The organism is Pantoea sp. alder81, from assembly GCF_020179835.1.
Lineage (GTDB): Bacteria > Pseudomonadota > Gammaproteobacteria > Enterobacterales > Enterobacteriaceae > Pantoea.
The window spans coordinates 230,686-288,356 of the sequence record NZ_JAIUDA010000003.1 but is presented as its reverse complement, the minus strand read 5'-3'; the positions used below and the strand labels follow the sequence as shown (position 1 = coordinate 288,356).

General features: G+C 53.8%; 55 protein-coding genes and 1 tRNA gene (2 of these 56 only partly in view). 26 read left to right on the top strand and 30 right to left on the bottom strand.

Annotation, left to right across the window (positions count from 1 at the left end):
* A protein-coding gene (locus LBW88_RS10860) for a beta-N-acetylhexosaminidase (RefSeq protein WP_224932348.1) crosses the window boundary here: on the top strand, positions 1–2,115 show its 3' portion. The gene continues 270 nt to the left of window position 1, outside the view; only the last 2,115 of its 2,385 coding nucleotides appear in the window; the start codon falls outside the window, past its left edge; the stop codon is at positions 2,113–2,115.
* A 130-nt stretch (positions 2,116–2,245) separates the two neighbouring features.
* Here LBW88_RS10860 and ridA read toward each other — a convergent pair whose 3' ends face one another.
* The 4 genes from ridA to argF form a co-directional block, all read right to left on the bottom strand.
* Positions 2,246–2,632 (bottom strand): 2-iminobutanoate/2-iminopropanoate deaminase, encoded by a 387-nt coding sequence (ridA, locus tag LBW88_RS10855; RefSeq protein WP_034826478.1) that lies wholly within the window; start codon positions 2,630–2,632, stop codon positions 2,246–2,248.
* Positions 2,633–2,710: 78 nt separating this feature from the next.
* Positions 2,711–3,175, bottom strand: coding sequence for an aspartate carbamoyltransferase regulatory subunit (pyrI, locus tag LBW88_RS10850; protein ID WP_100704454.1), 465 nt, complete (start codon positions 3,173–3,175; stop codon positions 2,711–2,713).
* Positions 3,176–3,185: 10 nt separating this feature from the next.
* A complete protein-coding gene (gene pyrB, locus LBW88_RS10845; RefSeq protein WP_224932349.1) occupies positions 3,186–4,121 on the bottom strand; it encodes an aspartate carbamoyltransferase in 936 nt (311 codons plus the stop codon).
* Positions 4,122–4,353: 232 nt separating this feature from the next.
* On the bottom strand, positions 4,354–5,361 hold the full coding sequence (argF, locus tag LBW88_RS10840) for an ornithine carbamoyltransferase (protein ID WP_224932350.1): 1,008 nt from the start codon (positions 5,359–5,361) through the stop codon (positions 4,354–4,356).
* A 163-nt stretch (positions 5,362–5,524) separates the two neighbouring features.
* On the opposite strand from argF, the gene rraB reads away from it, so the two are divergent.
* The gene (gene rraB, locus LBW88_RS10835; RefSeq protein WP_084934252.1) at positions 5,525–5,947 is read left to right on the top strand and encodes a ribonuclease E inhibitor RraB; all 423 of its coding nucleotides are present in this window, start codon (positions 5,525–5,527) and stop codon (positions 5,945–5,947) included.
* A 59-nt stretch (positions 5,948–6,006) separates the two neighbouring features.
* Positions 6,007–6,768, top strand: coding sequence for a tRNA isopentenyl-2-thiomethyl-A-37 hydroxylase MiaE (gene miaE / locus LBW88_RS10830; protein ID WP_224932351.1), 762 nt, complete (start codon positions 6,007–6,009; stop codon positions 6,766–6,768).
* Between the two features lie 32 nt (positions 6,769–6,800).
* On the opposite strand, the gene LBW88_RS10825 is transcribed toward miaE, so the two are convergent.
* From LBW88_RS10825 to pepA, 4 genes are all read right to left on the bottom strand, one after another.
* A complete protein-coding gene (locus LBW88_RS10825; protein WP_414004079.1) occupies positions 6,801–7,307 on the bottom strand; it encodes a GNAT family N-acetyltransferase in 507 nt (168 codons plus the stop codon).
* 63 nt (positions 7,308–7,370) lie between these two features.
* Entirely contained in the window at positions 7,371–10,226 is a 2,856-nt protein-coding gene (locus LBW88_RS10820) for a valine--tRNA ligase (protein WP_224932352.1), read from the bottom strand.
* Between the two features lie 2 nt (positions 10,227–10,228).
* The gene (locus tag LBW88_RS10815) at positions 10,229–10,690 is read right to left on the bottom strand and encodes a DNA polymerase III subunit chi (RefSeq protein ID WP_058971041.1); all 462 of its coding nucleotides are present in this window, start codon (positions 10,688–10,690) and stop codon (positions 10,229–10,231) included.
* 201 nt (positions 10,691–10,891) lie between these two features.
* Positions 10,892–12,403, bottom strand: a complete 1,512-nt coding sequence (gene pepA / locus LBW88_RS10810) for a leucyl aminopeptidase (RefSeq protein WP_034826455.1) — start codon at positions 12,401–12,403, stop codon at positions 10,892–10,894.
* A gap of 267 nt (positions 12,404–12,670) precedes the next feature.
* On the opposite strand from pepA, the gene lptF reads away from it, so the two are divergent.
* Entirely contained in the window at positions 12,671–13,771 is a 1,101-nt protein-coding gene (gene lptF / locus LBW88_RS10805) for an LPS export ABC transporter permease LptF (RefSeq protein WP_224932353.1), read from the top strand.
* A complete protein-coding gene (lptG, locus tag LBW88_RS10800; protein ID WP_224932354.1) occupies positions 13,771–14,847 on the top strand; it encodes an LPS export ABC transporter permease LptG in 1,077 nt (358 codons plus the stop codon). Before lptF ends, lptG begins: the two co-directional genes overlap by 1 nt.
* Before the next feature lie 104 nt (positions 14,848–14,951).
* Here the strand turns inward: lptG and LBW88_RS10795 are convergent, their stop codons facing one another.
* From LBW88_RS10795 to LBW88_RS10760, 8 genes are all read right to left on the bottom strand, one after another.
* Positions 14,952–15,713, bottom strand: coding sequence for a DeoR/GlpR family DNA-binding transcription regulator (locus tag LBW88_RS10795; RefSeq protein WP_160868503.1), 762 nt, complete (start codon positions 15,711–15,713; stop codon positions 14,952–14,954).
* Positions 15,714–15,790: 77 nt separating this feature from the next.
* Complete coding sequence (locus LBW88_RS10790) at positions 15,791–16,180, bottom strand: VOC family protein (protein ID WP_224932355.1); 390 nt, start codon at positions 16,178–16,180, stop codon at positions 15,791–15,793.
* A gap of 2 nt (positions 16,181–16,182) precedes the next feature.
* The gene (gene fucP, locus LBW88_RS10785) at positions 16,183–17,514 is read right to left on the bottom strand and encodes an L-fucose:H+ symporter permease (protein ID WP_224932356.1); all 1,332 of its coding nucleotides are present in this window, start codon (positions 17,512–17,514) and stop codon (positions 16,183–16,185) included.
* Positions 17,511–19,028 (bottom strand): xylulokinase, encoded by a 1,518-nt coding sequence (locus LBW88_RS10780; RefSeq protein ID WP_224932357.1) that lies wholly within the window; start codon positions 19,026–19,028, stop codon positions 17,511–17,513. The genes fucP and LBW88_RS10780 overlap by 4 nt, the downstream gene beginning before the upstream one ends.
* A gap of 40 nt (positions 19,029–19,068) precedes the next feature.
* Positions 19,069–19,782: a deoxyribose-phosphate aldolase gene (gene deoC / locus LBW88_RS10775; protein ID WP_224932358.1), complete on the bottom strand. Its 714-nt coding sequence runs from the start codon at positions 19,780–19,782 to the stop codon at positions 19,069–19,071.
* Positions 19,783–20,009: 227 nt separating this feature from the next.
* Complete coding sequence (locus tag LBW88_RS10770) at positions 20,010–21,284, bottom strand: DUF445 domain-containing protein (RefSeq protein ID WP_224932359.1); 1,275 nt, start codon at positions 21,282–21,284, stop codon at positions 20,010–20,012.
* An 80-nt stretch (positions 21,285–21,364) separates the two neighbouring features.
* Positions 21,365–22,867: a helicase HerA-like C-terminal domain-containing protein gene (locus LBW88_RS10765; protein ID WP_224932360.1), complete on the bottom strand. Its 1,503-nt coding sequence runs from the start codon at positions 22,865–22,867 to the stop codon at positions 21,365–21,367.
* Between the two features lie 116 nt (positions 22,868–22,983).
* Positions 22,984–24,555 carry an ABC transporter substrate-binding protein gene (locus LBW88_RS10760; protein ID WP_224932361.1) on the bottom strand — a complete coding sequence of 524 codons (1,572 nt, stop codon included), beginning with the start codon at positions 24,553–24,555 and terminating at the stop codon, positions 22,984–22,986.
* Between the two features lie 533 nt (positions 24,556–25,088).
* On the opposite strand from LBW88_RS10760, the gene LBW88_RS10755 reads away from it, so the two are divergent.
* The 3 genes from LBW88_RS10755 to LBW88_RS10745 are packed head-to-tail and all read left to right on the top strand — an operon-like array spanning position 25,089 to position 28,889.
* The gene (locus LBW88_RS10755) at positions 25,089–25,820 is read left to right on the top strand and encodes a gluconate 2-dehydrogenase subunit 3 family protein (protein ID WP_224932362.1); all 732 of its coding nucleotides are present in this window, start codon (positions 25,089–25,091) and stop codon (positions 25,818–25,820) included.
* A 38-nt stretch (positions 25,821–25,858) separates the two neighbouring features.
* Positions 25,859–27,628: a GMC family oxidoreductase gene (locus tag LBW88_RS10750; protein WP_100704468.1), complete on the top strand. Its 1,770-nt coding sequence runs from the start codon at positions 25,859–25,861 to the stop codon at positions 27,626–27,628.
* Positions 27,629–27,632: 4 nt separating this feature from the next.
* A complete protein-coding gene (locus LBW88_RS10745) occupies positions 27,633–28,889 on the top strand; it encodes a c-type cytochrome (protein ID WP_224932363.1) in 1,257 nt (418 codons plus the stop codon).
* Positions 28,890–28,919: 30 nt separating this feature from the next.
* Here LBW88_RS10745 and LBW88_RS10740 read toward each other — a convergent pair whose 3' ends face one another.
* The 5 genes from LBW88_RS10740 to LBW88_RS10720 form a co-directional block, all read right to left on the bottom strand.
* Entirely contained in the window at positions 28,920–29,597 is a 678-nt protein-coding gene (locus tag LBW88_RS10740; protein WP_224932364.1) for a MarC family NAAT transporter, read from the bottom strand.
* Positions 29,598–29,677: 80 nt separating this feature from the next.
* Positions 29,678–30,313, bottom strand: a complete 636-nt coding sequence (locus LBW88_RS10735) for a hypothetical protein (protein ID WP_224932365.1) — start codon at positions 30,311–30,313, stop codon at positions 29,678–29,680.
* A gap of 95 nt (positions 30,314–30,408) precedes the next feature.
* Entirely contained in the window at positions 30,409–30,888 is a 480-nt protein-coding gene (locus LBW88_RS10730; RefSeq protein ID WP_034826422.1) for a carboxymuconolactone decarboxylase family protein, read from the bottom strand.
* A gap of 14 nt (positions 30,889–30,902) precedes the next feature.
* Positions 30,903–31,508, bottom strand: coding sequence for an FMN-dependent NADH-azoreductase (locus LBW88_RS10725; protein WP_224932366.1), 606 nt, complete (start codon positions 31,506–31,508; stop codon positions 30,903–30,905).
* A complete protein-coding gene (locus LBW88_RS10720; RefSeq protein WP_224932367.1) occupies positions 31,505–31,945 on the bottom strand; it encodes a GNAT family N-acetyltransferase in 441 nt (146 codons plus the stop codon). Before LBW88_RS10720 ends, LBW88_RS10725 begins: the two co-directional genes overlap by 4 nt.
* A gap of 169 nt (positions 31,946–32,114) precedes the next feature.
* Between LBW88_RS10720 and LBW88_RS10715 the strand changes: the two genes are divergently transcribed.
* Positions 32,115–33,491 (top strand): PLP-dependent aminotransferase family protein, encoded by a 1,377-nt coding sequence (locus LBW88_RS10715; RefSeq protein ID WP_224932368.1) that lies wholly within the window; start codon positions 32,115–32,117, stop codon positions 33,489–33,491.
* Positions 33,492–33,705: 214 nt separating this feature from the next.
* On the opposite strand, the gene LBW88_RS10710 is transcribed toward LBW88_RS10715, so the two are convergent.
* Positions 33,706–34,221 carry a DUF2501 domain-containing protein gene (locus tag LBW88_RS10710; RefSeq protein ID WP_224932369.1) on the bottom strand — a complete coding sequence of 172 codons (516 nt, stop codon included), beginning with the start codon at positions 34,219–34,221 and terminating at the stop codon, positions 33,706–33,708.
* A 266-nt stretch (positions 34,222–34,487) separates the two neighbouring features.
* Between LBW88_RS10710 and LBW88_RS10705 the strand changes: the two genes are divergently transcribed.
* The 8 genes from LBW88_RS10705 (at position 34,488) to LBW88_RS10670 (ending at position 40,373) form a co-directional block, all read left to right on the top strand.
* Positions 34,488–34,572 (top strand) — tRNA-Leu (locus LBW88_RS10705).
* Between the two features lie 454 nt (positions 34,573–35,026).
* Complete coding sequence (locus LBW88_RS10700; protein ID WP_224932370.1) at positions 35,027–35,791, top strand: winged helix-turn-helix domain-containing protein; 765 nt, start codon at positions 35,027–35,029, stop codon at positions 35,789–35,791.
* Positions 35,757–36,281, top strand: a complete 525-nt coding sequence (locus LBW88_RS10695) for a hypothetical protein (protein WP_224932371.1) — start codon at positions 35,757–35,759, stop codon at positions 36,279–36,281. Before LBW88_RS10700 ends, LBW88_RS10695 begins: the two co-directional genes overlap by 35 nt.
* Positions 36,282–36,484: 203 nt before the next feature.
* Positions 36,485–37,213: an RNA polymerase sigma factor FliA gene (gene fliA / locus LBW88_RS10690; protein ID WP_224932372.1), complete on the top strand. Its 729-nt coding sequence runs from the start codon at positions 36,485–36,487 to the stop codon at positions 37,211–37,213.
* Between the two features lie 311 nt (positions 37,214–37,524).
* Entirely contained in the window at positions 37,525–37,866 is a 342-nt protein-coding gene (flhD, locus tag LBW88_RS10685) for a flagellar transcriptional regulator FlhD (protein WP_224932373.1), read from the top strand.
* 9 nt (positions 37,867–37,875) lie between these two features.
* The gene (gene flhC, locus LBW88_RS10680) at positions 37,876–38,454 is read left to right on the top strand and encodes a flagellar transcriptional regulator FlhC (protein ID WP_224932374.1); all 579 of its coding nucleotides are present in this window, start codon (positions 37,876–37,878) and stop codon (positions 38,452–38,454) included.
* A 294-nt stretch (positions 38,455–38,748) separates the two neighbouring features.
* The gene (locus LBW88_RS10675) at positions 38,749–39,078 is read left to right on the top strand and encodes a DUF1493 family protein (protein WP_224932375.1); all 330 of its coding nucleotides are present in this window, start codon (positions 38,749–38,751) and stop codon (positions 39,076–39,078) included.
* A gap of 245 nt (positions 39,079–39,323) precedes the next feature.
* Positions 39,324–40,373, top strand: a complete 1,050-nt coding sequence (locus LBW88_RS10670) for a DUF1176 domain-containing protein (RefSeq protein WP_224932376.1) — start codon at positions 39,324–39,326, stop codon at positions 40,371–40,373.
* Positions 40,374–40,416: 43 nt separating this feature from the next.
* On the opposite strand, the gene LBW88_RS10665 is transcribed toward LBW88_RS10670, so the two are convergent.
* Entirely contained in the window at positions 40,417–41,094 is a 678-nt protein-coding gene (locus LBW88_RS10665) for a YecA family protein (RefSeq protein ID WP_224932377.1), read from the bottom strand.
* A gap of 208 nt (positions 41,095–41,302) precedes the next feature.
* On the opposite strand from LBW88_RS10665, the gene LBW88_RS10660 reads away from it, so the two are divergent.
* From LBW88_RS10660 to LBW88_RS10645, 4 genes are all read left to right on the top strand, one after another.
* The gene (locus LBW88_RS10660; RefSeq protein ID WP_224932378.1) at positions 41,303–42,319 is read left to right on the top strand and encodes an isopenicillin N synthase family dioxygenase; all 1,017 of its coding nucleotides are present in this window, start codon (positions 41,303–41,305) and stop codon (positions 42,317–42,319) included.
* 18 nt (positions 42,320–42,337) lie between these two features.
* Positions 42,338–43,120 carry a MetQ/NlpA family ABC transporter substrate-binding protein gene (locus LBW88_RS10655; RefSeq protein ID WP_224932379.1) on the top strand — a complete coding sequence of 261 codons (783 nt, stop codon included), beginning with the start codon at positions 42,338–42,340 and terminating at the stop codon, positions 43,118–43,120.
* Between the two features lie 147 nt (positions 43,121–43,267).
* Positions 43,268–44,446, top strand: coding sequence for a serine hydrolase domain-containing protein (locus tag LBW88_RS10650; RefSeq protein WP_224932552.1), 1,179 nt, complete (start codon positions 43,268–43,270; stop codon positions 44,444–44,446).
* Positions 44,447–44,604: 158 nt separating this feature from the next.
* Positions 44,605–45,099: an RcnB family protein gene (locus tag LBW88_RS10645; protein ID WP_224932380.1), complete on the top strand. Its 495-nt coding sequence runs from the start codon at positions 44,605–44,607 to the stop codon at positions 45,097–45,099.
* Between the two features lie 30 nt (positions 45,100–45,129).
* Here the strand turns inward: LBW88_RS10645 and LBW88_RS10640 are convergent, their stop codons facing one another.
* Complete coding sequence (locus LBW88_RS10640) at positions 45,130–46,581, bottom strand: PLP-dependent aminotransferase family protein (protein WP_224932381.1); 1,452 nt, start codon at positions 46,579–46,581, stop codon at positions 45,130–45,132.
* Between the two features lie 106 nt (positions 46,582–46,687).
* Here LBW88_RS10640 and LBW88_RS10635 point away from each other — a divergent pair, with 106 nt between their 5' ends.
* Positions 46,688–47,392, top strand: a complete 705-nt coding sequence (locus tag LBW88_RS10635) for a GNAT family N-acetyltransferase (RefSeq protein WP_224932382.1) — start codon at positions 46,688–46,690, stop codon at positions 47,390–47,392.
* A gap of 31 nt (positions 47,393–47,423) precedes the next feature.
* Here the strand turns inward: LBW88_RS10635 and LBW88_RS10630 are convergent, their stop codons facing one another.
* From LBW88_RS10630 to LBW88_RS10620, 3 genes are all read right to left on the bottom strand, one after another.
* Positions 47,424–47,999, bottom strand: coding sequence for a hypothetical protein (locus LBW88_RS10630; RefSeq protein ID WP_224932383.1), 576 nt, complete (start codon positions 47,997–47,999; stop codon positions 47,424–47,426).
* Positions 48,000–48,199: 200 nt separating this feature from the next.
* Positions 48,200–50,491, bottom strand: a complete 2,292-nt coding sequence (gene opgB / locus LBW88_RS10625) for a phosphatidylglycerol--membrane-oligosaccharide glycerophosphotransferase (protein WP_224932384.1) — start codon at positions 50,489–50,491, stop codon at positions 48,200–48,202.
* A 212-nt stretch (positions 50,492–50,703) separates the two neighbouring features.
* On the bottom strand, positions 50,704–51,093 hold the full coding sequence (locus LBW88_RS10620; protein ID WP_224932385.1) for a tautomerase family protein: 390 nt from the start codon (positions 51,091–51,093) through the stop codon (positions 50,704–50,706).
* 120 nt (positions 51,094–51,213) lie between these two features.
* On the opposite strand from LBW88_RS10620, the gene LBW88_RS10615 reads away from it, so the two are divergent.
* Positions 51,214–52,137, top strand: coding sequence for a LysR family transcriptional regulator (locus LBW88_RS10615; RefSeq protein ID WP_200576601.1), 924 nt, complete (start codon positions 51,214–51,216; stop codon positions 52,135–52,137).
* Here the strand turns inward: LBW88_RS10615 and LBW88_RS10610 are convergent.
* Positions 52,111–53,124, bottom strand: a complete 1,014-nt coding sequence (locus LBW88_RS10610; protein ID WP_224932386.1) for a glycosyltransferase family 32 protein — start codon at positions 53,122–53,124, stop codon at positions 52,111–52,113. The two genes, LBW88_RS10615 and LBW88_RS10610, sit on opposite strands and share 27 nt — an antisense overlap.
* Before the next feature lie 416 nt (positions 53,125–53,540).
* Between LBW88_RS10610 and LBW88_RS10605 the strand changes: the two genes are divergently transcribed.
* The gene (locus LBW88_RS10605; RefSeq protein ID WP_224932387.1) at positions 53,541–54,491 is read left to right on the top strand and encodes a YncE family protein; all 951 of its coding nucleotides are present in this window, start codon (positions 53,541–53,543) and stop codon (positions 54,489–54,491) included.
* Between the two features lie 13 nt (positions 54,492–54,504).
* On the opposite strand, the gene LBW88_RS10600 is transcribed toward LBW88_RS10605, so the two are convergent.
* A complete protein-coding gene (locus LBW88_RS10600; protein WP_224932388.1) occupies positions 54,505–54,669 on the bottom strand; it encodes a hypothetical protein in 165 nt (54 codons plus the stop codon).
* The gene (locus LBW88_RS10595; RefSeq protein ID WP_224932389.1) at positions 54,617–55,171 is read right to left on the bottom strand and encodes a histidine phosphatase family protein; all 555 of its coding nucleotides are present in this window, start codon (positions 55,169–55,171) and stop codon (positions 54,617–54,619) included. Before LBW88_RS10595 ends, LBW88_RS10600 begins: the two co-directional genes overlap by 53 nt.
* A gap of 580 nt (positions 55,172–55,751) precedes the next feature.
* Here LBW88_RS10595 and LBW88_RS10590 point away from each other — a divergent pair.
* Complete coding sequence (locus LBW88_RS10590) at positions 55,752–57,146, top strand: MFS transporter (RefSeq protein WP_224932390.1); 1,395 nt, start codon at positions 55,752–55,754, stop codon at positions 57,144–57,146.
* Between the two features lie 77 nt (positions 57,147–57,223).
* A protein-coding gene (locus LBW88_RS10585) for a LacI family DNA-binding transcriptional regulator (protein WP_224932553.1) crosses the window boundary here: on the top strand, positions 57,224–57,671 show its start. Its footprint extends 575 nt past the window's final position; only the first 448 of its 1,023 coding nucleotides appear in the window; the start codon lies at positions 57,224–57,226; its stop codon lies off the right edge, out of view.

The window sequence follows — 57,671 nt, the reverse complement described above, 5'->3', positions numbered from 1 at the left end:
CAGGTGCAAATCGCTCAGGCAGTAGATCCCTTGCCACAACCGGACAGCGATGAGAGCTATCATCTTGAGGTCAGCAGCAGTGGTGTGGTGCTGAAAGCCAACACGCGTTTCGGTGCCATGCGCGGCATGGAAACCCTGCTACAGCTGATTGAAAATAATGAGACGGCAACGCAAATCCCTTATGTCACCATTGACGATAAACCGCGTTTCCCGTGGCGCGGGGTGCTGATCGATTCGGCGCGCCATTTCCTGCCGATTGAAACCGTGAAGCGGCAGATCGACGGTATCGCGGCTGCGCGTATGAACGTATTCCACTGGCATCTGACCGACGATCAAGGCTGGCGATTTGCTTCCAGCCACTATCCTCAGTTGCAGGAGAAGGCCAGTGACGGCCTTTACTACACGCAGCAGCAGATGCGCGATGTCGTGCGTTATGCCACGCAGCGCGGCGTACGTGTGGTGCCGGAAATTGATGTGCCAGGGCATGCCTCGGCGATTGCGGTGGCGATGCCAGAGCTGCTCAGTGCGCCGGGCCCTTACAAGATGGAGCGCGGCTGGGGCGTGTTTAAACCGCTGCTGGATCCCAGCAACGAAGCGGTCTTCACCTTTATTGATACGCTGATGGGCGAAGTCACGGCGATCTTCCCCGATCCTTACATCCACATCGGCGGCGATGAAGTGGATCCGACCCAATGGAATGACTCGCCAAAGATTCAGCAATTTATGCGCGACCATGGTCTGAAGGACACGCACGCATTACAGGCGTGGTTCAATCAGCGTGTGGAGAAGATCCTGGAAGCCCATCAGCGTCGGATGATTGGCTGGGATGAGGTTTACCATCCTGATCTGCCGAACAGTATTTTGATCCAATCCTGGCAGGGGCAGGATGCACTCGGTGAGGTGGCGAAGCACGATTTCCGTGGCATTCTTTCAACCGGTTTCTATCTCGACCAACCGCAAACCGCGGCTTACCACTATCGCAATGAGCCCTGGCCGCAGGGACTCAATGGTCTGGACCAGATTCAAACCAACGAGCAGGCGCAGAGCTGGCAATTCACTATGCCGCGCCTGAAAGGCAGCCCCGTCAAAGGCAGTTTCACTTTGGTGGAAGGCAAAAATGGCTGGCGTGGCTTTATTGATTTCAGCGGCAAAGCGCGGCGTATGGTGAGTGGCATTCGCTGGCTATCACCCACACAACTCACTTTTAGCGTAGATACCTGGATGGGACCATTCCAGCCAATGGTCACTCTGACGCAGGACAAACTGACCGGCTACATGCTGGTGGGCAATGTGCGCTATCCCGCTGAGGGCAGCAAGCTGGCGCAGGTGCCCACTGGCATTAAGCCTTCCGTGCCTACGCCAGACCAAATGCAAAACAACCTGATTGGTGGTGAAGCGGCGCTGTGGGCGGAAAACGTCAACAGCAGGGTGATCGATACTCGCTTGTGGCCGCGCGCCTTTGTGGTGGCTGAGCGCCTGTGGTCGGCGAAGGATGTCACCGACAGCGACAACATGTACCAGCGTTTGAATGCGGTGGATCGCTGGGGCACGGTGTCGGTGGGATTACAACAGCATCAGCAGGCGGAGGTGCAGATGATGCGGCTGGCCAACACCAGCGATATCACGCCGCTGCGCGTGCTGGCGGAGGTGCTGGAACCGGCACAGTACTACACGCGTCAGCACCTGAAGTTCCAGGCCGGGCACTACGATTATTTTGAGCCGCTGAATCGTCTGGCGGATGTGCTGCCGGCCGAGAGTGAACCGGTGCGCTTATTGGATAAACAGGTGGATGCACTGATGGCCAATCGCGAGGATCGCAGCGCGGCCAATGCCATTCGCCAACAACTACAGCGCTGGCAAAACAACAGTGATGCGGTGATGCCACTGATCCTGAGCAACTATCAACTCAAGGCATTGCAACAACAAGTGCAGCAGGTGGCCACGCTCAGCCGTATGGGGATCGATTTGGTCAATGCGATGCAGCGTAATCAGGCTTACGGTGCGAGTGAAGTGGCCGAGATGCATGCCAAACTGGACGCTGCGGCACAGGTGCAGGATGAAACCGTGCTGGCACTGGTCAGGCCGCTGGAGAAGTTATTGAGGTCTTCGAAATAGATGAGAGCGAGCGCTCTGCCGCAAACGGGCGGTGGGGCGGTTTAACGTAGTGTGCAGCTTTAGCTCACCCCGTCCTCTTCTGCTTTGGCTGGAGAGGACAGGGTGAGGACAACACATTGCCTGGCGCCGATTAACGACGTACGGCAATCGCCTCAATCTCGATTTTCACATCTTTCGGCAGACGCGCCACTTCCACGCAAGAACGTGCAGGGAAGCTGGCGTTGTGCTCGGTGAAGAAGGCTTCGTAAGTCGCGTTAACGGTGGCGAAGTCGTTCAGATCTTTCACGAACACGGTGGTTTTCACAATGTCGCCCACTTTCAGGCCAGCGGCTTCAACAATCGCCTTCACGTTCTCCAGTGACTGACGCGCCTGCGCAGACACATCATCTGCGACGGCACCGGTCGCCGGATCCACAGGGATCTGGCCTGAAGTGATGATCATGCTGCCGAGATCCACGCCCTGCACATAAGGGCCAATTGCTGCGGGTGCTTTTTCTGTGCTGATTTCGCGAGACATTGTTTCTCCTTAAAAGTGCGCAGCCGACCTATGTCAGCCGCGTATTGGTTCGCCCCATTATAGGGACGATAGGCACGATTACCAGTGACCGAGCACCACGTGGCGCGCGAACTCTTTCTCGCAATATTTGCACTTCAGGTGCACATCATCGTCACGCTGTTTCACCGCGAAGCTGCTGAATACCGGCTCGCTGCGGCTGATGCAGTTGCTGTTCGGGCAGGTGAGCACACGCTCGACACGATCCGGTAAGGTCGGGGCGATTTTCGCTACCACTTCGTATTCATCAATACGGTTAACGGTAGCGAGCGGCGCATACACCGCCAGTTGGTTAATCTGATCGTCGGTCAGGAAAGTATTCTCGATCTTGATCAAATCCTTACGGCCCATTTCGCCCGAAGGCAGATTCAGGCCAATGGTGATGCGCTGGTCGGTTTCGGTCAGACGAAACAGCGACAGCAATTTAAAACCGACCTGCGCAGGAATATGGTCGATTACCGTGCCACGCTTGATGGCTTCAACCTGCAATTTATTATCGTGAGTCATCGGTTTCTCCTTACAGTGCCAGGTCGCTATTCAGTACCAGTGCCAGCAGGGCCTGGCGGGCGAAGATGCCGTTGCCTGCCTGCTGGAAATACCAGGCGTGCGGCGTGCTATCGACGTCGGTGGTGATTTCATCAATACGCGGCAGCGGATGCAGTACTTTCATATTGTCGCGTGCGCCCGCTAAATCAGCGGCGCGCAGGATGAACTGCGCTTTGACGTTGGCGTACTCGGAAGGATCGAGACGCTCTTTCTGCACGCGCGTCATGTACAGAATATCGAGTTCCGGCATCACTTCTTCGATGGTGTCATGGCGTGTCCAGACAATGTTCTGCTCATCCAGCATATCGGTGATGTAGGCCGGCATGGCCAGCGCATCTGGTGCGATAAAGTAGAAACGGTTGCCGGTAAACTTGGCCAGCGCCTGGGTCAGCGAGTGCACGGTGCGGCCATACTTCAGGTCACCGACCATCGCCACATTCAGGTTGTCGAGGCGGCTCTGGGTTTCACGGATGGTGAACAGATCCAGCAGCGTTTGCGTGGGATGTTGGTTGGCACCGTCACCAGCATTGAGAATCGGAATGCCGCTGGAGAATTCGGTCGCCAGACGCGCGGCACCTTCCTGCGGATGACGCATCACAATCGCATCGACGTAAGTGCTGATCACCGAGATAGTGTCGGCCAGCGTTTCACCTTTTTTACCCAGCGAGGTATTGCTGCCGTCGGCGAAGCCCACCACTGAAGCACCCAAACGATGCATAGCGGTTTCAAACGACAGGCGGGTGCGCGTTGAGGCTTCAAAGAAGCAACTGGCAATCACGTTGTGCTTCAGCAGTTCTGGCTGAGGATGAGCCTTGAGTTGAGCAGCGGTGTGTAACACCAGCTCCAGCTCTTCGCGGTTGAGATCGTTGATGGAAATAATGTGCTTGCGATATAGCGGGTTGGCCATAGCGTTCTCCTCTGCGCTGCCGGATTGCGGACAAAAAAAAGCCCCTGCTTAAGGGGCTTTTTTTACGATCAATGTATGACGGAAAGAAACAGCTGCATCGCCTGCGGTCAGGCGGGGTAGAGCGGCAAATTGTACGCTGCGCTGTTGCATGTTTCCTCCGGCAAATTGTGGCGCATTATACGCATTCACTGATTAGCATCAAGCAGAAATCGCCGTAAGGTAAACGTTTGCTTTACTGGTTACCCAGCGTGGCGACCATCACCGCTTTAATGGTGTGCATGCGGTTTTCAGCCTGATCGAACACAATGCTGTGCGCCGATTCAAACACCTCATTGCTCACTTCCATACCGTCATGCAGACCGTACTGTTCAGCCATCTGACGGCCTAAAGTGGTTTGATCGTCATGGAAGGCCGGGAGGCAGTGCAGGAATTTCACCTGAGGATTGCCGGTCAGCGCCAGCATCGCGCTGTTGACCTGATACGGACGCAGCAGGGCGATACGCTCTTCCCACACTGATTTCGCTTCGCCCATCGACACCCACACATCAGTGTAGATGAAATCCGCACCCTGCACGCCTTCGGTAATCTCTTCGGTCAGAGTGATTTTGCCACCGGTTTTTTGTGCTGCGACGCGACACTGCTCCACCAGTTGCTCTTCCGGCCAGCAGCCCTTCGGTGCCACCAGGCGCAGATCCAGGCCAACCAACGCAGCGGCTTCCAGCATGCTATTACCCATGTTGTTGCGCGCGTCACCGACGTACACCAGTGTCATCTCGCTCAGCGGTTTGCCTGGCAGATGTTCCTGCATGGTGAGCAGATCGGCCAACAGTTGCGTAGGATGGAATTCGGTCGTCAGTCCGTTCCACACCGGCACACCGGCAAATTCCGCCAGCGTTTCCACCAGCTCCTGACCAAAGCCACGATACTGAATGCCGTCATACATACGCCCTAATACGCGCGCGGTATCTTTCATCGACTCTTTATGGCCGATCTGGCTGCCGCTTGGGCCGAGGTAAGTGACGTTAGCGCCCTGATCGTATGCGGCAACTTCGAAAGAGCATCGGGTGCGGGTCGAGTCTTTTTCGAAGATGAGCGCGATATTCTTGCCTTTCAGGTGCTGGGTTTCAGCGGCATTTTTCTTAGCGTGTTTTAATTCACCTGCCAGACTTAGCAGGTAGCTGATTTCAGCTGGAGTGAAATCCAGCAATCTCAGGAAGTGTCTCGAATACAGCTGACTCATACAGCGCTCCAGATACGGGTTAATAATGAATTAAAATTCAATCTAACCGTATGAATATGCATTTTCAACCCCGGCGATAATAAACTTTCTGTTTTGTGTAGTGGCGGGCGAAGCAGTGTGGGAAAATAATTGCATTCACGTCGAACATTTTGAGGACACGCACATGGCATATGAAGCATTGCTGGAAGAACAGCGCGAAGAAACCCGCCTGATCATTGAAGAGTTGCTGGAAGACGGCAGCGATCCGGATGCGCTTTACACTATCGAGCATCACCTCTCTTGCAACAACTTCGACTCACTGGAGAAAGTGGCGGTTGAGGCTTTCAAACTGGGCTTTGAAGTGAGCGAGCCAGAAGAGCTGGAGCTGGAAGAGGGTGGCACGGTGATGTGTGTGGATATCCTGAGCGAAGGCGCGTTAAAGCCAGAGCTGATTGATGCACAGGTTGAGCAGTTGGTGAATCTGGCCGGTAGCTTCAACGTCGATTACGACGGTTGGGGCACTTACTTCGAAGATCCGGACGCAGAAGATGAAGACGACGATGGCGACTTCATCGACGACGAAGAAGACGACGGTGTGCGTCACTAAGTCTTAAACGGGCGGCGCTCGCCGCCCAGAACCACTTCCCCGCCAGATAAAGAACGCCGATGAATTACGCTCCCCTGTTAGAACCCATTTATGAATTTCTGCACTGCCGCACGCCACAAGCGTGGATTGATGAAGCGCGCAAGCCGGAAAACCTGACGCTGCTGCTGACCGATCACATGGTGTGCGAGTTAAAAGCGGCGCAGACCGCGGTATTTATCATTCGTCGTTATGTCGCCGATAAGCCAAGTGGCGATGCCATACTGGCGTGGCTCAAGCCGTATGAAGATTTCATCTACCGTGAAGAGCCGGACAGTAACTTTATCAATGCGCACAAGAATCTGACCAAAAGCATCATTGTGCGTAACGAACTGCCGTGGGCGGATGATTTGATCGAGATGATGATTCTGCTGATCAAAGAAGAGCTGCATCATTTTTATCAGGTGTGGGAAATTATGCAGTCGCGGGGTTTACCGTATCGCAAAATCACCGCCAGCCGTTACGCCAGAGGATTGATCCGCGAGATTGCCAATCATGAACCCGATGGGCTGGTGGATAAATTGATTTGTGGCGCCTATATCGAAGCGCGATCTTGCGAGCGGTTTGCCAGCCTGGCGCCGTATCTGGATGAGCAGTTACAGAAGTTTTATATTTCGCTGCTGCGTTCTGAAGCACGTCACTATCAGGATTATTTGAAGCTGGCGGAACAGATTTCCGCGAAGGATATTACGCCACGCGTACAGGCGTTTGGTGCAGCGGAAGCGAAACTAATCAGCGAGCCGGATGGTGAGTTGCGTTTCCATAGCGGCGTGCCGGCCTATTAAGTGGGTGCGCAGACCTGCGCACCGCTTTTACATTACAGCACTTTCAGCATCCGCACTTCACAATCCCCATGCCCGGTACAGCCCATCGCGCTATCAATCAACTCGAAGCCCAACGACTCATACAGCTTAATCGCGCGGGTCAGACTGCCGGTGGTTTCCAGATAGCAGCGACGGAAGCCCTGCTGACGCGCATACTCCATGGCCTGCAACGCGAGCGCACGCGCCAGCCCTAAACCCCGCACCTGCGGTAGGAAATACATTTTCTGCAGTTCGCAGATATCCGGCGCGCTACACGCCAGCGGTGCCACGCCACCGCCGCCCACGACGAGGCCTTCATGCTCGACAATCCAGTAAGCGCTGTTGGCTTCGCTGTATAACTCGAACAGGCGATCCAGATTCGGATCGGACACGGTGTAGCCTTTATCGGCAGTCAGGCCAAACTCTGCGGAGACATCACGGATCACTTGCGCAATCAGCGGATTATCGGCCGCAACAATCGGGCGCACCTGTAAATTCAGTGGCGTAGCGGTGGTCATCATTTTCTTCCGGTGTAAAAAAGCCGGGCAGTGCCCGGCCTGGATTAAGCAGTTGGACTGATGCGCTTACAATGCCGCAATCACGCCCTGCTGTTCAATCAGTTTTGCTTTTGATTGTTCCAGCTCAACGATGCGCTCGCGCTCTTTCGCCACCACCGCTTCCGGTGCACGTGCGACAAAGCCTTCGTTCGCCAGTTTGACCTGGATCTTCTCAATCTCGACATCCAGCTTGGTCAGCTCTTTCGCCAGACGCTCCAGCTCTGCTTCTTTGTTGACCAGATCCGCCATTGGGATCAGCAACTCAGCGCCTTCGACGATCTTGGTGACCGAGACCGGACCTTTCTCGCCTGCAGGCAGAATGGTCAGGCTCTCCAGACGCGCGAGGCGCGACAGGAAGCTGCGGTTCTCTTCGACACGGCGCTGGGCGGTTGGCGAGCAGTCACGCAGCAGCACATCCAGTGGCTTGCCTGGTGCGATGTTCATTTCAGCACGAATGTTACGCACTGCCACAATCGCCTGCTTGATCCACTCGATATCCGCTTTAGCTTCGGCATCTTCTTTCGCCACATCAAACTGCGGGAACGGCTGCAGCATGATGGTATCGTGATCGATATTCTTCAGACCTTTCACACGCTGCCAGATGGTTTCGGTGATGTAAGGAATGATCGGATGCGCCAGGCGCAAGACCGCTTCCAGCACGGTAACCAGCGTATTACGCGTACCGCGCAACTCCGCTTCGCTGCCGTTGGTCATCACAGGCTTGGTCAGCTCCAGATACCAGTCACAGAACTGGTTCCAGGTGAAGTCATACAGAATGTTGGCAGCGATATCGAAACGATAGCTGTCCAGCGCTTCACGATAAGCTTTCACGGTGCTGTTGAATTCGGTCAGAATCCAGCGATCGGCCAGTGACAGCTTCAGTTCGCCGCCGTTCTGGCCGCAATCATGCTCTTCGGTGTTCATCAGCACGAAGCGGCTGGCGTTCCACAGCTTATTACAGAAGTTGCGATAGCCTTCGAGACGCTTCATATCCCAGTTGATGTCACGGCCGGTTGAGGCCAGTGCTGCCAGGGTAAAGCGCAGGGCATCGGTGCCGGAAGCCACAATACCGTCCGGGAACTGCTTCTCGGTACGTTTGCGGATCTTCTCAGCCAGCTGTGGCTGCATCATGTTACCGGTGCGTTTCTCCAGCAGATCTTCCAGCGAGATACCGTCGATCATATCCAGTGGATCGATGACGTTGCCTTTCGACTTCGACATCTTCTGGCCTTCTTCATCACGAATCAAACCGGTCATGTAGACGGTTTTGAACGGCACCTGTGGCTTGCCGTCTTCATCTTTGATGAAGTGCATGGTCAGCATGATCATGCGCGCAATCCAGAAGAAGATGATGTCGAAGCCGCTCACCAGCACGCTGGTAGGGTGGAAGGTACGCAGCGCTTCGGTATTCTCTGGCCAGCCAAGGGTAGAGAAGGTCCACAGACCTGATGAGAACCAGGTATCCAGCACGTCGTCGTCCTGGCGCAGTACCACAACGTCAGCCAGGTTATTCTCCTGACGCACTTCGGCTTCCGTACGGCCGACATAGACGTTGCCGTCGTTGTCGTACCAGGCCGGAATGCGGTGTCCCCACCACAGCTGACGCGAGATGCACCAATCCTGAATGTCACGCATCCATGAGAAGTACATGTTCTCGTACTGTTTTGGCACGAATTGGATGTCGCCGTTTTCTACTGCTTCCACCGCGACTTTCGCCAGCGGGGCCGTGCGCACATACCACTGGTCGGTCAGCATTGGCTCGATCACCACGCCGCCACGGTCACCGTAAGGTACGGTCAGATCGTGGGGTTTGATCTCGTCCAGCAGGCCGAGTTCATCAACCGCAGCCACCATCGCTTTACGTGCCGCGAAGCGCTCCATTTTCTGGAACTGTGCTGGGATCTCATCCGCGCACTCGTCGCTGACTTCGCCATTGGTGTCGAACACTTCCGCGCGCTCGCGGATATCGCCATCAAAGGTCAGGATGTTGATCATTGGCAGCTTGTGACGACGGCCGACTTCATAGTCATTAAAGTCATGCGCAGGCGTGATCTTCACGCAGCCGGTGCCTTTTTCCATGTCCGCATGGTCATCGCCAACGATCGGAATGCGACGGTTGACCAGCGGCAGGATCAGCTCTTTGCCGATCAGATCTTTATAACGCGGATCTTCCGGGTTCACCGCCACGCCGGTATCGCCCAGCAGGGTTTCCGGACGAGTGGTGGCGACCACCAGATAATCTTTACCTTCTGCGGTTTTAACGCCATCCGCCAGTGGATAGCGGATATGCCACATAGAGCCTTTGCTCTCGCGGTTTTCCACTTCCAGATCAGAGATCGCGGTACGCAATTTCGGATCCCAGTTCACCAGGCGCTTGCCACGGTAAATCAGGTTTTCTTTGTATAAACGGACGAAGACTTCACGCACCGCATTAGACAGGCCTTCGTCCATGGTGAAGCGCTCGCGCTCCCAATCCACGGAGTTACCAAGGCGACGCATCTGACGGGTAATGGTGCCGCCAGATTCATCCTTCCACTGCCAGATTTTATCGATGAAGGCTTCACGGCCGTAATCCTGGCGCGTTTTGCCTTCTTCAGCGGCGATCTTGCGCTCAACCACCATCTGCGTCGCGATACCGGCGTGGTCAGTACCCGCCTGCCACAGGGTATTTTTACCCTGCATGCGCTGGTAGCGAATCATGGTATCCATGATGGTCTGCTGGAAAGCGTGACCCATATGCAAGCTGCCGGTGACGTTCGGCGGCGGGATCATGATGCAAAAGCTTTCCTGGCTGGTATCGCCATTCGGTTTAAAGTAGCCCTGCTGTTCCCAGTGCTCGTAGAGCGGCTGCTCGATATCTTGCGGGTTATATGTCTTTTCCATTTCTACACTGTCGTTTGCGGCGGAGGTGGCGTCGCCGTATTCAATTGGAAACCAACGCTGCGATAGGCTTTATAGCGGTCGCGCGCCAGTTGTTTTAGGGATTCTTCGTAAGGTACGAAGTCTATCACTTCATGGAAACCAGTAGCAAAATCTGCGAACTGTGGCAGCAGGCTGATCAGCAGGTCACGCGGGGAACTGCCGCGACGCTGCGGCCAGGCCAGCTCCACCGGCGCGCCGTAACGCGGGCCTTCACCGGCCAGATTGTGCGGCACAAAAGCGTTGGCCGGGCGCTGCCAGAGCGCTTCATCCAGGCGATTGGCCTGCTCTTCATTTTCACAGGCAATCAGGATGCGTTTGCCGTCACGCCAGCGTGTTTCGGCCAGATCGCACACCAGTGCTTCGATGGCGCTGAGGCCGTCGCTGGCGCTTTCTGACTCCATCACATAGAAAGTGGCGTTTTTCATGGCAAGCTTATTTCCATTAATGACAGTGGGGCGCATTTTGCGCCCCATGAGTTCATACGTCTATACACTTCATACTTAAAGCTGCAGATGCGTTGGCTGCTCTCGCTCACCCGAATCACTTACTTGAGTAAGCTCATCGGGACTCTCTCGTTTGCCGCCTTCCTGCACCTCGAATTATTTGTGTATATTTTTTACTCGGCTTTAATCGTCGCCGTTCAATCCTGCGCGGTTCAACAGGAACTGCGACAGCAGCGGAACCGGACGACCGGTGGCGCCTTTGGCCTTGCCAGAACGCCATGCGGTACCGGCGATATCCAGGTGCGCCCAGTTAAATTTACGGGCAAAGCGCGCCAGGAAGCAGGCCGCGGTGATAGCACCACCCGGACGACCGCCAATGTTTGCCATGTCGGCAAAGTTGGACTCCAGCTGCTCCTGATACTCATCCGCCATCGGCAGACGCCAGGCGCGGTCACCTGCTTGCTCGGAGGCGCTGATTAACTCGTGCGCCAGCGGGTTGTGGTTCGACATCAAACCGCTGACGTGATGGCCGAGCGCAATCACGCAGGCACCGGTCAGGGTCGCAACATCAATCACCACTTCTGGCTCGAAGCGCTCAACGTAGGTCAGCGCATCGCAAAGCACCAGACGGCCTTCCGCATCGGTATTCAGCACTTCAACGGTCTGGCCCGACATAGTGGTCAGCACATCGCCTGGGCGCATCGAGCGACCATCTGGCATGTTCTCGCAGCCCACCAGTACACCGACCACGTTGAGTGGCAGATTGAGTTCCGCCACCATGCGCATCACGCCATACACCGATGCCGCGCCGCACATGTCGTATTTCATTTCGTCCATCGAGTCGGCAGGTTTGATCGAGATACCGCCGGAATCGAAGGTCAGGCCTTTACCCACCAGCACAATCGGACGTGCTTCCGGATCGGTGCTGCCTTTGTACTCAATTACTGACATCAGCGATTCATTGTGTGAACCGGCCCCGACCGCCAGATAAGCGTTCATGCCCAGCTCTTTCATCTGCTGTTCGCCGATGACACGGGTAGTCACATTCTTGCTGTAAGCATCCGCCAACTGACGCGCCTGCGACGCCAGATACGCGGCGTTACAAATATTTGGCGGCATATTGCTGAGGTCTTTTGCGGCTCTGACGCCGGCGGCCACCGCTAAGCCATGCTGAATCGCACGTTCACCGCTGGTGAGTTCACGGCGTGTTGGCACGTTGAACACCAGCTTGCGCAGCGGACGACGCGGCTCAACTTTATTGCTTTTCAGCTGATCGAAGTTGTAGAGCGCTTCTTTTGAGGTTTCAACTGCCTGGCGTACTTTCCAGTAGGTGTTGCGTCCTTTCACATGCAGTTCGGTCAGGAAGCACACCGCTTCCATTGAGCCGGTGTCGTTCAACGTATTGATAGTCTTCTGAATCACCTGTTTGTACTGGCGCTCATCCAGCTCGCGCTCTTTACCGCAGCCGATCAATAGGATACGTTCAGACAGGATGTTAGGCACATGGTGCAGCAGCAATGTCTGACCGACTTTGCCTTCCAGTTCACCGCGACGCAGCAGGGCGCTGATGTAGCCGTCGCTGATTTTATCCAGCTGTTCAGCAATGGGTGACAAACGGCGCGGTTCGAAAACGCCTACAACAATGCAGGCGCTACGCTGTTTTTCCGGGCTACCGCTTTTTACACTGAACTCCATGCACTCTCCTGAATCTTAAAGACAACGGCCTTAGCTGTCGTTAGAATGTAGCGCGTTCGTAACCCATTATTTTTAGCGGCGCCATGACAATTTAACGCCGACAGTCATAATGAGATGTGGTGGCAATGTGTTGTTTTTTCACCACCCTAACGCGTTCGTCATACTATTTTAGCTACGATGACGGCCATTGATGAAGAAAAATGGCTGATAAGCGTTGAAACTAGCGATTTTCCTGCAAAAAGACAAGTTATCACAGGCGTACTAAGCGTGATCATCATTAGATATCTGGTTCGGGAAACGCTCAAAAGCCAGCTGGCTATCCTGTTCATCCTGCTACTGATCTTCTTTTGCCAGAAGTTAGTCAGGATTTTGGGTGCAGCGGTGGATGGCGAAATCCCAACAAATCTGGTTCTGACATTGTTAGGACTTGGCGTGCCTGAAATGGCACAACTTATCCTGCCCCTAAGCTTGTTTCTGGCGATTTTAATGACCCTTGGGCGGCTGTACACCGAAAGCGAGATCACGGTGATGCATGCCTGCGGCCTGGGGAAAAGCGTGCTGGTTAAGGCCGCGATGATCCTGATGCTGCTGACCTCAGCGGTGGCGGCGGTCAACGTCATCTGGTTAGGGCCATGGTCATCGCGTTATCAGGACGAAGTGACGCAAAATGCCAAAGCCAACCCCGGTGCGGCTGCGCTGGCGGCGGGCCAGTTCCAGACCTCCAGCGACGGAAATACCGTGCTGTTTGTCGAGAACGTGAAGGGCAACACTTTTGGGAATGTGTTCCTGGCGCAGCTGCGTCCGAAAGGCAATGCGCGCCCATCCGTGGTTGTCGCCGACAGCGGTCACATGGAGCAGCGCAAAGACGGCTCACAAGTGGTGACGCTGGATAAAGGCACGCGCTTCGAGGGCACGGCGATGCTGCGTGATTTCCGCATCACCGACTTCACCAATTATCAGGCGTTGGTGGGCTATAAAGAAGCCACGCTCGATCCGAATGATGCCGATCAGGCGAGCATCAGCGCGCTGTATCAAAACAAAACACCGCAGTTCCAGGCCGAGTTCCACTGGCGTTTAACGCTGGTGTTTGCGGTGCTGGTAATGGCGTTGATGGTGGTACCGCTCAGCGTGGTGAATCCGCGTCAGGGCCGCGTGCTGTCTATGCTGCCTGCCATGCTGCTGTATCTGATTTTCTTCCTGTTGCAGAGCTCGTTGCGCTCCAACGCAGCGAAAGGCAGGTTCGATCCTGCGATCTGGATGTGGGTCGTGAACTTTGCTTATCTGGCGCTGGCGGTGCTGTTGAACCTGTGGGATACGGTACCGATGCGACGCATTCGTGGTCGCTTTAGCCGTGGAGGATCGCTCTGATGTTTAAGGTCCTTGACCGCTATATCGGTAAAACCATCTTCAACACCATCATGCTGACATTGTTCATGCTGGTGTCGCTGTCGGGCATCATCAAGTTTGTCGATCAGCTGCGTAAAACCGGGCAGGGCGCTTACACCGCGCTCGACGCCGGTTACTACACGCTGCTCAGCGTACCGAAAGATATTGAGATCTTTTTCCCGATGGCGGCGCTGTTGGGTGCGCTGTTGGGTTTAGGGACGTTAGCGCAGCGTAGCGAGCTGGTGGTGATGCAGGCATCGGGCTTTACCCGTATGCAGGTGGCGCTGGCGGTGATGAAAACCGCGATTCCGCTGGTGTTACTGACCATGGCTATCGGCGAGTTTGTGGCACCGCAGGGCGAGCAGATGGCGCGTAACTACCGTGCGCAGCAGCTGTACGGTGGCTCGCTGATGTCGACGCAGAATGGATTGTGGGCGAAAGACGGCCATGACTACATCTACATCGAACGCATCAAAGGTGACAATGAGATTGATGGCGTCAGCATTTACAACTTCACCGACCAGCGTCGTCTGCTCAGCGTGCGTTATGCCGCCAGTGCGACCTGGAACAAGGACAAGAAGTTGTGGCAGCTGTCGCAGGTGGATGAGTCAAACCTGAGTGATGCGAAGCAAATTACCGGTTCGCAAAGTTTGGGCGGTGAGTGGAAAACCAACCTTACGCCTGACAAGCTCGGCGTGGTAGCGCTGGATCCGGATGCGCTGTCGATTAGCGGCCTGTACAACTACAGCAAATACCTCAAGCAGAGCGGCCAGGTTTCCGGGCGTTATCTGCTGAATATGTGGGGCAAAATCTTCCAGCCGCTTTCCGTGGCGGTGATGATGCTGATGGCGCTGTCGTTTATCTTTGGCCCGCTGCGTAGCGTATCGATGGGCGTGCGCGTGGTAACGGGGATCAGCTTCGGCTTCCTGTTCTACGTGCTTGACCAAATCTTTGGTCCGTTGAGTCTGGTGTATGGCATCCCGCCGATTCTCGGGGCGTTATTACCGAGCGCCGCGTTCTTTGCCATCAGCTTGTATCTGTTGATGAAGCGCAGTTAATTATTCGTCACAACCATGCCGCTACAGCACTGGATTTACGCTTGTAGCGGCGTACGAATTCTCTCTATCAAGTCCTGCACTGAACTCTCTATTCCGTTCTGTACTCAATTTTCAATGGTGACCAGCGCTATCCCAGCTTGCTGCCAGATTTCGGCGTCTTCTGGTAACGTATCCATCACCAACATATCGACCTGATCGCATCGTGCAAATTGAGCCAGTGAGGTGTTTCCCAGCTTGCTACTGTCACATACCACGATAACCTGACTGGCGTGTTCAATGATGGTGCGTTTACTTTCCGCCAGCATGATGTCAGCGACACACGCCCCTTGTTTAAGCGAAATGCCATTCACCGCCATAAAGGCTTTATCCACGTTGAGGTGGTCCATCATCTGTCCACCTGCAGCAGGGATCACGCAGTGGTAGCCTTTTTTCACCATGCCACCAAGCAACACCAGTTGCACGCCGCTGGCTTCTTCCAGCACGCGGGCGATGGCAAAATCATTGGTGATAACGGTGAGATTTTTACGATCGCGCAAGTGATGTGCGATATGCAGTGTGGTCGTGCCGGTATCAAGTACGATGATATCGCCATCTTCCACGAGCTGTGCGGCGCGTGCACCGATACGAGCTTTGGCATCAATATGCAAACTTTCACGCAGATCCGAGCCCATTTCAAAGCTGGCTCGGGTACGCAGAATCGCACCACCGTGAGTGCGAGTGAGCTGACCAGATTCTTCCATCAAGCGCAAATCGGTACGAATGGTTGCTCCAGAAACGTTGAAGCGTTCACTCATTTCGCCAACCGAGATTTTGCGTTTCTCTTTCAGAATGGCGAGGATTTTTTCTTGTCTTTCCTCAAGATACATATTGGCCTCAGACGTGGGGAAACCGCATCACTCTATCTCAGCTTCCGGGCGGCGTGAACTCCACCCGGATAATTCACTCAACGGTTAAGCGGTTGCAAAAACTCCACGCGTTCACCGTCTGGTCCGGCAATCATAAAATAGCAGCTACCCGCAGGATGATCGCAAGGCCCTTCAACTAACGGATAACCCAGCGATCTTACCCATTTTTCCGTAGCGGCGAGGTCCTCAACCTGCCACGCGAGATGATCAACACCACTAACTTGCGCTGCACGCGTATCAGTGTGCCACGGTAACTGATAGAGCTCTAATACAATGCCTTGCTGTTGTAAGAACGCGATGACAATCGTGCCACGCGGTTCCGGGATATCCAGCTGGCGTTGAAACTCAAAGCCCAGCGACTGATAAAAATGACGTGCTGTTACGATGTTATGCGTACGTAATCCTATGTGCGCTAAAGATTTGATCATGTTCAAACTCCCTTGCGCTGGCACCAGAATCCGAAGAAGGCCACATACGCAAAACACACCAAAGGGATGATAAAGGCGAACTGCATATCGCCACCGTTCATGTCTGACATGATGCCCATCACCAGCGGAATGACCGCGCCACCAATAATGGACATCACCACAATCGATCCTGCCAGCTGAGTTTCTGCGCCCATGCCTTTAATGGTTAAGCCGAAGTTTGTTGGCCAGCACAGCGCCATACAGAAATTCACACCCATAATGGCCACCACGGCCGCCATGCTTTTCTGACTGACAGCAAACAGTAACAGCATGACGCACAGCGAACAGAACACACCGAGCAGCAGCGCCGGACTGTAGCGCTTCATTAACACGGTGGTGACGACTTTGCCTGCTGAGTAACAAAGCAGGGTAGCGATTAACCACCAGGTGGCCGAATGTTCGGTAGTACCGTGCTCAATCAACTGTACGAAACGGATAGTAAAGCTCCACAGACCCACCTGCGCACCGACATACAGGAACTGCGAGAGCACGCCCATGCGGAAGCGCGGTACCGCCCAGAGCTTTTTCAGCGACTGTAGCAGCGGCTCTTTCACCGCATCCGCTTTTGCAGCGGGTTTGCAGGCCGGGAATTTTACCGCGACAAACACCAGCGCCAGCACCACGAGAATCGATCCGATGATCAGATAGGGTGTGACAACCTGAGACACCATTTGCTGACGAATCACATCCGCAGCTTCAGCCGGCAGCGCCGCCAGTTGATCGTGGGTCAAATCGTCCTTGTTAAAGATCAGCTGTTGACCAATGACTACGCCCATAATCACGCCGACCGAGTTGAAGATCTGCGAGAAGTTAATGCGCTGAGTGGAGGTTTCGGCGGTCCCGAGCAGGCTTGAATAGGTGTTGGCAGAGGTTTCGAGGAACGACAATCCGCTGGCAATCACGCCAAGGCAACCAAGAAATGCCGCGTATGTCATAGCATGTGCTGCCGGAATGAACAGGAAGCAACCCGTAGCGTACAAACAAAGCCCAATGATGATCGCGACTTTGTAGGAGTAGCGTTTAATGACTGCAGCGGCCGGTAAGGCTACGAGGAAGTAGCCGAGGAAGAAGATCGACTGCACCAGCGCGGTTTGTGTATCACTCAGGTTAAAGCCCTTTTTGAACTGGGCGATCAGGATGTCATTGAGGTTGCCCGCCATTCCCCATAAAGCAAACAAGCAGCACACCATTAAGAGTTGCAGCCACGGCGTGGCCGGTAAATAGGCGCTACGATCCAAGGTTTCAGCGTGTGCGTTGGCCACTTGATCCTGCTTCTTAATCACTATTTCGCTCATGATCCCTGCTCCTCAAAACAGGCGGACGCGGCATCGAGACGATCCCAAAGCGGTTGTGCCTGTACATAAAGTTGGTCGAAGATTTCGAATTGACGTTGGTAGGCTGCATGCAGGCGGGCATCCGGTTGGATTTCACCGGCAATCTGCACCATGCGTTGCACCCCATAACCAAGGTCATTGAAGTGGCCGATGCCAGTGGCAGCAAGAATGGCGCAGCCTAGCGTGCCGTTTTCCTGATTGGCGGTTTGCAAAATAGGGCGGTTGTAAACAGAAGCCTTGATGCTCAGCCACAGTTCACTGCGCGATCCGCCGCCAGAGGCAATAATGCTATCCGGCATGGTGCAACATTCACTGAGCTGACGCAGATTGCGCCATGAGGCAAACGCCACGCCTTCCAGCACCGCACGATACAGATGACCGGCCTCATGGCGGCGCTGTAATCCAAATAGCTGACCGCGCGAGTTGCATTTCTCTGCCAGACGTTCGCCCGTGAGATAGGGCAGGAACAGCAATCCTTCCGCGCCCGGTTTCTTTTCTGCAGCCAGCCGCAGCATCTCAGGGTGTGAATGCTGGCCGCCGCCAAACGCTTCACGCGCCCAGCGCATGGCATCGCCACCGGCATCCAGTAAAGTAAAACCGCCCCACGCCGTGTTGCTGAGGTGCAGATTGTTCACCTGCGTATGCAACAGCGGCACATCACTCACCACGGTAATCAGGGTTGAAGTACCGGTGCTGTCAGATGCCTGACCTGGCTGGTAAACACCTGAACCGAGCAGGCTGGCAGCCATATCGGCAGTGCCTGCCACGACCGGAATACCCGGCCGCAAACCCGTTTCTCGTGCGGCCTCCTGACTGATAGTGCCAATCACGTCACTGGCGGCATGGATCTTCGGTAGCAGACTGGCCGAAAGTTGAAAGCGGTCAAGCGCGGCACTCGACCACTGGCGTGTGGCGCTATTCATGAGGTAATAGCACGAGGCTTCGCTGTAATCGGTGGCTCGCTCGCCGGTTAAACGAAAGTTGATAAAATCTTTTGGCATCAAGACACTGGCGACACGCGACCACACATCAGGATGATGCTCACGGATCCACAACAACTTAAATGCAGGCCACGCGGGCGTAGGGGGATTATTCAGATGCTCAAGCCAAAACAGCGCATCTTCCTGTTCCCTGAAGGCGGCAACCTGCGACCATGCGCGTTTGTCATTCCACAGCAGCGCACGGTCTTCAACCAGGTGGCCTGCGCTATCCAGCAGCACCGTGCCATGCATTTGCCCACACACCGCAATCGCCGCCACCTGCGTCATTTCAGCGCCAAAGCGCGTATTCAATTCCCGGATGCCGTCGCAAACAGATAACCACCACAGCGAAGGTGCTTGTTCCACCCAACCTGGCTGCGGACTTGTCTGTGAATATTCACGTTGGGCAAAACCGACGATATCGCCGTCGGTGGTAACAAGGGCAGCGCGTGCGCTGCCGGTGCCAATATCGAGGGTAAGAAGCATTTTTTTCATTATTCACTCCATATTACGCCGGAGAGTTGCAGCGTTTTATTCAGTCCTGAGTCAGTTCCGGGAACAGCGATGGATCCTGTTCCAGTTGCGCGAGCACTTTTTCAGTGGCGCTGGCACTCATGCCGAAGCGACGGACGCCGAGGCGATAAAGTGTGCGGATAGTGTCGAGATCGCGAATACCGCCCGATCCTTTGATACGGAGACGTCCTTGCAGCTGATCGGCAATGATCGCCACTTTCTCTTCTGTTGCGCCGCTGGCGGCCCAACCCGTCGAGGTTTTGATCCACTTCATACCTGCTTCGACCGCGATGTCACACACGCGGCGAATCTGCTGCTCGTCGAGATAATGTGTTTCGAGGATCACTTTGGCTTCGATCGGGGCAGCGGCTTCCACCACGCGTTGCAGATCTTGTTTCACTTCATCAAAGCGGCCTGACAGGACTTTGCCGATATTCACCACCATATCGACTTCACGTGCGCCATCGCAGATCAGCTGACGCACTTCCTGCACCTTGGTTTCAGTGGCGTGACCGCCGCTGGGGAAACCAACCGGGCCGCCAATCATGATTTCGCCACGCCCTTGCTCAGGTAACAGAGTGCTGAGAAAACGCGTCCAGCACGGTAAAACATGAATGGCAATAATGTTGTAGCGGATAGCCAGTTCAGCACATTGACGGATTTCAGCTTCAGTGTTGGTGGCTTGAACAGCGCTCAAATCAATCATGCGCGCCATCTGTTGGGTGATGCGGTTCATGTTCTTTTCCTTTCAAGTTAAATGTCACAATGACAATAAATGAAAGTTTAAGTGAAGATAAATGAAAATATATGAATGTGTGATCTGGTAGGTGAAAATAGATGAAAGAAGAGGGGAGGGCTGAACAGCGTTCAAAGGCGTTTAAACATTAAGGCCTGAAAATCATGGCAATGGTGATGCGTGCAACGTGGCGTGTGGGCGGCTCATGGCAGGCACGCCCACGAGCTTTAGAATGTATGAATAAATGCAGGCAGCTGCGACAGCAGATACAGCACCAACCCAATGGTGCCGCCAACCAGCGTACCGTTAATGCGGATAAACTGCAGATCACGCCCAATGTTAAGCTCGATCTGTTGCGACATGTCACGCGCATCCCAGCTCTTCACGGTATCGCTGATGTGGCGCGTCAGGAACTCTGCAAACTCCGGCGCGATGCTGCGGGCGGCATCTTCCAGGTGCTGATTCATCGAGGTACGCAGCGCTTCATCCGCTGCCAGGGTTTCACCAAACCACAGCGCTGCGAGACGCACACGCTCCTGCACGCGGGAATCTTCACTGTTGAGATCGGCCTTCAGCCAGCTACGCAGATCCTGCCACAGCTCGCCAATGTAGCGATTCAATGACTCATCCTCTTTCAGCCAGCTTTTTATCACCTCGGCGCGTTCGGCCATTTCGGGATCGGTTTTCAGCTTCTCAATCAGTCGCTGCACGGCGCGATCAAAGCCCAGACGCAGCTCGTGACCTTGATTGATCGCCACTTCATCAAGAATGGAATCGACCGCGTTAGCCACGACTTCAGCACTGTGCTCACCCAGCCATTCGGTGGGCAGCATTTTGGCTTTAATGGGATGTTCCCGCTTCAGCCAGCGCACAATCTGCGCTGCGATAAACTCACGCGTGCCGGGCTTGTGCAGCAGGCGCAGCAGCTGTTGCACTGCCGCATCCAGCAGTTCCTGATGACGATTGTTTTTGGTCAGGCTATCCAGTAACAACGCGCTGGATTGAGTGAGATCGACCTTATCCAATGCACGATGCACGGCCCGACGCAGGAAGCGCTGGATGCGTTCATCATCCGTGAGATCAAGGAAGCCGCGCATCACCTGCAATAGATGGCGACCGATACGATCGGCATTGCCCGGCGTGTTCAGCCACTGCGCCAGCATCTGCGAAGGATCGTGGCGGCGAATCAGCGCCAGCAACGAATCGGTATCGAGAAATTTCTCCTGCACAAAGCGGCCAAGATTCTCCCCGATGCGATCCTTATTGCGCGGAATAATTGCCGTATGACGTGAAATGAAGGGCACTGGCACGCGGCGAAATAGCGCCACCACCGCGAACCAGTCGGCCAGCGCACCGACCATTGCGGCTTCGGCAATCGCCTTCACACCGAGCACCCAGAAGTTGGGCGGCAGAAATAGCGTCACGACAAATGTTGCCGCTGCCACCAGCAGCAGCGACAGCGCGAGCCGCTTGCTCCGTTTGAGTTGTTGATATTTATCCATATACCCATTTTAGCAGAGAGGATTGCACAGGGCTTTGAAGGGGCAGCCTGATGACCGCCCGAGATGCGATGAGGGCAAGTTTATCGACGACGACCGCCCATCAAACTCCCTAATACGCCGCGAATGATCTGATTGGTCACCTGACGCGCCGCGCTTTTCGCTACGCTCTGCACCACGCCATCGCGCTTGCCGCCGCGCGGACCGGTGGTGCCAAACAAAATGTCTTTCAGCCCCCCGAGAATGCCGTCATCGACCTCGACATTATTCCCTTTAGCCTCCGGCGCATTGCCCTGCTGCGGCGCAGCCTGCACGCCTTTTTGCAGCATCTCAAACGCGGATTCGCGATCAACTTCGGTGTCGTATTTACCGTACAGCGGGGAGTTGTTGATCAGTCCATTGCGCTCATCCTGTGTCACTGGCCCCATGCGCGAACCGGGCGCAATTACCATCGCGCGCTGCACCATCGACGGGCTGCCTTTTTCATCGAGGAAGGAGATCAACGCTTCGCCGGTGCCCAGCGCCTGAATGGCTTCCACGGTATCGAACGCCGGATTGGCGCGCATGGTTTCAGCGGCACTTTTCACCGCTTTCTGATCTTTCGGTGTAAAGGCGCGCAGGGCGTGCTGCACGCGATTGCCCAACTGGCCGAGCACATTGTCGGGAATATCGGACGGATTCTGCGTGACGAAATAGACGCCAACGCCTTTAGAGCGAATCAGGCGGATCACCTGTTCCACTTTCTCCAGCAGCACTGGCGGCGCATCGGTAAACAACAGATGTGCCTCATCAAAGAAGAACACCATCTTCGGTTTGTCGAGATCGCCCGCTTCGGGCAATTGTTCGTACAGCTCCGCCAGCAGCCAAAGCAGGCTGGTGGCGTAGAGTTTCGGCATCTGATACAGCTTCTCAGCGGAGAGGATGTTGATGAAGCCTTTGCCTTCGCTGTCACAACGCATCCAGTCACGGATATCCAGCATCGGCTCGCCGAAAAAGTGCTCAGCGCCTTGCTGCTCCAGTGCCAGTAACCCGCGCTGAATCGCCCCCACGGAGGCACTGTTGATGTTGCCATACTGCGTCTGGAAGGATTTAGCGTTATCGCCGATGTACTGCGTCATGGCGCGCAGATCTTTGAAATCCAACAGTAACAACCCTTGATCGTCGGCGATGCGGAAGATGATTTGCAGCACGCCGGATTGCACCTCATTGAGATTAAGCAAGCGTGCCAGCAACAGCGGACCGAGATCCGAGACGGTCGCGCGCACCGGATGACCTTTCTCGGCAAAAATATCCCACACCATCACCGGATTTTTCTGTGCCTGCCAGTCGGTGACGCCAATCCTCTCCAGTCGCGCCAGCAGCTTTTCCGAGCCTTCCCCTGCGCTGGCGATGCCAGTGAGATCGCCTTTGACGTCGGCCATAAACACCGGCACACCGATGTTCGAGAAGGATTCCGCGATCTTTTGCAGCGTCACGGTTTTACCGGTGCCGGTGGCGCCGGTGATCAAACCGTGGCGGTTCGCCATATTGGAAAGCAGGGATAACTGGATGTCGGGCGTTTGAGCAATCAGCAACGGGGTGGTCATATTTTTTCACTCGCAGGCAACAGGTTATGCCAGAAAGAATAGCAAGCGATGCGAGGGGAAGGATGAAGATTGTACTGAAAGTGTTGATGGGGGAAGCATTCCCCCATCAACAGGATTTACTGCTTCTGCACTACATCAAAAAACAGCAAACTCACCCCAATTCCTTGCTGCACATGCTTGACGTTGTTCCGCACCGCCACCTGCTGCGCGCCCTGCAGCATCACCACAAACGGTGAGTTTTGTTGCACGGTGTTTTGCAGATCGGTATAGAGCGCACGGCGTTTAGCCGCATCACTTTCGCCCGCTGCGGCACGTGTCTTGGCGCTGAGTTCCGGAATCTCCCAGCCGACACGCCACGCCAGCGTTTTTGAGCCGCCCGGCACGTTGTAAGCAAAGGCGCTGGCATTGGTATTCGGGTCAACGTAATCCGCACCCCAGTAGATAAAGATCGACTGGAAATCGCGGCCGCGCATCTTGCTCCACAGCTCGGATTCCGCCACCGGCTGCAACTCAATCTGCACATCCGCTTTGGCAAAGCTGGCCTGCAGCGCCTGTGCCACATCTATGTACGGCGGCTGATTAATCACCGTCAGCGCAAACTTGCTGCCCGGTTTAATCCCGCCTTTGGCCAATATCGCTTTGGCTTTGGCCACATCGTAGTGGAACGGTTTGTCCTCCAGCGCGCCGTCAAAGCCCTGCGGCAGGAAGCTTTGATGAATGCGGTACTGACCTTTCAGCAAATCTTGTGAGATGGACTGATAATCCACCAACCAGCGCGCCGCTTCCCACAGGGCCGGATTGCCCAGCGCAGGTTGTGCCTGGTTCTGGGTATTAAAGCCCAGGTAATACACCAGGCTCGAAGGGAATGCCGCAATGTGCAGGTTCTTATCACTTTTCAGTGCATCAATCTGGTCTGGCCCGAGCTGATAAGCCACATCCACATCACCTTGTTGGATCAGCAGGCGACGCGCACCGGCATCGGCGACACCTTTCAGCAATATACGCTTCAGATGTGGCTGCGGGTAGGCTTGCGGGTTGGCGCTCAGCACCAGTGCCTGCTGCGGCACATACTGCTGGATAGTGAACGCGCCGCTGCCTGCCGTATGGGTGTGCAGCCAGCCATTACCCAGATCGTTATTCACCACATGCTGCTGCACGGTTTTGCTGTCCACCACCGAGGCCACTGGCGCGGTGAGCAGACGCAGCGCCAGATCCTGACCAATCTGCGCGGGCCACTGAATCTCCAGCTGATGGTCATTCAGTACTTTGAACTGGTTGGCGATGTTTGCCGTGGTCCAGCCAAACTCGGCGAGAATGAAAGAGGGGGCTTTGTTCAACTGCACAGCGCGCGTTAAGGAGAAAATAACATCCTGCGCAGTCACTGCATTACCGCTGGAGAAGCGTGCATCCGGCTTGAGATTAAACACCAGGCTATGTGGTGTGCTGCCAGTCTGCCATGAAGTTGCCAGCAACGGAGCCAGTTTCTGGGGCGTATCGCGATCGGCCTGCACCAGCGTCTGGTAGATGTTGCGCTGCACGCTGTTGCTGACGGTTTCAAAACTTTCGGCGGGATCAAAACTGATGATGCCATCCAGCGGTACGGCAACCACTAACGTGTCTTTCGGCGTGGCGGCCTGCAACGCAAACGCGCTGCCCCACAAGGCGAGGAACAAAATCAATGAACGCATTTATTATTATCCTGAGTGATAGATTAATCGACTCTATCGCTGCTGCCGCTCAGGCAAAATGCCAGTTTGTTCTGAGCTGTGCCGGAAATTAACAAATGATAACATCTGGCGATTATTTCGCTTATTTTGTGCGTCGCCTGTCATTTCCAGGAAATAGATCGTTCATGTACTGGTCAATTAAGTAAATAAAATGTTATTAATGAGAATAATTCTCTTGTATGGAAGTATGATTTATTTTTATCGATTGAATTGGGCGATTATTTCTAAGCGCGATCATTTTTGGTCGTTTGCCCATCATGAATTGCTAAAAACACAGCATTTGTACGGTTAAAAGTCCAATTCCCGCCTCGAAAGCCCTTTACCTGCCCTTAACCTAAATTCAACATCATGATGGTTTCTCATCAAAACATATATATATACTGATTTTTACATTCAGAAATATCTATATCCCTAAGATTGCCAGGTTATTTACCGATTTATAAAGCCATTAACAAAAATAATTATCTTTCTTAGCAAGTGAGAGTCGTCGCGCCATGCTTCTAAATAAACCGACCACCAGACGTAAGTTTTTGCTTGGGTCGTTATTGGCTTTGCCATTAAGCGACCTGGTATTTAAGGGATTAACTGCGGCGCAAGCTGCGGAAATGGCAGCACCGGAACTCGCCGATTACAAACCGATCTTTTTCAGCGCTGAGGAGTGGCAGTTTATTCTGGCCGCGACCGATCGTCTGATTCCGGCGGGTGGTAAGGGCAAAGCGCCAGGTGCACTGGAAACAAACGTGCCGATCTTTATCGATCAGCAACTCCATAGCCCTGAATTCGGTGGCGAAATTTACATGCAGGGTCCGTTTGATGTGCATGCGCCAGCGACTATGGGTTATCAAATTCCCTTCACACCACAACAGATCTATCAGGCCGGTATCAAGCTGGTGGAACAGTGGACGCAGAGCACTTACCAGAAGTCATTCCATGAACTGACGCTGGAAGAGAAAGATGCTGTGCTGACCAAAGTGAACAAAAACGACGGTATCGACTTTGCCGCACTGGGCGAACCCAACCTGAAAGCCTCACAGTTCTTTGGTCAACTGCTTGCAGATACCAAACACGGCTACCTCGCTGACCCGATGTATGGCGGCAACAAGGGCATGAAAGCCTGGATCGCCATCGGCTTCCCAGGCGCACGCGCCAGCTTCACCGAATGGGTGAAGCAGCACAACGTGCCGTACCCGCTGGGACCGGTCAGCCTCTTGGGTGAGCGCGCGTAAGCCCACCCCCGTATTTGGTATGTGAGACAGGATTTAACATGGCACAGATTACAAAGAAAGAAGTCGACGTCGTCGTTTGCGGCCTCGGCTGGGCCGGCTCGTTGATGAGCATCGAGTTGGCAATGGCCGGGCTGGAAGTGCGTGCGTTAGAGCGCGGCGGCGAGCGTGATTACCCGGATTTCGCTTACCCGAAACCGGCTGATGAATACGCTTATAACGTCCGTAATAAAGTGTTCGCCACACCGAAAGAAGTAGCGGTTACCGTGCGTTACAACATGAACCAGACTGCACTGCCAACCCGTAAATGGGGCGCGTTCGCTCCGGGTACCGGTGTCGGCGGCGCAGGTATGCACTGGACGGCGGTACTGATTCGTCCAACGCCAACGGATATCAAGCTGAAGACTTACGTCGATGAGGCGTACAAGCCAGGCGTGTTGCAGGAAGATATGCGCGTGATGGACTTCCCGTTCACCTGGGAAGAGATCGAGCCGTATTACTACAAGTTTGAACTGATCTGCGGTCAGTCGGGTAACACCGGCAACCTGCGCGGTCAGATTCTGGAAGGCGGTGACCCGTTTGAAGGTCCACGTTCTGAGCCTTATCCGCTGCCCGCGCTGGAAGACACGCTGAACAACGTCATGTTCAAAGAAGCGGCAACCAAGCTCGGTTATCACCCGTTCCCGAACCCTTCTGCGTGCGTATCCCGCGCGTGGAAAAACCCGTACGGCAACCAGATCGCGCCTTGTAACTATTGCGGTTACTGCTCGAAATATCCGTGCCTGAACTACTCCAAAGCCTCGCCGCAAACTGCGGTAATGGATTCACTAAAGCGTATGCCGAACTTCTCTTATGAAGTGCACGCGGAAGTGGTGAAAGTGGTACTGCATGATGACCAGAAGACCGCGAAAGGCGTGATCTACTACGATGTGGATGGCAACGAAGTGTTCCAGCCGGCCAAAATCGTGGTGCTGTCCAGCTTCCAGCTATACAACGTGCGTCTTATGCTGCTGTCCGGTATCGGCAAGCCCTATAACCCGATCACTGAAGAGGGTGTGGTAGGCCGTAACTATGCGTTCCTGTCCAACGGCGGCGCGACCCTGTTCTTTAAAGACAAGAACTTCAACTCCTACGCCACCGCAGGCGCCACCGGCCAGATGTTCAACGACATCTCACCAGGCAACTTCGATGGCCCAGGCCTCGGCTTCCTCGGCGGCGCGAAGATCCACAGCTCGCAAGCCACCGGTACGCCAATGGCCGCAGCACTGCCAAAAGGCACGCCAGCCTGGGGCATGGGTTACAAAGAGGGTCTGGAAGAGTGGTACAACCATTCCATGAAGATCAGCATCACGACCACCTGCCAGTCGTATCGCGATATCTATCTGGATCTGGATCCGCACTACACCGACCATCGTGGCCAGCCGCTGTTGCGTATGACGTTCAACTGGAAAGAGAACGAACTTAAGCTGCAGCAGCATCTGAAAGGCATCGTTGGCAATATCGCCAAAGAACTGAACCCAGACAACATGAGCATGAGCTTCCTGCCGATGGGCGCGGACTTTGACCTCACCAAATACGTCTCCACCCACAACGTGGGCGGCGCGGTGATGGGCGATAACCCAAGAACGTCTGCGCTGAACAAGTACCTGCAGAGCTGGGATGTGCATAACGTGTTTGTACCGGGCGGTAACGCCTTCCCGCAAAACTTCCAGGCGAACCCGACCGATACCATCGGCGCGATTACCCTGATGGCGGCGCAGGCGATCAAAGAACACTATCTGAAAAACCCAGGTCCATTGGTACAGGCATAAGCACATGAAATTAAAATCATTGTTAATCGCTAACGCCGTGCTGCTGGGAAGCTTTGCGGTACAGGCACACGCGGAAGATGACGCCGCGCTGATTAAGCAGGGTGAATATCTGTCACGTCTCGGCGACTGTATGGCGTGCCATACCGTGTCGGGCAAAGCGGATTACGCGGGTGGCCTGGCGATTGAGTCGAATCTCGGCACCATCTTCTCCACCAACATCACGCCGGACAAAGAGCACGGCATCGGCAACTACAGCGAGCAGCAGTTCTCGGATGCGGTGCGCAAAGGCGTGCTGCCGGACGGTTCACGTCTTTACCCGGCAATGCCGTACCCGGATTACGCCAAAATCAGCGATGAAGACATGCACGCGCTGTATGTCTACTTCATGAAGGGTGTGAAGCCAAGCAGCGAGCAGCCGGAAGAGACCAAACTGAGCTTCCCGTTCAGCCAGCGCTGGGGTATGCGTTTCTGGAACTGGGCATTCACCTCTGATAAGCCGTTCCAGCCAATTGGCGGCGCGTCTGAAGAAGTGAATCGCGGTGCTTACATCGTGGAAAGCCTCGGTCACTGCGGCTCTTGCCATACGCCGCGCGGCCTTGGCATGAACGAGAAAGCGCTGGATAGCGGTGACGATAAGTTCCTTGCTGGTGGCAGCCTGAATAACTGGGATGTGCCGTCGCTGCGTGGCTTACCGCGCTGGAGCGAGCAGGAGATCGTCGATTACCTGCAAACCGGTCGTAACGACAAAGCCGCCGTGGGCGGTGAGATGAAGTCAGTGATTGAGCACTCCAGCTCGCACATGACGGATGCCGATCTGAAAGCCATTGCCTCGTACCTGAAGTTTATCGGTGGCAACCCGCCGTTGCAGGCGTACAACGTGCAGAAGCAGCAGGCAACGGAAGCGAAACTGACCGCAGCGAAAAATCTGACGGAAGGCGAGCGTCTGTATATCGATAACTGCGGTGCCTGTCACTTTGTGACCGGTAAAGGCGCGCCAGGGATCTTCCCGGAGCTGGATCAGGCCACGATTGTGAATGCCAACGATCCTACTGGTTTGATCCACACCATTCTTGCCGGTGCGCAGCAGCCATCGACCGAGAAAGCGCCGTCCACACTGGCAATGCCGGGCTTTGGCAAGCGTTTGACGGATGATGAGGTGGCGCAGCTGGCGACCTTTATTCGTCAGGGCTGGAGCAACAATGCGCCAGCGGTGACCAAAGATCAGGTCGCTGATGTGCGCAAGACGTTGAAAGCAGAGTAAATCGAGTGCGGCCTTCGGGCCGCACTTTCTTCAATGAAAAGTCCTTACCACTTCTAACACGCCGTTAATCAAAAACTGCACGCCCATACACACCAGCAAGAAGCCCATCAACCGCGAAATCGCCTCAATGCCACCTTTACCGACCAGCTTCATGATGGCGCCAGAACTGCGCAGCGAAATCCACAAAATCACAGCTACCGATAAGAACGTCAGCACCGGCGCCACGTTCACCACCCAGTTGGGAAAATCGACGCCCGCTTTTACGGTGGAAGCCGAACTGATGATCATCGCGATAGTACCTGGACCTGCCGTGCTGGGCATCGCCAGCGGCACAAAGGCGATATTCACCGATTCACTTTGTGTATCCGTGGCGTCGATTTCATCCTTTTTATGCCGGGCTTCGACAGAATGGCCGACGGGTTTCGCCGGAAACAGCATGCGAAAACCGATAAAGGCGACGATCAATCCACCCGCCATGCGCAGGCCCGGAATCGAAATACCGAAGGTGTGCAGCACCGCATTCCCGGCGTACCACGCCACCATCATAATCAGGAACACGTAGATCGAAGCCTGCATGGCCTGGCGATTGCGTTCCTGGAAATTCATGTCTCCCGCCAGTCCGAGAAACAGCGCCACCGTGGTCAGCGGGTTGGCCAGTGGCAACAGCACCACCAATCCCAGCCCGATGGCTTTAAACAGTTCCAGCATGGTTTTCCCCGAGTTCCAATGGCACCACGACTCACCTTAGAGGCGCGTCGCAGCACGATTTAGCGCTTGTGCAAAATGCATCAATGTTTTGGCGTTTCTAATGCTTCCAGCAGCTCCGGGAAGAAATCTTCCAGCAGCTCGGGCGTCATCAACTCTGGGTAGCTTATCAGGTGCTCGCGAATGCGTTCATTAACGTCGGGCAGTAAACGCTCTGCGGCTTCGTTGGCGGTGATTTTCTTCTGCTTCATCAAACGCAGCACGTCATCCGGCAGGTTATCCTCATCCTCGACTTCATCCACGCCTTCCAGATCGTCCAGCTCATCCAGCATATCCATCAGGGCTTCGATTTGCGGGGTGCGGGACTGGTATTCAGACGGGTTTTCGTTTTCCAGATAGCGCAGCAGTGCGCGCACTGGCGAACCATCGGGTTCTGCGGGAGGCTCGCTGGCAAACCAGTTCAGGAGATCATGCTGCGTCACCTGATGGACGTGATAGCCGTTATCGACCAACTCATCGGCAAGGATATCGGCAGTATCGTGCTCAATCAGGCAAATGTGGGTGCGATTAGGCGTGAACTGCTCAAGCCACTGGTAAATCTCTTCAATCACGCTGTCATCGTAGCTGAAGTGGTGGCTGAGATAGCTGTCATCCTGTTGATGAACGCTGATGTGAATCAGGTCGGGATCGAAGTAAATCGCAATATTGATGCCTTTCATGCGCGCTGTCCTGTGTGGTGCAAAATCTCACTATAGCGTCAGGCAGCGCAGATGAACATGACAACGCCAGCAGCACGCGCTACTGGCGGTAAAAATTAACGCAAATCAGCACGATCCAGGCCGTAAGCGCTGTCCAGTGCCCCCGGTGCCATCTGTGACAGAATCATCAGGCGGTTCCAGGTGTTGATGGCAGCAATCTTGAAGGTCAGCTCACTGATTTCGCCTTCAGAGAAGTGTTCACGCACTTCACCGTACAGCGCTTCATCCACGCCGTGTTCACCAATGCGGGTCAGCGCTTCGGTCAGAGCAAAAGCGACTTTCTCACGTGCGCTGAACAGCGGAGATTCACGCCAGATAGAAACGTGGTGCAGACGCAGTTCGCGCTCGCCATCAATTTTCGCCTGCTTCACATGCATGTCGAGGCAGAAGGCACAGTGATTGAGCTGTGAAGCGCGGATATCGATTAAGTGCTTCAGTGACTTCTCCAGTGCGGTATTCGCCACGGTGTTAGAGAAATCGGACATGGATTTGGCCAGTGCTGGTGCGGTTTTAAAATGGTTAACGCGTGAAGTCATGATGTTTTCCTCATTCAAAATAAGCGGTCAATGGCTTGCAGAGCCCGGGGTAATGCGGTGTCGCGGCTGACGGGATCGTGCGTGCCGTCCACGCGGATAAATTCCACATCGGTGATGCCGATGTATTCGAGTGCCACGCGGATGTAAGGCGTGAACTGGTCATCCTGCACAAACGGGCCGTGGGCAAACACGCTGCCGCTGGCGACCACGCTGTACACCTTCTTGCCGCTCACCAGACCGACTTTGGTGCCTTCCGGGGTAAAGGCGAAGGTGTGTCCGGCGCGGGTGATATGGTCAAACCAGGCTTTCAGCACCGACGGCAAACCGAGGTTCCACATTGGCGATGAGATAACCAGGGTGTCGCAGGCGAACAGCTGATCCACCATTTTTTCGGAAGTCTGAATGGCAGCACGCTGTGCATCGTTACGATCCTCCGGGCGAGTAAAGAACGCGCCAATGGTGAAGGCATCCAGGTGTGGCAACGGATGCTGCGCCAGATCCAGTACCGTTTCTTCCAGACCGTGATGCTGGACGCGAAGTTTCTCCACCAAACGCGCCGAGGCGCTACGTGAGGCCGATCCAGCCAGATCCGGGCTGACCTGAATGTGCAGCAGTTTCATAAATTTTCTCCCTCAGCGAGATCGCGATAAAAGTGCAGTCCCAACGCGTGGTAACCAACGCGTTGATAAAATTGTTGTGCTCGTTGATTGCTTAGCGCGGTGTCGAGCACGATGCGCCCGCAGCCTTGTTCTCGTGCTTGCAGTGCCAGGCCGTGCAGTAAAGCTGCCCCTAAACCCTGACTGCGAGCGTGGTCGCAGGTCACCAAATCATCGATGTAGCAAAAGCGGCCATGAATAAAGTTCTCCAGCAGGCGATAGCCCGCCAGTGCCACCGGTTTGCCATCCTGTTCGAAGCCCGCCAGTCGATAGCCCTGTGCTTGCTGGCGCAGCGCCTGCGCCACAAACGCGGCTTCATCCGTCAGCTTGAAACGCAGTTCGCGCATCAACGCATAGCAGCGCGCCAGCTCGGTGGGTGTTTGGTAATGAACAATCTTCATGGCGGCCTGTGAAGGGTTATCGGGTTGATGGGAGCATCTTAAACTTCTATGTCGAAGGGAAAAGGGTCAATATGATGGAAAACAGGTAGGACATGATTATGTTGCTGAGTGGTGCTCTCACTTTGTGGGGGCAAATTCATGTACACCTCATCGTGATGAAGGAAGACAGATGGGCTACAAAGAAATTTACGCTCGCTATCGCCAGCAGATCCTGGAAGGGCGCTTAAAGCCGGGCGATCGGGTGCCCGCGATCCGCGTGTTAGCCAGTGAACTGCAGGTGGCGCGCAAAACTGTGGAGGCGGCCTACGAGATCCTGATCGGTGAAGGGTACTTTGTCAGCCAGGGAGCGAAGGGTACGCGCGTGAACCCTGCGCTTAATCTTGGTGAAGCTGCTGTTATCTCCACTCCGCCACCTTCCACGCGGCTGGAACATCCGGTGATTGAAAGCAAAGGCGAGCTGCGACTGGGCATTCCCGCGCTGGATGAATTTCCGCATAAGAAATGGCTGCTGATCTCAGGCAAGGCGGCGCGCACGCTGCGGCCTGATGAAATGATCATGCCCGCTATTATGGGCTACCAGCCACTGCGTGAGGCGATTGCCAGCTACCTCAATATTTCGCGCGGGCTGAACTGCCAACCGGAGCAGATTTTTATCACCACCGGTTATCGCGCCAACCTGCGGTTGATCCTTTCAGTACTGGCCCATCCTCACGACAAAGTATTGTTTGAAGATCCGGGTTATTTCTTTGGTCAGAAACTGCTGAAGCGCATCGCACCGAATCTGCACTATGTGCCGGTGGATCGTGAAGGTCTCGACGTGGATTTCCTGCAGCGTTATCACTCAGACGCACGCTTTGCGGTAGTGACGCCAACGCATCAGAGCCCGCTGGCGGTGACGCTATCGCTGCCTCGTAAGCATCAGTTACTGGAGTGGGCACAGCAAAATAGCAGCTGGATTATTGAGGACGATTACGACGGCGAGTTTCACTACACGCGCAAAGTGATTCCCGCCCTGAAAAGCCTGGATGTGCACGATCGGGTAATCTACACCGGCACCTTCAGTAAAACCATGATGCCTGCGATGCGCGTGGGCTATCTGGTGATGCCGCAACAGACCATCGAACGCTTCAGCGAGCTGGGCGAAATCCTCGAAACCGGTATGCCGTTGTTACCGCAGAAGATCCTCGCGCAGTTCCTGAGTGAAGGGCATTTCTATCGCCATATTAAGAAGATGCGCATTCTGTATCAGCAGCGCCGCCGCATGATGCTGGATGCGCTACAACACTGTTTCCCGCAGCTGTTTGAGTTTGAACTCACTGACGGCGGCATGCACATCGTCGCGTTCCTGCGGCGGGGTATTCAGGATGTGGCGCTGGCGGAGATCTGGCAGCGTCATCAGCTGCGGGTGTTACCGCTTTCTGGCTGGTATACGCAAACCCAGAAACGCTACGGGCTGGTGATTGGCTACACCAATATTCAATCGTTTGAGCAGGCGGTGGGTGTGCTGGAGAGGGTGGTTGAAGAAACTAAAGTGTTGATGAATTAATTGGCTAATGGGTTGATGGGTCGTAGCGGCGCAATTTATTGCACTCCCCATCAAAAGTAAATAAGACGCGAGGGACAGCTCGCGCCTTATTCATGGTCACTTCACCCATCATCATGCCGGTTGCAGAACGGCGGCGATCGAGAGACACCCGATGTGCTTCGATGCGGGGGAAAGAAAGCCGCCAACGCCCCTGCTACCCGAAATAGGGCGAGGATTACATGCCGATATACTTCTTGCCCTGCTTCAGCACCACGTCACAGGCTTTAGTCTTCACTTTCTCACCCATCGGCGAATTGCTCAGGCTCTGCAGATTCAGCTGCTGGCCGTTGCCGGTGTTCAGCAAACCTTGCAGACCCTGCTGGTAATCGGTTTTCTGCTCTTGCGCGGCAGGGCTGCTCAGACCGAGCTTGCTCAGTACCTGATCCTTGACCGATGAGACGTTGTTATCCACCACGTTATGCTGCACGCAGTAAGACATCACGCCTGCGGCGTTGGTCATGCTGTTGGAGCTGACCGCTTTGTCACCGCCATTCAGTAAACCGCTCAGCGAAGAGAGCGACAGACCGCCGTTCTGCGTGTTGCTGGTGGTGGTAGAGCCGCTGTTTTGCTGAGACAGCTGTGATGCCGCGCTACTCAGCTGATCCTGCCAGCTCGCCGCCGATGCACTTCCTGCTGTCAGTGCCGCCGCGATACCCAATCCCAAAATGATGCGTTGTGTTGCTTTGTTCATCTCAACCTCTTTGTTTTATACATCTGACGCTGTCAGTTTTGGTTAAGAGAGGCGTAAGCACAGAAAGTTCCGAAGTGGTGGGAGTTTGGGAATGTTCTGGAATCTGCACAAGAAAGCGCCTGAAAGGCACTCGCGCTGCCGGGTTTACGCCTGATAAGCGGCGAAGTGCTGGTTTTTTCAACGCTTAGCGCACAGCCTTGTCGATTAGTGTTGCGCACTCTGCGCGTAACGGTATAATCGCCAACGTTTTCCGCATCCTCTTCAGTGCCGAAGTGGCGAAATCGGTAGACGCAGTTGATTCAAAATCAACCGTAGAGATACATGTCGGTTCGAGTCCGACCTTCGGCACCATCGATTGATGCAAAATTAAGTCGCTTACGAGCGGCTTTTTTTGTGCCTGAAATTTAGCTATAACCCCTTCATAATCAATAGCAATATCCATTTCAAAAACATAATCCTCACCGCACTCAATACCCCACGGTCCTCTGATGACTCAACACTGTCACCGCTGGCACAATCGTGCCGCCTACCGATGAAAAATACTAATCATTATTACCTGAACAACTAACGTGAATCGCTCATTGGCCTTGTTAATTATCGATAAAAAATAACCCTGTAGCTCACACGGGATAGATCAAATAAATAACCTTAATGATTAAGTGGGTTTTGGGTGATTTTCGGAAAAATAAACGCGGGATTGCGCTGAAAATCTGGCACTCTTTAGCCGCAAAAAATGGGATCGGTTAGCGCAAACATAACATTAACAACCGACCCGCTCTTACCCCAATCGATAGACGACATCTCTATGCCCCATACAATCTTGCTTGGTCAGGCGGCCAGATTAGATCGACGTACGCGCATCCTGAACCGTACGCTGGATGATATGTCCGTGACGCTACCCGCCAGTGCTGCGCGCTGCCTGTATGCACTGGCGGAAGCGCAAGGCGAAGTGCTAACGCATGAACAACTGATGGAGATTGGCTGGCGCTGTGCCGGTTATGCCGCCACTGATAACAGCGTGCGCGTGATGATTAACAAACTGCGCCGCGCATTGCTGTCGCTGGAGCTGGATCAACAGGTTAGCTTGCTGGCCGTCTCACGGAGTGGTTATCGCTTAATCATTAATACGCCGCATGTTGTCGAACACCCCGTCCCACTGCCGATGCCCCTTTCGTCACCTGTTCGTGGCACGTTGGAGTGGCGGCGCGCATCAGGCATCACCATCGCGGGAATCACCGCCGGGTATCTGGTGGCTTTGCTGGTACAACACTTTTTTCTTCTTACGCCAAAACCAATTGATTTTGTCAGCTGGCAAGGCCCGGCCATCCCTGTTGGCAGCAGCGTCTGGGTGCCGAAAGGACATCAAACTCAGCACGCCTTAATCGAAGCCACGCTGCGCACTTATCGCCGTTATGTACTGGAGACGAACCCGGATAAACCTGCGGCCAGCGTGCTGTATGTCACTCTCAATTCAGCCAACAATCCGCAGCATCAGGGTGTAATTGCGTGCCAACAACCCTTTGAGGAAGCGAACAATGCGTGCGAGTCGTTCTATTTTCGCGTCAATTAAATCCCCGCAGCTCTGGCTGTTTATCGGCTGCTTTGTGCTGGCGTTTGCTGCCGTAATCGGTCGCTGGCTGACCGTCACCACACAGCAGTCCCAGTGCCTGTTTCCGCTGGCATTTTATGACATCAAAAGTGAGCGTGAATGGGTGCTGACGCAGGGAATATACCGCAGCTATCGCGATGGCTTCAGCCAGGGCCATCTCAGCTATCTCGGCACGCTTTCTCGTTTTAGAGACGGTCAGCTGATTGCGCCAGTCATCCCGATTCATCGTGCGGTGTGGTTTAACGGCGAGTTTAACCACAACCTGCTTAAAATCACCGTCACACAACACAGCCGTGGCCTGGGTGATAAAAGCCGCGATGAGGACATACAAAAGTATGTCTTCCCGCATTGGCAGGCAGGCGATGTGAGTGTGATTGCCCTCTATCTGTTTAATGGCCGCGTGCTGGCCTCTGGCACAGAGAGCGTGGCGCGTAATGTCTGCATCAGATAGCCATGTTGTTTAGCGCAGTGCTGTTAACAACTGTTCTGGATGGGCAAACGGCAAAAGAAAATACGCACTGAGAATCATTTTAACGCATCACTCATTAGCTAATTAAAGAGTTCAAATAGCACAGATCCTAAAACCTTATTGCGCTATATAAATCATAACGCTCAGTTGATAATCAATAACAAAACTATCAGATGGGTGGCAATATGGATGGATTATATACCGCATCCGGTCTGAATGATAAAAACGAATTATGGCTAACATACCATTATCTGGTGCGGCAGGAGGTATTACGCCTGCAAAAAAGATTACCGGCTAGCGTAGAGTTCGATGATCTCATTCAGGCAGGGTCAATCGGATTTATTGCTGCTGTTGACAGTTATGATGCGAAGAAAGGCTTCACGCTCAGTGCCTGGATTACACAACGCGTGCGCTGGGCGTTGATCGATGAACTACGAGAACGTGATTGGGTGCCGCGTCGCGTCAGAACCCATTCTCGTGAAATATCTGCTGTTATCCAAATAATGGAACAGGAGCAGGGCGCGAGTGCAAGTGAAAGGGATATTGCCAATCGAATGGGCGTATCACTGCGGGATTTTCAGCAGATGCTGGCAGATAATAATTACAGCCAACTGTATTCGATGGATGAATTGCAAGAGCATTATGCCGATCTGTGGGAACAGGTTGATGAAGAACATACCTTGCTAAATCCCCTGCATCACTCAATTCAGGGGGATTTGATGGAGCGTATTGCTGACTACATACGCTATATTCCTGATCGGGAGAGGCGCATCTTGTATTTTTATTATCACTATGATCTCAATATGCGCGAAATTGCCCTGATTCTTGACATTACGGAGACACGAGTGAGTCAGCTTCACAGTCTGGCAATAAAACGTTTGCGCAGTCGAATGGATTATGATGGAGCAATATGAAGTGATGAAGCACCTGTCAAGCTGTTAAAGGACAATATTGATAATTAATAAGAATTAATAACATTATTGTTTTTAATAATCATTGGGTTATGGTTGGTTCCTGATTCGAGGTTTTTCTGGCGTATTGTTACGGGAAATTCTGATGGATATCATTTTTCCATTGCTGGATGCGGCTCAATCGTCGGTTGTTAAGATGCTCGATGGTAACATAGACGTTCACTCTATGACCTCACGATTATCAGCATCACATGGGGAATGGATATTCATTTCTTAATAACTTCTGCTTTGCACGATAAAATAAGGTGTTATCAATGTCTGACTTTGATGAGTATCTTCAGCATATCCACGATATGAATTTATCTTACCTTTTGCTGGCGCAACAATTAATTCGACAGGATAAGTTTGCGGCAGGTTTTCGCCTTGGCTTATCGGAGGCTACTACCGAGAATCTCAAGGCTCTGACGTTACCCCAATTGTTGAAACTGGCCTCGACCAATCAATTCATTTGCCGCTTGCGCATAGATGATGAAGTCTTGATTGAGAATCTCACGAAAGATTCGAGGATTGAGGCACTACAGAAAATTCACACAGGCATTATCTTGTCGACGGATTTACTTAATTCACTCAATAAAGAGCCTGTGGCTGTGGATTAAGGTGGCGAGATGTATCAAAGAAATTTATTGCAGGAAGTGCATGACAATCATATCGCCATAGAGTTGATTTCTCTTGGTGCACGTATGCAAGTTCTAGAGTCTGAGACATCCCTGAGTCGACGAAGATTATTACGTTTGTATAAGGAGTTACGAGGATGTCCGCCGCCAAAAGGCATGCTGCCCTTTTCCGAAGATTGGTTTATGTCGTGGGAGCAGAATATTCACTCGTCGATGTTTTACAACATTTATCTGTATTTGAAAGCGACGGAAAATAGCCCGCCGATTAACGTATTGATGAAAACCTATCGGCTCTATCTGGAACAGTGTTGCGGCCAGAGTCATGTGAAGCCTAAATTAAGTCTGACGCGCGCCTGGACATTAATTCGCTTTGTTGAGTGCGGCATTATTTCCCGTAAAGCGTGCCGGATCTGCCATGGAGGATATGTGGTCATCACCGAGAACATCAAAAAACCCTTTACCTGCAGTTTGTGCAGCCCACCCGCACGCGCCAGTAAAAAATCTCAGGTTGACCACGTTAATCAACGGCATATTCAGGCCGCCGCCGCTTTTATGCCGGTCATTGCCTGAGGCGCCAGTCCTATTATGGTGACAAGAAAGTCATACACCCGCGGTCAGTTTGGCGCGGGCTATCAATAATACATGAAGCAATCGTGTTAGGTGTTTTTGGATATATAGTTGTTATATATACTGTATTTTGCGAATTTATGTTGGCGAACAGCCAAATGACCGTGCTGTTTCAATCTATCAAACTGCTGAACATTGGCGGAGTAGGTAGCGTAGCGGCACCGCGCAATCTTTTACGCTACCTGGCAGATGCGATTGCATGGCAGAATAGCCGCTCGTTTAGCAGGAGGGTAGGTAATGACCGACGAAATCGACCAGCGTATCTACGAATTAGTACGTCGCTACGACGGCGTCTATCTGTTTAAACAAAAAACGCTGACGCCACAGATCGATATCGATACCGATCTTAACTTCGAGCGTGAAGAAGCGCAGGCGTTAATGGACGAGTTTTTCAATGAATTCGCGGTAGAACGCAGCGGATTTTTGATTGATACCTACTATCCGGACGAACCATCACTGGCGCAGATCCTGAATCCCTTCAATAAGCGAGAAGTCCCAGTTGTGCCGGACTTTACCCTGGGTATGCTGATTGAATCTGCCAAAGCAGGGCGTTGGCTTTATGAGTAATGCCAACGCCGCGCGATCACTTCACATGCACGGTAAAACCACTTTCTCCTTCCGCTAACGAATCTTTCAGTGTTAATGCGGAGGATTGTATAGTCGCCGCTATTCTGCTGACGAAAGACAATCGGTGCCGTGTCCGCCAGCAAATTGTGGCATCGCTGTCGATCGGATATCAGCGCAAAAAATTCACTTCTCCCGCGCCCTAAAAATCATCACACTAGCCACCTTTACCGTTATGGAGTGATGGCATGAAAACCCGATTGCTGCTGGCGTTCGCACTGCTCACCAGTTTGAGCGCGCCATTGCTGGCAGATGAAGATGGCGTCTCCTTCAGCCATAAAGACTGGGAACTCGCCTGCGACAATACCTTAACCTGCCGCGCGGCGGGTTATAGCGCTGAAGAGGGCGCTGGTGGTTCAGTCCTGCTCACGCGAGAGGGCGGGCCCAATGCGCCAACCCATGGACGCGTGGTGCTGGCTGATACTGGCGATGATGATTCTAAGCAAGTGGATGCACTGGCGCTGTGGATTGATGATCACGCGCAGGGCGAGGTCACCAAAGCCGAGAACGATGAGTGGACGCTGACCGATGCGCAAACGCTGGCGCTGATTAATGCCATCAAAGGCAGTGGCAAAGTGGAGTTTCGCGGCGGCGAAGAGCCGTTCGAGCTTTCCAGTAATGGCGCCTTTGCCACGCTGCTGAAGATGGACGATGCGCAAGGTCGTCTGAGTACGCCTGGCGCGCTGGTGCGCAAGGGCAATAAGCCTGAAAACAGTGTGCCTGCGGCGGTCGCAATGCCGGTGATTCAGCAGGTTAAAGTCGAGAAAGCCGCGCCGCGTCCGTTGAGTGCGGATGAACTGGCGCTGCTCAAGCCGAAGCTGATTGCTTCACTGACCGATGACGACAGCTGCGATAATCTGGATCCTACCGATGATCAACCCGAAGAGGGCGCTGAGCCGCTCACGTTAACGCCAGTGGATGACGCGCATGTGCTGATTGCCGCGCTGTGCTGGCGCGGGGCCTATAACGAAGGCTATGGCTATTGGCTAATGGATCGTGCGCTACAGGGTAAACCGCAGCTGATCACCGATTCCGGTTCAGATTACAGCGAAGGCATGATTTCCGAGGCACAGAAAGGGCGCGGCATTGGCGACTGCTGGAGTACGGCGGCCTGGGTATGGGATGGCAAGGATTTCGTGCAGAGCAGTGATGCTACCACCGGCATGTGTCGTGCGATTCGCGCTGGCGGTGCATGGCAATTGCCGACGCTGGTCACGGATATAAAGCCTGCATCCTGAGATGACGGGGCGTACTCTGGCGCGCCCCTCTCATTATTTCGCGTTATTTACCGCAACACTGTTTGTACTTCTTACCACTACCACACGGGCAGGGATCGTTACGGCCGGTTTTCTCACCCGCGAAGTGTGGCAGTTGGGGTTCCGGATCGGGCTGTGCCATGCGCTGTTCCTGCCAGTATTCATGCAACTCCAGCGCCGCCGGGCGAATGGCGTCAATGCTGGCCTCAAACTCCTCTGGCGAGAAGGCTTCACGCTTTGCCAGCTGCGCTTCACTGCCGTGCAGCGTGATGGCGGCCATCGCCGGTTGCAGGCTTTCTGGCAGCTGATCCCAATCCGCATCTAACGCCACGCCGCGCAGATAGCCATAACACCAGTCTTCCACCACAGTGAACTCCTGACCTTCCATCTCCTGCATGCCAAACAGAGGATCAAACTGCTCCGGAAATTCAGCCAGACGCTCAGCAATATCATTGAAGTGCTGGAAAATCAGCGCCATAAAGCGATCCATTTCACGCTCGTTGGCCCATTTTGGAATGTGCTTTTTGTCACCCCACAGCGCCACCAGCCACTCACTCGGTTCGATATCGTTCGGGCCGGAGAGCAGTGCCGTCAGCATGCCGTCCAGCTCGGAGGTATCCACCACCGACTGTTCATTGCCGTATTTCTCCAGCATATCTTCCAGCCAGTTCAGTTCTTTCTCGGTTAACGGGCCTTGGTTCATACGGCATCTCCTGTGCGGTGCGGGTAGGCAAAATTTTGACGGCGCGATTATAGCGGGAAGCGGCACGGATTTACCGCTTTTTGCATATCGATTGCTGAAGCATTCCTAAAAATCATTCGCCATAACATATTGCGCAACAGTATTGGCTGGAATGGAACGCCAGTGGCAGCGTAAACGCAGAACTTTACTGCATTAAGGACAAAATTGTATGGCGGAAATATTGCCGGTGCTGGATTTGGCATTGCTGGAACTCCCGGATGCTGACCAGTCGCCTTATCTCGCCGAACTGCGCTCCACGGCACGCGATGTCGGTTTTTTCTACCTGATCAATCATGGCATCAATCCTCAGCTGCTGCAGAACGTACAAAGCATCACGCAGGCGTTTTTTTCCCTGCCGGATGAGGAGAAGCAGCGCGTTTCGATGATCCACTCGCCGCACTTCCGCGGCTACAACCGGGCTGGCGTGGAATATACCCGCGAGCAACGCGACCAGCGTGAGCAGTTTGATATTGGCGCTGAACGTGTGGCGTTAGCGTTACAAACGGGCGATCCCGCATGGAAGCGTCTGCAGGGGCCAAATCTATGGCCAGAGGCGCTGCCGCAACTCAGGCCGGTGATCCACGCCTGGCAGCAGGCGATGACCGGTATTGCACTGCGCCTGCTGCGTGCGTTTGCCAAATCGTTGTCGCTGCCGCCAGATGCATTTGATGCACTGTACGGCACGCATCCCAATGAACATGTGAAACTGATCCGTTATCCCGGTCAGTCCAGCGATGCCAGCCAGCAGGGCGTTGGCGCGCATAAAGACTCTGGCTTCCTGACGTTTCTGCTACAGGATGAGCAGCCCGGCTTACAGGTCGAAGTGACGCCGGGCAACTGGGTGGATGCATTGCCGAAACCGGGCGCCTTTGTGGTGAACATCGGCGAATTACTGGAGATTGCGACCAATGGTTATCTGCGTGCCACGGTACATCGCGTGCTGTCACCGCCTGCACAAAAGGAGCGTGTTTCCATCGCCTTTTTCCTCGGTGCCCAGCTGGATGCCGAAGTACCACTTTATCAATTACCGCCGCAGCTGGCGGCTGAAGCGCGTGGGCCGACCAGCGATCCCACCAACCCCTTGCTGCGTGAAGTGGGCTGGAACTATCTCAAAGGGCGTTTGCGATCGCATCGCGACGTGGCAGCGCGTTACTACGCCGACGCCCAGAACACCGTTCAATCATAATAAAAGTAAGGAAAGCACATGACTAAAAAGGTGATAGCCACGCTGGTACTGCTCTCAGTATTCAGTACCTCTGCTTCGGCAGCCGCATTGCGCGTGGCGGCCGATCCGGTGCCGCACAGTGAAATCCTCAACCACATCAAACAAACCGATAAAAAGCTCGACCTGAAGGTGATTGAGCTCAACGGCAATCTCAACGCCAATGAATTGTTAGCGCGCGGCGATGTGGATGCAAACTACTTCCAGCATGTGCCTTATTTGCGCGATCAGGAAAAAGCGTTGGGAGAGAAATTTGCAGTGGTGGCGACGGTGCATATTGAGCCGTTGGGCATTTACTCGCATAAAGTTAAATCCCTGAAAGATCTGCCTGATGGCGCGCAGGTCGCGGTTCCTAATAATGTCACCAACCTCAGCCGTGCGCTGTATCTGCTGCAGGATAGCAGTCTGATTAAGCTCAAAGGCAGCAACGCCAGTTCGCTGGTGACGACGGCAGATATCAGTGACAACCCGCATCATCTGAAAATCATTGAAATCGAAGCACCACAGCTGCCGCGTGCACTGGATGATGCGCAACTGGCGATCATTAACGGCAACTACGCGTTACAGGCGGGGTTAGTGCCATCGAAAGATGCGCTGGCGCTGGAGCAGGCAAAAGATAATCCGTACGCGAACGTGCTGGTGACGACGCCAAAACTGGCCCATGATCCACGTGTTCTCGAATTAGCCAAAGATCTGGAGTCAAAGCAAACTGCTGAATTTATCAACCAGCACTATCAGGGTTCGGTAATTCCGGTGAACCCATAATCCCGCCTCGCCACCTGTTTCTGGCAGGTGGCGATTCTCATCTTCTGTGTTATATTTCGCCACAAACACCCATCGCACGTTTTGCTAAAAATAAAAAATATCTTATAAATCAATTGTTATGAAAACTTTCACCAGGAATAATCGGTGATGCGCTGCATCATTCCGCGATCGCTGCTGTTGTGCTCCAGTTTGCTATTGAGCGCCTGTGGCACGCTGTCACAAACTTCTGCGCCGGTCGGCGATAAAGTCTATCTCTCCCATGCGACTTTCAATGAAAACGTCGATGACATCGTGCGGCATTACATGCAGCAGAAGCAGGTGTCAGGCATCAGCATTGCGATTATCCATCAGCGTCAGCCTGCAAAGTTTTACAGTTTTGGCGTGACCGATGCGGTGCACCGTTATCCGATTACGCCGGATACGCTGTTTGCGCTTGGTTCTCTCAGTAAAGGCATGACGGCGGAAGTGATTATTGAGCTGGTGGATCGCGGTGAGTTGCACTGGAATGATACGCTGGCGACGCTACTCCCCGCGAATGTGCCACTCAGTGAGGATGCGAAACGTATCACGCTGCTGCAGTTAGTGACTCACACGTCTGGCTTGCCGCGCCAGGATATGGATCTGCCGATGTTTATGAAATTTATGGCTTATCTACGCAGCGGTGAGAATTTTTACGGCAATCTGGACAGTGATGCGGTGCTGGGTTATCTGTCTGATTTTGACGCGCCAGCCAAACCGGCGGCACAGTATTCTAATCTGGGCTATGCGCTGCTCGGCTATATCCTCAAACATCGTTTGCATCAGGACATCGAAATCCTGGCGCAACGTAATCTTTTCCAGCCGCTGGGTATGACCAGCAGCAGCTTCAAACCGCAGACCCTGCGCGGTTACCCCTGGCGCGCCCTGGGGCATGCAGGCGATCAGCCGAAACTGATTCCGCGAGGTGAGCTGACGCCGGATTGGGCATTCAGCAATAACATGGTGGCGGCCGCCAGTCTCTACAGCAATGCGCGCGATCTCATCCGCTATCTGGATGCGCACCTGCATGAGGGTGCCAATACGTCTATCAATGCGGCTTTTGCGCAGGTCAATCACGGTTACGAGAAACATGGCAATCAGTCGCAGAATATTGCCTGGGTAACAGACACCTATGGTGATCAGAAAATCACTTACCAGGTGGGTTACATTGGCGGTTATTCCAGCTTTATCGGATTTGATAAGCAAAATGGTAATGCCATTGTGGTGCTGCAGAATGCCTTTAACTGGAGTAACTATCTCGGGATTGCCCTGCTGATGGATCTGGCGCAGAAAAACCAGGCTGAGTAAAAAAATGGTTGCTTGCAATTTTGCTGCGCCAAAAAACGCCTTCGCTGAGGTATGCTGTGCAGCGAATTTGACGCGCAAAGCGCGCCGGGGGAACCTTCTGCGTGCTGCACTTGTCAGTAAATTGGACAGTTAATAATTAACCAGAGTGGAAATCACCAATGCGCAGGACACATGTCACCCTTCTTTCTGCAGGAATTTTTCTGGGCGCTTTAAGCCTGACTCCAGCCGCACTGGCTGCAGGCGAGCAAACGGATAACGTACCACCGCCACCTCAGGTGCAGCAGGTTGCGCCTGATGCACAAACTCAGGCACCTGCAGCAGATGCACCTGCCAGCAATGAACCGGCCGAATCTTCCGGTGATGTGGCACCGATTCGTCCATCACAAAATGGCATGCAGGATGCACCCGTAGGAAAGAATAACTACGACCTGAACACCATTATCATCGACTACAAAGAGTACAAGGTCGGTGATGTGGTGCCGGATGAGTACCGCAAAAAGCAGTACACCATCGTTGAGTGGCAGCCGCGCCATCTGCCGGCACCGCAGCCTGGCACGCACTGGGCGTATATCAACGCCAACTACATCCTGATCACCGATGACAGCGGCAAGATCGTGATGGGTAAATCAGGCGATATCTTCTTTAAAGGTTAGTCCTTTGTCGCGGTGGCTATCAGGCCGCCGCTACTTCACGTCCAGGCACTGCGCGATGCGCGCGACGCCAGCAATGATTTGGCTGGTACTGCTGTTGCCGTATCCGAGCACCAACCCTTGCTGTTTCTCCTCTCCCAGATAAAACCCCGACAGCGCACCGGGCGCATAGCCGCTGGTCATCAGACGCTCCACCACTTCTGTATCTTGTTGTTCATGCGCAAGTCGCAATACCAGATGCATGCCGCACTCGCCGCCCAGCAACGACGTCTGCGCTCCCAGGGTTATCAACAGCGCTTCGCGCAAGCTGGTTTGACGCTGGCGATAGAGACGGCGCATTTTGCTCAGATGGCGGCTGTAATCCCCGCTGTTAATAAACTGGGCCAGCGCTTGCTGTTCGGGGCGATTTCCCCCGCGCAGTAATTCATGCAAGGCCGGACGTAACAACGCCAACAGCTGGGGCGGTAGCACCATAAATCCAATGCGAAGTGCCGGAAACAGCGTTTTACTGAACGATCCCACGTAAATCACCGGTGATGGCTGCATCATGCCTTGCATCGCAGCGATCGGTTCGCCGCTGTAGCGGAAATCACTGTCGTAGTCGTCTTCGATAATCCACGACTGATGCTGGCGCGCTGTGGCGAGAAGTGCCAGACGACGAGGTGCGCTCATCACCACGCCTGTGGGATATTGATGAGTTGGGGTGGTGTAGATCAGTCGCGGCGGGCGCTGTTGCCAGTCACTGGGTTGCGGCGCCAGGCCTTGTGCATCCACCTGAAGAGGCTCAACGCGCATATCCCCAAGGCGCATGGCGGCTTTTGCTCCGCGATAGCCCGGCTCTTCCACCCAACCGATTTCGCCGCGCTGGCTCAGTAGAGACACGCACAGCGTCAGCGCCTGCTGTGCGCCTTCGGTAATGACGATTTGCTCCGGTGAACAGCGGACGCCGCGCGCCAGTGCCAGATGTTGGGCCAGTGCGGCACGCAGAGTAGGCTCGCCGAGCGGATCACCGTAGCCGAGGAGTTGTTGTGGCTGATGCTGCATCACGCGATTGAGCGTGCGTCGCCACTGGGCCAGCGGGAAGTGTGCCAGCGCGGGAACGCCGGGCCGCAGCGCCATCTCCTGGCTTAAGGGCCGGTGGTGGGAACGAATCTGCGCCACTCTTGGTGGTAACAGAAGGTCACTGGCGCTGACGTCGTGATGGGAGGTGGGGGGCTGCTGCGCGAAAGGACTGATGCGGCTGCCCTGACAATCACTAACCAGAAAGCCTTCAGCCTGTAGCTGTGCCCAAACGCCTGTTACCGTATTGCGAGACACCTTAAGGTCGGCAGCCAATTGACGTGTTGAGGGCAAAGGCGTTCCTGCGGAGATCGCGCCTGTCAGAATGGCCTGTTTAATGCGCTGTAATAGCTGCTGCTGCAGCGTAAGCGTGCCGTCGGGAAGTAACGGTGTCAGTAACAGGCTGTGCAATTCACTCTCATTCATTGTGATTGTTCGTGGATCCATAAATTTCATTGAATGTGGTGCTTTTTAACATGCCAGCAAACTGGCACGCTGTGCAACTGGCATTCACTGACAAGGGAATAGAGCGATGACGCAATACACGAACCAGTACGGACAACCGGTAGGTGCGCCTCTGCCAGAGTGGCAATCGCGCAGTTGGCCCGCTTATGAGACCTTTACCGACCACTACTGCCGACTGGAACCACTCAGTGCTGAGCGCCATGGCCGCGAACTCTATGTGGCTTATGCGCAGGCCAGCGACGGGCGCGACTGGACCTATATGTTTGCTGAGCCTTTCACCAGTGAGGAGGCTTATCTTGCCTATGCCAGAAAGATTGAGCAGGGACACGATCCCATGCACTTCGCGGTGATTGACTTGCACAGCCAGCGTGCCGTCGGGACGTTGGCGCTGATGCGTATCGATACCACGCACGGTGTGGTGGAAGTGGGGCATGTGGCGTTTTCGCCGCTGCTTAAACAAACCCGCATGGCGACGGAAGCGCACTATTTACTGATGCGTTATGCCATTGAACAATTGGGCTATCGTCGCTACGAATGGAAATGCGACAGCTGTAATCAGCCCTCTCGCCAGGCAGCATTACGGTTGGGTTTCCAGTTTGAAGGCATTTTTCGTCAGGCAATCGTCTATAAAGGCCGCAGCCGCGACACTTGCTGGTTCTCCATTATTGATGGGGAGTGGCCGCAGTTGAAACAGGCCTTTGAGCGCTGGCTGGCAGCAGACAATTTCAATGAGGATGGAACGCAGCGCGCAAAGTTGCAGGCGCTGCGCTAAGGGCATGTGACAGCCGGGCGAGGTGCCCGGCTCAGTTGCTTAACAGATATTTGGTGGTAAACGCGATCATTGTGGTGGCGATAGTAAACATGATGCGCCTCATCCACACATTGTCTTGTTTTAGCTCCGTGAAACCAATCTGCATGCGTTGATCTAATTCGTTAAATTTAGCATCGTGCTGGATGAGTTTTGCATCAATTTTCTCAAACCGCTGGTCGATCTTTTCAAATTTTTCATCAATTTTTTCAAACCGCTGATCGATCTTTTCAAACTTTTCATCTATTTTTTCAAATTTTGCATCTATCTTTCCAAATTTCGCATCGATATTTTCAAATTTCACATCGATTTTGTCGAATCTTTCATCGATTTGGTCAAATCGCTGATTGACCTCCGTTTCGAATTTGTCGAAACGCCCTTCAAGAGAATCAATGCGATGGTGGGTCGCTCTTTGTTCCCGTACCAGGATTTCCGTTGCTTGCGACAAGTCGAATTTGGTTAAGGCATTTTCTTGCTGCATGTCAGCAAAAATATCTACCATGACTTCGGCCTGCTTGTCCGCAACGCCCGCATCCTGCAACGCTTTATAGGCTTTATGAGTGTTGAGCATTGTCAATATCATCCTTATTTCCTCTGGTGTCGCTCCATGAAGAGGTAAGCGTATCCAGAGGGTGATAGTTTCTCAATGTGACGATATGGATTTTGCGCGCCGCCTCGAAAAAAATCAATGCTTACAATGAGTAACGTGAAGGGCTAATAAAAAAGGCCTGCACGCAGGCAGGCCTTGATTTGTGAAGGAAATCGTTAACGTTACGGCTGTGGAATTATTTTTATCTCTACCATACCGATACCCAATTTACGCGGATCCTGGCCCGTAATGTTGCCATCGTTGGAGAGCTGGGGCTCCGGCGGCGAGATAATCAGATTGTGGCTGCCGTTAGGATTACTGAAGTGCAGCGTGGTGGTAGAGAATTCATCTCCGAGATTCAGTCTCTGCTCCTCATCACCGACGCGCACCGGGATGGGCCTATGTGCATTAGGGCCATAGGCGCGTGCGGTGATCACCAGATCAAAACGGGCGGGCAACGGATCGACATATTCGATGTTCACTTCCGGTGCCAGATTGGCATTCGACCACCTGCCCCAATTCTCGGGCCGTGAGATTCCGGTGAAACCTTTCACGCCAGTGGGTGCGCCTGGCACGGTCAGCAGGAAGCTGTCGGCGTTATAGCGAATCGCATTATCCTCCACGCGAATCTGCTGCTCGTTAAGTTGATAAGTGGCGGCACTCACTTCGGCTTTCGGGAATTGAGCTTTACCCTTCCACTGCGGTTTATCAATGCGCATCACCGTCGGTTTTGCGCCCATCTGGCCCATGGCGACACAGAGATCGGTAGAGAGTGCCAAATCAGGCTGCCATAAGCGGCCCATCTTGAAGCAGCGATCGACCCAGACGAATTTATCCGAGGAGGTAAAGTCGGCGAGCTGGTAGCGCAGCGGGGCAGAGTATTCGCCTTCTGGCAGCGGCTCGACGCGATCCTGCCCGACGCGGAACAGAATCGGCAATTTGAAGGTCGATCCGGAGAAGCTGAAGGTGTTTTTCTGCTGGTCGACGGTAAACGTATCCATCTTACTGGGGAAATTCCACAGCTGAATGATATCGGCTTTCCATGCCGTTACCTTCTGCGCCATATCATCAAACTGTGCCGATAAGGACGTCGAAGAGAGGCCGCTGCGGCCGAGGCCAATCGCCTTATCACCGCCCAGAATATCCAGTACCGTCGCGCCGTTATCCAGGGTGCTGCGTTTGCCATCCAGCACTTGCGCCTGTGGCTCGTCACCACGAATCACCATAAACAGATCGCGGCGCGGCTGCTTAATCAGATACTGATGCGCGGTGTTATTCATGGCCAGATGATCCGAACTGACCACGATGATGGTGTTTTTAAACCACGGCGACGCTTTGATGCGCGCAATCAAACGCGCGACATGTTCTTGCGAGCAGGTCACTGCGCTGAAGGATTGGTTCGGTTTGCCGTCGTAGCTGTAACTTTTGCGCTGACAGGTGCGCGAGATAAAGCCGTCAGGATGATGGGTGTCCACCGTCAGGGTAAATAAGGCAAACCGCTTTTGCTGACGTGAAAGTTCTTCGTATTTCTCAAACACTTCGTCCATCACCGTGTCATCGTAAAAACCCCAGTTGTTGCGATAGCTGGGATCGGCGACGCGGCTGATGAGCTCCTGCGAGCCGTACATGTGTGCGGGCGAGAAGCCGTGCGACAACAGGAAGGTGTCCTTACCGGCAAAACGTAAATCCGCGCCCTGAATAAACCAGTTTTCATAACCGGAGTTCTTCAGAATATCGCCGAGGCAAATATTTTGTGGGTAGAAGCTGGAGAGCGAGGCCGAGGCGTTGCCATCAAAAGGCGCAAACAGGGGAATACCGCATTGGGAAGCGACCATACCAGCAATAGTGTAATCGGTGCCCGGTAACTGCTCAGTTTCACTGAAATCAAGGCTCTGGTCTTTCTCTCGGCTCAGTTCCGGCGCGAGTCCAGGAAAGGCATGCTGATCAAAATAAGTGCGCTCAAGGCTTTCACCATAGATGTACACCACGTTGAGTTTGGGCTCGGGAATCGTCTTACTGGGCGTATGGTAGTAGTCGTCGAAATCAGAGTCGGCCAGGCGAGAGTGCGAGGCAATAAGATCCTTCACCTGACGAAATGCAGGTGTGGTTTGCACCGAGCCAGCGGCGCAGGCGATAGCCAGTAAACTCCAGCCTAAATGATGCGGCCGTTTGCGACGGCGAAGTAGCCAGGACAGCAGGCAAAACAGCAAAAACAGACCAATGATTAATCCAATGGCGGGCACCACATATTTACTGACGCCCGCGCCCGTCAGGCTGTTGGTCAGGGTATACAACACCGCATCGGTGATGCCATCGCCGGTAAAATAGTTGCTGGCAATGAGTGTGGCATTGAGCACGATAAACAGCGCGAGCAACACTAAAATCAGGATAAACCAGAATTTATTTCGCCCGGCCTTGTAGGAGTAAACGGCGATTGCCGCCAAAAAGAGTACAACCGAAACCAACTCGGACAAGGTTTTATCCTCACATAAAATAGTGACGCCATCCTTGCGCCCTCGGCCCTCTTTGGGGGTTATGCGCCAATTTATATGGGCTGTCACAGTGCTGCAACATAACCATACAGAATTGTGCGGCGGGTTACGATTCGTTTAAGGCAGGTTTAGATTGACTATGGTTTGACCTGGCAGCAACGCACGCGCCGCTGCCAGCGAGGGGGGAGGGAGGATCAGAGCTTGCCAGTGAGATACTGCGCTTCACCGTCGGCAAAGCTCCAGTCACCTTTGCTGTTGGTGATAAAACTGATCATCAGATCGTTGCCCTGCACGCCACAATTTTCCTGCAACTCGCGAGCTAACTCTGTCATGAACAGCGTTTTCTGTTCTTCACTTCTTGGGCTGGTGTAAACACGCACCATCACCAGGTTATCGGTCCGCTCGAAACCCAGCCCGGTATCCTGGAACACCATCTGATAGCGTTTATTTTCATGAACAATCTGATAGCGATCGCGCGCGGGTACTTTGAACGCGGTTAACACTGCACGGTGCGCCGCATCCAGTAAGGTACGAATCTCTGATTCAGAACGGCCCTGAATCACGTCAAAAGTCAGTAACGGCATAAATAAACCCTCGTTTTTGCTCACAAGATAAGAGTAGGATGTGGCTCTATGCTGCCGCTTGCTGCAGGAAAGAAAAAGCGCGCTGGTTGAAATGATTATTTATTATTTTGAACAATCCATATGAAAGAAATCAAAACTGATGCGCTCTGGGTGCATTTGCACTGGCTAACCGTACTGGCTGAACTGGGGAGTTTTACCCGTGCAGCTGAACGATTAGATGTCAGCAAAGCGGCCATGAGCCAAAAGATAAAAGAGCTGGAAGAGATGGCGGGCGTGTCACTGGTGCAGCGCACCACACGCAGCGTGCGTCTGACCTCGGCGGGTGAAAAACTGGTGGATGAGTTGCGCGATCCTTTCGCGCGCATCGCCCAGAGCTTTTTCAGCGTACGCGATGAAGCCGGGCCGGTACGCGGCTTAGTGCGGGTCAGCGCGCCGGTGGCGTTTGCACGTCAGCAGCTGGTGCCGATCATCGGTGATTTTTTGCGAGAGTATCCGCAGGTGCGGCTGCAACTGGATGTCACCGATCGGTTAGTGTCGTTGGGCAGTGAAGGATTTGATCTCGCCATCCGCCACAGCCAGACGCTGCCGGAAACCCATGTGGCGCTGCCGCTGTGTGAGACGCGTGCGCTGTTGGTGGCCTCGCCGGCTTATCTGGCACAGAACGGCGTACCGCAAACGCCCGAAGCGTTGCAGCAACATAACTGTTTGTACTACCCGCGCGGGCTGGAATCACCCCAGTGGCGCTTTCGCCCGGTGAGCGGCGGGAGCGAAACGGTCCAGGTGAAGATTCAGGGTAACTTTGCCACCAATAACAGCGAATCCATTCGTGACGCTGCATTGCAGGGATTAGGCATTGCGATGTTACCGGATTTCAGTGCCACAGCGGCACTGGCCGCAGGCACGTTGCAACAGGTTCTGCCGCAGTGGCAAACCGTGGATGCTTTCGCCGATCGGCTGTGGGTGGTGCGCCCGTATGCAGCACAGGTGCCACGGGCGGTAACCACCTTTATCCACTGGCTACGCGCGCGCTTTGTTGATGGGTGAAGCCAATGTCATCGCGGCAGGCGGCTGCATCATCTCACCCAGCAGACTGCTGCGATTGTAATTGCCTAAACGCAGGTTGAAGTCGAGATGCATCTGTTCGTTGCCGCTGAGCTTAATGACCGGTGGCGGCGTTAACGGACGTTGATTGAACAGAATAGCATGCGCAAATGCCTCGCTTTTCCAGCCGCTCAAACGCTGATAATAGTAGGCATTTGCTTCGCACTTGCGCAGGTAGAGATTCACCCGACGATATTCCCGCATGGCTGCCTGTTGCGCCAGTGAGCCCAACTGCTGCTGCGGTTGATCAATTTTCTGGGTCAGCAGCGCATAATCATCACGCTTAGAGAGTTCGTTGAAATAATTCAACTCCCCCAGGTGTTTGATCGGCGCGTACTGTTTTTGCCATTCGCGAATAAACGGGTTATTGGGTGCTGCTGCCAGGAACCAGTTTTCAATCACCGGTGCCAGATAATTGACGGTAGAAATTTCACGATAGTAACCAATCACATCCATGCAGCGTTCTTGATGGGCACGATGCACCCAGGAAAGATCTTCAAATAACAGCGTGCTGCAATCAATGGCAATACCGCCGTAACGTAATAACAGCTCCAGACGAATGACTTCGCTTTTTTGCTGCTCGCTTAATTGTGTAGACGTAAAAATAAAGTCCGGTAAAACTTCTTTTACCGTTAATCGGTTGAGTAAATGAATATCATGATCAGAATTATCTTTGCGCAACTTTTGAATATTTAACATCATTGATTTCGGTAAATATTCATTATCCCAATACATCCAGACTTTTTTCGGTATTTCTGGCAGCGATTTCTCGCCAGAAAACAACACGATATTGTCCTCTTCGCTGGGATCGTACTCCGGCGCGCAGAGCGCAGTATGCTGTTTTTTCTGCAATAATGTCTGGCTGGTAAAAGCGATTCTTTTCCAGTTCTGCCAGAGCGCGAGCGCTGGCTGGAGACGTTTCTTATTCATAGTGCACCTGATTATTGTGATTATGGTGGCAAGGATTCCCTGATGCTGGCAGCTTGAGCGCTCTTATGTTTCCTCACGGCTGTGTGTAAAAAGTACTCACCTCAGCTTAATAAATCATTCTGCTCTTAGAGGCTATTACTTTTTTTTGCTTTCAGATAAACCGGAAAATGAAGGATCCGTTATGCATAAAATTTTACGAAAATAATTGAATGGCCAACTGATTTTATAATTTATATCCTTTAGGACTATTCCTAATAAAATAACCTCTGCATCGCGCAGGCTGTGGCTTAGATAAAAAATTCCTATATTGAGATGGTTTAAAGTGGCTACATTTTTCACTGGCCTGGCAGGGATTTGCCCCCTGTTGATGCAGGTTAACTACGCTTAAACGAGGTGGTTAACCCAAAGGAGGCACTATGCAGCCACACAACCGTGGATTACTGGCGGTCGATAAACAGGGGAATCGGGTATTGTTTCTCGATCCCGACACCTTTGCCGTGCAGCAGGAGCTGAATGCATTTCCGCCGCGTCCGCATGAACTGCTGATGTTGCCCGAGCAAGAGAAAGCATATGTGCCGATCTATGGTGACGGCATTCATGGCGATAACCCCCATCCCGGTCACAAAGTGGCGGTGATCGATCTGCGCAAACGCCAGATTAACGGTTTTATCGATTTATCCCCCTTACAGTCTCCGCACAGCGGTCAGTTGGGACGCGACGGCAAAGTTTATCTGTGTTGTGAAAACAGTGCGGCCGTTGCGGTGATTGATCCCTTCACCGACAAGGTAGAGAAAATCATTAAACTGCCGTCGCACAATGCGCATCGTCTGACGCTCTCGCCCAGCGGGCGTAAATTGTTCACCGAGAATGAAGAGGACGCCAGCATTACGGTGGTGGATCTCTGTGAGGCGGAAGGGCGCATCATCGACAATATTCTGCTGCCGGGGCCGATTTCCGGCATTGCAGCCTCGCCTAAGCACCCTTATCTGGTGGCCAGTGCGGCCGACGCACCGTTGTTGTATGTGGTCGATCGGCAAAGCCACCGTATTCGCCAGCGCATTAAACTTATGGCTCATCAGCAGCCCTGCCAGGTGGTGCGCTTCAGTGCCAACGGTGAGCGTTTGGTCGCGATTGGCGATCAGGAACCGCTGATCACCCTGTTTGACGATTTGCTCAATCCATTGGGGGATATTCAGGTGGGCAATAAGCCGATGGATGGCTGTTTTAGTGCCGATAATCGTACGCTGCTGATTGCCAATGAAGGCGATGGCTCATTGAGCGTCATTGATTTGCTGCAAATGAAAGTGATTGCGACACCAACCGCGGGAACCGGTTGTGAGGTGCTGAGTTATTTCCAGTTAAACTGACGGAATGACACATTCAGCGTGGGGCGGCGCTTGATAGCGCATTTATGATGTCGATGTCGATGTCGATGTCGATGTCGATGTCGATGTCGATGTCGATGTCGATGTCGGGCGTCGCGGGGTGCCCTTTAAATAAACGGGCGATGGTAAATCGCGCTGCTCCAGTGGCGGCTACTGGCATGTTTTTCCGCCTGCCAGCCGCGTTTGCGCAATTCCCGGGCGATCATTTTGTTCATGATGCCGTGGCCCACCAGCAGGACCGTTCCTTGTTTCGACAACGCCACCAGCTTATCTGCCGCCTGGCGTGCGCGCGCTCGGGCATGGGTTAATGATTCTACATGCCCGGCGTAACCGCATAACCACAACAGGCGCAACAGGGCGAGCCAAACGGTCAGCGGCAAGTGCAGGCGTTCAAACGGCAGCAGCGGCATGGCCACTTCACTGAAGACATCATCCACCTCATGCGGTTGCAGGCCGAGACGCGTGAGCGAGGAGCGTGCACGTGGTAACGGGCTAGAGGCGATCACGCGGGCCATCTGTGCGATGGCCATGCTGCGCGGCGGCGGCGAGTCGCAGATATCGGCGAGGTCATAACCTTCACACCAGTCCGCCAGCGCCCGTGCGGTAAAGCGTCCGCTTCCTGGATGGTCAGGTTTGCCATGTCGCATAAGGATGATGGTCATAAGTGTCCTGTCTGATTTTTATCCAGTGTAATGCAGCTGATGGCTGAACCGCACTTGCGAAGGGCTTTTAAGATTAATTCGCAATTGTCATCAAAGCTTAACTGATTTGTGCGAAAAAAAGCGCGATGAAGGATCAGCCGCCACTCAGCTAATGATAAGCAATGCTCGTTAATTACATTTGGGTTAACGCGCTTTTACTTGCATGCATTAGATGTAATGTCATGAATTGACGCCATTTTTGCCTTTTTATCCCGAGTTATAGTGAAGATAAATTAATAATTTTCACTTTTATCACTTGATTTATCTACGCGCGTAGATAGACTGTATCCACAGTGATAACTCACGGTGCCAGAGACAAAGTTGGCCTTGAGATGACGTAGTTACATTTGCCTTACTAATGCGATCGATGAAATAAACATCGGCGAGAACAGGCGGATGAGTGAATTCCAACACCAGGGAATTCTTTGACTTTCATCCAGGTTTGCCTACTGAACGTCGTCACCGGGGAGTTCCGCTTGTTGCAAGGGAACCGTCCCACGGAAGGGCGTTTGCTGTTTTCACCTATTTCAGGGAAAAGGTCATGACGGTACATCAGTCCGTTTCGCAACAAACTTCACTGAGCACCTCTTCAGCTGCTGACATGCGGCTGGAAACCTCCTCTGGCCGCAAAGATTTCTGGCGCGCCACCTTCTCTTGTTGGCTCGGCACGGCTATGGAGTACGCGGATTTCGCGCTCTATGGCCTGGCAGCAGGCATCATTTTTGGCGATGTGTTCTTCCCTAATGCCACACCCACCATGGCGCTGCTCTCCAGCTTTGCTACCTGGTCGGTCGGTTTTATCGCGCGTCCAATTGGTGCGCTGCTGTTTGGCTGGATCGGCGACCGTAAAGGCCGTAAAACCGTGATGATCGCCACCATCATTCTGATGGGCGCATCGACAACCTTAATCGGTCTCATTCCTTCTTACGCCACCATCGGCGTCTGGGCACCGGCCTGTCTGGTGCTGCTGCGCTTTACTCAAGGGCTGGGCGCAGGTGCTGAACTCTCCGGTGGCACCGTGATGCTGGGCGAGTATGCTCCGGTTGAACGTCGTGGTTTGGTCTCTTCAGTGATTGCGCTTGGCTCGAATAGCGGCACGCTGATCGCCTCGCTGGTGTGGCTGGCGGTGATTCAGATGGATAAACAAACCCTGCTGGATTGGGGCTGGCGTATTCCGTTCCTCAGCAGTGTGTTGATTGCCGTGGTCGCGTTGTGGCTGCGTCGCCATCTGCGTGAAACCCCGGTGTTTGAGCGTCAGCAGGCGCTTTTGCAGGCGGAACGCAGCAACACATTGCAGCATGCAGCCGCCGACGTTGATACCCGCGGTTTCTGGCAGCGCAGCCGTGCGTTCTGGACCATGGTCGGCTTACGCATCGGCGAAAACGGCCCCTCCTACCTGGCGCAGGGCTTTATCGTCGGTTATGTCGCCAAAGTGCTAATGCTCGATAAGTCAGTGCCAACCACGGCGGTGTTTATCGCCTCGCTGCTGGGTTTCCTGATAATCCCGTTTGCCGGTTGGATGTCCGACCGCTTCGGCCGCCGCATTACCTATCGTGGTTTCTGCCTGCTGCTGATGATTTATGCCTGGCCGGCATTCAGTCTGATGGACAGCCGCGACCCGGCGATTGTGATCCCGGTGATGGTCGTGGGCATGGCGCTGGCCTCACTCGGCATTTTTGGTGTGCAGGCCGCGTGGGGTGTGGAAATGTTTGGCGTTAAACACCGTTACACCAAGATGGCGGTGGCGAAAGAGCTGGGGTCTATCCTTTCTGGAGGGACGGCACCTTTAGTGGCTGCGGCGCTGTTATCGTACACCGGACACTGGTGGGCGATTGCGGTGTACTTCTCGGCGATGGCGACCATCGGTTTTCTGACCACTTTTGTGGCACCGGAAACGCGTGGGCGCGATTTGAATCTGCCGGAAGATGCGATCTGACGCGCAACAAGCTGTAAATGACACGATGCCATTGGCCGGATAATCCGGCCAATGGCATTCATGCAGAGGCAAGAGCATTGGCAAAATCTCCAGGCGGAAATGTAACGCGCAGTGATGTGGCGAAAGCCGCCGGCACGTCAGTGGCGGTGGTGAGCTATGTGATGAACAACGGGCCGCGCCCGGTGGCGGAAGCCACGCGGCTGCGCGTGCTGGAAGCGATTAAGCAGACGGGCTACCGACCGAATGCGGTGGCGCGTGCATTGGCTTCTGGCAGCACCAAAACGTTTGGGCTGGTAGTGCCGAATATCAGCAACCCCTTCGTGGCCTCGATGGCGCACATGCTGCTGCAGGAGTCGCTGGATCACGGCCACGTCATGCTGTTGGGTGATGCCGGAGACGATCGTAAGCGTGAGCTGGAACTGATTCAGGGTTTGCTGAATCGCCAGGTAGATGGCCTGTTTTATACCAGCGTTGACCGCCATCCTTACATAGATGTGATTCAGGCCAGCGGCACGCCGCTGGTGA

Coding starts and splice junctions, on each gene's coding strand:
- LBW88_RS10695 (WP_224932371.1), top strand. CDS start 35,757: ATGCGTGCGAGTCGTTCTATTTTCGCGTCAATTAAATCCCCGCAGCTC.
- deoC (WP_224932358.1), bottom strand. CDS start 19,782: ATGAACCGCATCACCCAACAGATGGCGCGCATGATTGATTTGAGCGCT.
- LBW88_RS10675 (WP_224932375.1), top strand. CDS start 38,749: ATGACCGACGAAATCGACCAGCGTATCTACGAATTAGTACGTCGCTAC.
- miaE (WP_224932351.1), top strand. CDS start 6,007: ATGAATTACGCTCCCCTGTTAGAACCCATTTATGAATTTCTGCACTGC.
- rraB (WP_084934252.1), top strand. CDS start 5,525: ATGGCATATGAAGCATTGCTGGAAGAACAGCGCGAAGAAACCCGCCTG.
- LBW88_RS10780 (WP_224932357.1), bottom strand. CDS start 19,028: ATGAAAAAAATGCTTCTTACCCTCGATATTGGCACCGGCAGCGCACGC.
- LBW88_RS10760 (WP_224932361.1), bottom strand. CDS start 24,555: ATGCGTTCATTGATTTTGTTCCTCGCCTTGTGGGGCAGCGCGTTTGCG.
- LBW88_RS10645 (WP_224932380.1), top strand. CDS start 44,605: ATGCGCAGGACACATGTCACCCTTCTTTCTGCAGGAATTTTTCTGGGC.
- LBW88_RS10665 (WP_224932377.1), bottom strand. CDS start 41,094: ATGAACCAAGGCCCGTTAACCGAGAAAGAACTGAACTGGCTGGAAGAT.
- LBW88_RS10715 (WP_224932368.1), top strand. CDS start 32,115: ATGGGCTACAAAGAAATTTACGCTCGCTATCGCCAGCAGATCCTGGAA.
- LBW88_RS10710 (WP_224932369.1), bottom strand. CDS start 34,221: ATGAACAAAGCAACACAACGCATCATTTTGGGATTGGGTATCGCGGCG.
- LBW88_RS10600 (WP_224932388.1), bottom strand. CDS start 54,669: ATGCCAGTAGCCGCCACTGGAGCAGCGCGATTTACCATCGCCCGTTTA.
- LBW88_RS10720 (WP_224932367.1), bottom strand. CDS start 31,945: ATGAAGATTGTTCATTACCAAACACCCACCGAGCTGGCGCGCTGCTAT.
- LBW88_RS10640 (WP_224932381.1), bottom strand. CDS start 46,581: ATGAATGAGAGTGAATTGCACAGCCTGTTACTGACACCGTTACTTCCC.
- LBW88_RS10620 (WP_224932385.1), bottom strand. CDS start 51,093: ATGCCGTTACTGACTTTTGACGTGATTCAGGGCCGTTCTGAATCAGAG.
- pepA (WP_034826455.1), bottom strand. CDS start 12,403: ATGGAGTTCAGTGTAAAAAGCGGTAGCCCGGAAAAACAGCGTAGCGCC.
- LBW88_RS10590 (WP_224932390.1), top strand. CDS start 55,752: ATGACGGTACATCAGTCCGTTTCGCAACAAACTTCACTGAGCACCTCT.
- LBW88_RS10770 (WP_224932359.1), bottom strand. CDS start 21,284: ATGGATAAATATCAACAACTCAAACGGAGCAAGCGGCTCGCGCTGTCG.
- LBW88_RS10660 (WP_224932378.1), top strand. CDS start 41,303: ATGGCGGAAATATTGCCGGTGCTGGATTTGGCATTGCTGGAACTCCCG.
- LBW88_RS10670 (WP_224932376.1), top strand. CDS start 39,324: ATGAAAACCCGATTGCTGCTGGCGTTCGCACTGCTCACCAGTTTGAGC.
- LBW88_RS10825 (WP_414004079.1), bottom strand. CDS start 7,307: ATGATGACCACCGCTACGCCACTGAATTTACAGGTGCGCCCGATTGTT.
- LBW88_RS10605 (WP_224932387.1), top strand. CDS start 53,541: ATGCAGCCACACAACCGTGGATTACTGGCGGTCGATAAACAGGGGAAT.
- LBW88_RS10655 (WP_224932379.1), top strand. CDS start 42,338: ATGACTAAAAAGGTGATAGCCACGCTGGTACTGCTCTCAGTATTCAGT.
- lptG (WP_224932354.1), top strand. CDS start 13,771: ATGTTTAAGGTCCTTGACCGCTATATCGGTAAAACCATCTTCAACACC.
- LBW88_RS10595 (WP_224932389.1), bottom strand. CDS start 55,171: ATGACCATCATCCTTATGCGACATGGCAAACCTGACCATCCAGGAAGC.
- LBW88_RS10815 (WP_058971041.1), bottom strand. CDS start 10,690: ATGAAAAACGCCACTTTCTATGTGATGGAGTCAGAAAGCGCCAGCGAC.
- pyrB (WP_224932349.1), bottom strand. CDS start 4,121: ATGGCCAACCCGCTATATCGCAAGCACATTATTTCCATCAACGATCTC.
- flhD (WP_224932373.1), top strand. CDS start 37,525: ATGTCTGACTTTGATGAGTATCTTCAGCATATCCACGATATGAATTTA.
- argF (WP_224932350.1), bottom strand. CDS start 5,361: ATGAGTCAGCTGTATTCGAGACACTTCCTGAGATTGCTGGATTTCACT.
- pyrI (WP_100704454.1), bottom strand. CDS start 3,175: ATGACTCACGATAATAAATTGCAGGTTGAAGCCATCAAGCGTGGCACG.
- LBW88_RS10790 (WP_224932355.1), bottom strand. CDS start 16,180: ATGATCAAATCTTTAGCGCACATAGGATTACGTACGCATAACATCGTA.
- ridA (WP_034826478.1), bottom strand. CDS start 2,632: ATGTCTCGCGAAATCAGCACAGAAAAAGCACCCGCAGCAATTGGCCCT.
- LBW88_RS10820 (WP_224932352.1), bottom strand. CDS start 10,226: ATGGAAAAGACATATAACCCGCAAGATATCGAGCAGCCGCTCTACGAG.
- LBW88_RS10650 (WP_224932552.1), top strand. CDS start 43,268: ATGCGCTGCATCATTCCGCGATCGCTGCTGTTGTGCTCCAGTTTGCTA.
- flhC (WP_224932374.1), top strand. CDS start 37,876: ATGTATCAAAGAAATTTATTGCAGGAAGTGCATGACAATCATATCGCC.
- LBW88_RS10795 (WP_160868503.1), bottom strand. CDS start 15,713: ATGTATCTTGAGGAAAGACAAGAAAAAATCCTCGCCATTCTGAAAGAG.
- LBW88_RS10615 (WP_200576601.1), top strand. CDS start 51,214: ATGAAAGAAATCAAAACTGATGCGCTCTGGGTGCATTTGCACTGGCTA.
- LBW88_RS10730 (WP_034826422.1), bottom strand. CDS start 30,888: ATGACTTCACGCGTTAACCATTTTAAAACCGCACCAGCACTGGCCAAA.
- LBW88_RS10725 (WP_224932366.1), bottom strand. CDS start 31,508: ATGAAACTGCTGCACATTCAGGTCAGCCCGGATCTGGCTGGATCGGCC.
- LBW88_RS10765 (WP_224932360.1), bottom strand. CDS start 22,867: ATGACCACCCCGTTGCTGATTGCTCAAACGCCCGACATCCAGTTATCC.
- fucP (WP_224932356.1), bottom strand. CDS start 17,514: ATGAGCGAAATAGTGATTAAGAAGCAGGATCAAGTGGCCAACGCACAC.
- LBW88_RS10700 (WP_224932370.1), top strand. CDS start 35,027: ATGCCCCATACAATCTTGCTTGGTCAGGCGGCCAGATTAGATCGACGT.
- LBW88_RS10755 (WP_224932362.1), top strand. CDS start 25,089: ATGCTTCTAAATAAACCGACCACCAGACGTAAGTTTTTGCTTGGGTCG.
- LBW88_RS10735 (WP_224932365.1), bottom strand. CDS start 30,313: ATGAAAGGCATCAATATTGCGATTTACTTCGATCCCGACCTGATTCAC.
- LBW88_RS10740 (WP_224932364.1), bottom strand. CDS start 29,597: ATGCTGGAACTGTTTAAAGCCATCGGGCTGGGATTGGTGGTGCTGTTG.
- fliA (WP_224932372.1), top strand. CDS start 36,485: ATGGATGGATTATATACCGCATCCGGTCTGAATGATAAAAACGAATTA.
- LBW88_RS10630 (WP_224932383.1), bottom strand. CDS start 47,999: ATGCTCAACACTCATAAAGCCTATAAAGCGTTGCAGGATGCGGGCGTT.
- LBW88_RS10750 (WP_100704468.1), top strand. CDS start 25,859: ATGGCACAGATTACAAAGAAAGAAGTCGACGTCGTCGTTTGCGGCCTC.
- LBW88_RS10635 (WP_224932382.1), top strand. CDS start 46,688: ATGACGCAATACACGAACCAGTACGGACAACCGGTAGGTGCGCCTCTG.
- LBW88_RS10745 (WP_224932363.1), top strand. CDS start 27,633: ATGAAATTAAAATCATTGTTAATCGCTAACGCCGTGCTGCTGGGAAGC.
- LBW88_RS10610 (WP_224932386.1), bottom strand. CDS start 53,124: ATGAATAAGAAACGTCTCCAGCCAGCGCTCGCGCTCTGGCAGAACTGG.